The following is a 46,364-nucleotide window of genomic DNA, read 5'->3' on the forward strand; positions in this document are numbered from 1 at the left end:
GGTGGCGGTCGCATGACGGCAGCCTCCGGCGAAGGCTGGGCCGTCCGCCAGCCCGGCTGACGAAGCTGTGGACAACCGGGGGTCCTGTGGACGACCACCGAACCGCCCGATGATCTGTTATGGGAACGCTGTCCCGACCCGACGCACAGCGGACCAGGTCACCACCGCCGGGCCGGAACAAAGGGCCTAGGCTGGGCCGCGTACGGCGGGTGGCGCCGTCTGCACCGGGGAGGCCTCGCATGACCACTGTCGATGACCGGACGCCGACGGTGGCGGACGTGAGCGGCCCGTCCCGGCTCGCCGAGCCCGACGAGGCGATCAGTGCCGAGGAGTTGCAGCTCGCCGCCCGCAACCACGGCCTTCCGCTGGAGGCGCTGCGGTACGACGTGACCCCCGCCGGGCTGCACTACCTGCTGATCCACTACGACATCCCGGAGGTCGACGCGGCGGCGCACGCGTTGACCGTCGGGGGCGCGGTGGACCGTGCGCTGACCGTCACCCTCGCCGACCTGCGCGCGCGACCCCGTGTCACCCACCGGGTCACGATGGAGTGCGCCGGCAACGGCCGGGCCCTGCTGCACCCCCGGCCGGTGAGCCAGCCCTGGCTGGTCGAGGCGGTCGGCAACGCCGAGTGGACCGGCACGCCCCTCGCTCCGCTGCTACGCGAGGCGGGCCTGGGCGCGGACGCGGTCGACGTGGTCTTCACCGGTGCCGACCATGGCGTCGAGCGCGGTGTCGAGCAGGACTACCAGCGGGCGCTGTCGGTGGCCGACGCGCTGCGCGAGGAGGTGCTGCTGGCGTACGAGATGAACGGGGCTCCCCTGCTGCCGCAGCACGGCGCCCCGCTGCGGCTGATCGTGCCGGGCTGGTACGGCATGGCGCACGTGAAGTGGCTGCGCTCGATCGAGGTCCGGACGGAGCCGTTCGAGGGCTACCAGAACGCGGAGGCGTACCGGCTGCGGCGCGACGCCGACGACCCGGGCGTGCCGGTCACCCGGATCGAGCCGCGCGCGCTGGTCCGCCCGCCGGGCTTTCCCGACTTCATGACGCGCCGTCGGCTGCTCCCGGCGGGACCCTGCACTGTGGACGGGCGGGCCTGGTCGGGCCACGCGCCGGTGGTCGCGGTGGAGGTCAGCGTCGACGGCGGTGCGAACTGGGCGCCGGCCGAGCTGGACCCGGCGGCGGGCGGGGAGTTCGCGTGGCGGCGGTGGCGGTACGAGTGGACGGCGACGCCCGGCCGGTACGTGCTCAGCGCGCGGGCGACCGACGCGTCCGGGCGGACCCAGCCGGTCGAGCAGCCGTGGAATCGTGGCGGCTTCGCCAACAACCTGGTGCAGCGCGTCGAGGTTGTGGTGCCGGCCGAGTGACCGGCGCGTCGGGCCGCGCCACGGATGGGGGGACCGTGGCGTGGCCGAGGGTCGTCAGCCGCCGAAGCCGGAGTCGGCGGGCAGCGAGATGTCGGGCTTCTCCAGCTCTTCGACGTTGACGTCCTTGAAGGTCATCACTCGGACGTTCTTCACGAAGCGGGCAGGACGATACATGTCCCACACCCAGGCGTCGTGCATCTCGACCTCGAAGTAGACCTCGCCGTCGGAGTTACGCACGTGCAGGTCGACCTGGTTGGCCAGGTAGAACCGGCGTTCCGTCTCCACCACGTAGGAGAACTGGCGGACAATGTCGCGGTACTCCCGGTAGAGCTGCAGCTCCATCTCGGTCTCGTACTTTTCGAGATCTTCCGCGCTCATCGCACTCCGCCTTCCATGACCACATCTTCCCCCACCGGCGCCGGAGGCCGAGGCTGCTCGCCCAACGCCACGCCGACGGTACCCCCTGACGCCCAGGAGCGCTCCATCGGCTCGTCCGACGCCGGGCCGACGGGCCGTCGGGCGCGCGGCGGCCGGCCGTCGCGGCCGGAGACCGCGGCGACATTGATGTACGAGAAGCGGTGCTCCCGGCACGGTCCGTGCTCCCGCAGCGCCGCGCTGTGCTCCGGGGTGATGTAGCCCTTGTGTTCGGCGAAGCCGTACGCCGGGAACACCCCGTCCAGCTCCACCATGATCCGGTCTCGGGTGACCTTGGCGAGCACGCTGGCCGCCGCCACACACGCGGCCACCCGGTCGCCCTTCCAGACCGCCAGCCCCGGCACGCCCAGGCCGTCCACGCCGAAGCCGTCGGTCAGCACGTACTCCGGCCGGGTCGTGAGCGAGGCGAGCGCCCGGCGCATCGCTGCCAGGTTGCACACGTGCAGCCCCCGGGAGTCGACCTCGTCGGCCGGAATGACCACCACGGCGTACGCCAGGGCGCGGTCCACGACCTCGGCGTACACCCGCTCCCGGCTGGCCGGGGTGAGCAGCTTGGAGTCGGCCAGCCCGTCGATCTCGCCGCGTCGCCCCTCCGGCAGCACCGCCGCGGCGGCGACCAGTGGGCCGGCGCAGGCCCCCCGACCGGCTTCGTCGGCGCCGGCCACGTGCCGGAACCCGCGCCGTTGCAGCGCCCGTTCGAGCGCGTACAGGCCTGCCTCCCGGCGTACGACGGTGCGCGGCGGGGTCAGCACGACGCCTCGACGGCCGGCGGCAGGAGACGGGCCAGCAGGTCGGGCAGCTCGGGCGGGTAGTACCGGTCGCCGCTGGCGGCCAGCTCGGCCGGCAGCCACCAGCGGTGGCCGGCGATGCTGCGCTGCTCGACGTCGTTGAAGCCGACGGTGTCGACCTGCCACGACGGCACCCGGAACAGGAAGAAATCCTGCTCCTGGCGGTACCAGTCGCCGTCGAACGGAAATTCGGTCGTGTCGGACCACACGGGCTCGCCCAGCTCGGCGGGATCGACCCGCAGCCCGGTCTCCTCGGCCAGCTCCCGTGCCGCGCCCGCCGACGGGGACTCCGCCTCGTCGAGCCCGCCGCCGGGAGTGAACCAGTAGCGGTGCTCCGGGCGGGCCGGGTCGAAGCCGTGGAACAGCAGGACCCGGCCGGCCGCGTCGACGAGCAGCACCCGTGCCGCGCGTCGAGGGGTGTAGACACGATTGGCACTGTTCACGCCTGCGGGGCTCGCAAGCTCACTCCTCGCGCTCACGGTCACCGCACCAGCCTGCCAGACGTGCGGCCGATCGCCCATGCCCCCGCCGGTTCTACGGCTTGGGAATGCCGTCGAACTGATCGGGCACCGTCAGCCAGGTGGCCCGGTTGACGGGCCAGAAGACGGTGAACGCCCGCCCGACGACCTCGCCCTCGGGGATCGTGGCCTCGGTGATGTTCTGCCCGGACTGCTGCCAGTGCTCCAGCGAGTCACCCGAGGCCGACCGGTGGTCGCCCATCACCCACAGCCGACCCTTCGGCACCGTGATGTCGAACTCCTGGTCGGCCGGCTTGTCGCGGACCCCGTCGATCGAGAAGATGTACGGCTCGTCGAGCGACCTGCCGTTGATCATCAGGCGTTCCTGCGCGTCGCAGCAGACCACGTGGTCGCCGCCGACGCCGATCACCCGCTTGATGAAGTCCTCACCGTCGGGGTTGCCGCTCCACTCGGTGGGCGCCTTGAAGACGATCACCTCGCCGCGGTGCGGTGATCGGAAGTCGTAGACCAGCTTGTTGACCAACACGCGGTCATCGATCTTGAGAGTGTTCTCCATGGACGGAGAGGGGATGAAGAAGGTCTGCAGCACGAAGGCGCGGACCAGCACCGCGACCAGGATCGCCACACCCAGCAGGATCGGCAGCTCCTTCCAGAAGGAGCTGCGCGGCTTGTCGGTCTGCTCGTCAATCACGCCAAGGAGCCTACGTTGCCGGGCCGGACGGCACCGTCCGGAACGCGCGGGAACCCCTCAGCGCGGCCGCCAACGGGAGAATCAGCAGCACACCGCCCTGCGGGGACGGACGGACCGGGGGCGCCCCGGAGGAGGCGGCGGCCGGCGCGGCCACGTCGTCGAAGGTCGACGGCACCGACAGCGCGGCCCAGCGTGACGACGGCCAGACCACCATGAACGCCCGGCCGACCACGTTGTCGATCGGCACCGGGCCCTGGCAGCGCGCGTCCTGGGAGACCTCGCGGTGATCGCCCATCACGAAGATCTGCCCCGGGGGTACGACCACCTCGTCGAAGCGCCGGGAGCGGCACTCCTGCGGATTGGGTGGCAGATCCAGCGGGGAGTTGCGCAGCACGTACGGCTCGTCGAGCGGAGTCCCGTTCACGGTGACCCGGCCCTGGGAGTCGCAGCACTTCACCCGGTCACCGGGCAGGCCGATCACCCGCTTGATGAAGTCCTTCTCGCCGGGACGGCTCACCCCGACCAGGTCCCCGACGGTGCGGCCGACCTTGCCGACGAAGCCGGGCTCCGGCTGCTCGTCGACCTGCGGCGCCCAGCGGTCGGTGCCCCGGAACACCACCACCTCGCCGCGCACCGGGTCACGGACGTCGTAGACGACCTTGTTGACCAGCACCCGGTCGCCGATCAGGAGGGTGTCCTCCATCGAGCCGGACGGGATGAAGAACGCCTGGAGCAGGAATGTGCGGATCAGCACCGCGAGGCAGAACGCGACCACCAGCAGCAGTGGAAGTTCCTGCCAGAGCGGCATCTGGCGGCGGCCGCGGCGCACCCGCCGGCGCCACGGATCGACGGTGCCGTCCTCGTCAAGCGTCTGCACCACGCCACTCCCCGGTCCGCAGAAACACCACCGCCCGGGAGCCTCGTCGAGGCTCCACGGGCGGTAGTGGACAGCTGCCCGCCACAAAGGCGGGGTCGCCGCCTGGCTGCGCCCGTACGACCAGGGTAGTGCGGTCTGGGCGGTACGGCATACGCGCAGCTCAGGCGGCGTGGCGAGCGGGAAGTCAGCTGGGCTGCTTCTCCCGCTTCTCCTTGATCTTGGCCTTCTTGCCGCGCAGCTCGCGCAGGTAGTAGAGCTTGGCGCGACGCACGTCACCGCGGGTCACGACCTCGATCCGGTCGATGCCCGGGCCGTTGAGCGGGTAGGTCCGCTCGACACCGACACCGAAGCTGACCTTGCGGACCGAGAAGGTCTCGCGCAGACCGTCACCCTGGCGGCGGATCACGACGCCCTGGAAGATCTGGACACGGGACCGGTTGCCCTCGACGACCCGCGCGTGCACCTTGACGGTGTCACCGGCACGGAAGTCGGGAAGGTCGGTCCGCTTCGACTGGGCGTCAAGGGCGTCCAGGATGTTCATCGCTGCGTCCTCGTAAGGCTCACGGCGCACCGTCACTCGGTGCGCGGGTGGGTGATTCTGATTCCCGGGTGGTGATCGGCGGGCCGACCCCGGTCGGGGATCCTCGCAGCCGCCCGCGGGCGCGGACGGATGCGGCAACCCCCCTACTTTGCCACATCCCCCGGCGGCGGCTGAAATCCGGCCCGCTCCAGCGCCGCGATGTCCCGTTTGTCAAGCCGCTCGGGCGGCAGCGCGGCCAGCAGGTCCGGACGTTGGGCCGCGGTCCGCAGCAGCCCCTCCTCGCGCCGCCAGCGCGCGATCTTGCCGTGGTCGCCGGAGCGGAGCACCTCCGGGACGTCGTGCCCGCGCCAGCTCGGCGGCTTCGTGTAGATCGGTGCCTCCAGCAGCCCGTGCGCGTGCGACTCCTCGTCCAGCGAGCCGGCGTTGCCCAGCACCCCGGGCAGCAGGCGGGTGACCGCCTCCAGGATGACCAGCACCGCGACCTCGCCGCCGAAGAGCACGTAGTCGCCGAGCGACACCTCGGTGACCGGCATCCGGGTGGCGGCGTGCGCCAGGACCCGCTGGTCGATCCCCTCGTACCGGCCGCAGGCGAAGAGCAGGTGCGGCTCGGCGGCCAGCTCGTGCGCCATGGCCTGGGTGAACGGGACACCCGCCGGTGACGGCACGAGCAGCCGGGGCGGCGGGGCCTCGGCCGGGGCGAGCGCGTCCAGCGCCGCACCCCACGGCTCCGGCTTCATCACCATGCCGGGGCCGCCGCCGTAGGGGGTGTCGTCGACAGTGCGGTGCACGTCGTGGGTCCAGGTCCGCAGGTCGTGCACGGCGAGCTGGAGTACGTCGTTGGCCCGGGCGCGGCCGATCAGCGACAGGTCGAGCGGGGCGAAGTACTCCGGAAAGATCGACACGACGTCGACGCGCATGCGGGCTGGTCCTAAAGATCGAGCAGGCCGGCCGGCGGGTCGACGATCACGCGTCGACCGGCCAGGTCGACCTCCGGGACGATCGCCCGGACGAACGGGATCAGCGCGGTACGCCCCTCGGGGCGCCGCAGCACCAGCAGGTCGGACGACGGCGCGTGGTCGATCCGGGCGACCTCGCCGAGGCGCTCACCGGCCGGGGTGACCACGGCCAGACCCACCAACTGGTGGTCGTGGAACTCCTCCGGGTCCTCCGGAGGCTCCACGTCGGCGCTGTCCACCACGAGCAGGGTTCCGCGCAGCGCCTCCGCGGTGTCGCGGTCCAGGATGCCGTCGAAGGCGACGAGCATCCGACCCTGGTGGAACCGGGACTCCTCGATGGTCAGCTCGGCGGGCACCCGGAACGGCACGCCCGGCCCGTTCGCCGGCGCGGGCGGCGGGACCGCCCCGGGTTCGGTGCGCAGCACCGAACCCGGGGCGAACCGTGCTTCGGGTTCGTCGGTCCGCACTTCCACGGTGACCTCCCCGCGGACACCGTGCGGCTTGCCGATCCTTCCGACGACGAGCTGCATCAGTACGAGTCGACGATGTCGACGCGTACCCCGCGCCCGCCGATGGAGCCGATCACCTGACGCAGCGCCTTGGCGGTCCGGCCGGACCGCCCGATCACCGTGCCGAGGTCCTCGGGGTGCACGCGGACTTCCAGCCGCTTGCCCCGACGGGAATCGACCATCCGGACCCGGACGTCATCCGGGTGGTCGACGATGCCCTTGACCAGGTGCTCCAACGCCGGACGCAGAGGCATGTCAGGCCTGCTCACCGGCGTCGGCAGCGGCAGCGGGGGCCTCGGCCGGAGCCTCGGTCGCCGGGGCCTCGGCCTTCGGGGCCTCGGCCGGAGCCTCAGCGGCCTTGGTGGCCTTCTTGGCCGGCTTGGCCGGGGTCTCCGGGGCGAGCCCGGCGGCGGCCTTCGCCTCAGCCTCGTACGCCGCCTTGCGGTCGGCCTTCTCGGCGGCGACCTTGAGCGGCGGCGGGGCCGGCAGGCCCTTGTACTTCTGCCAGTCACCGGTCAGCTCCAGCAGCCGCTGCACCGCCTCGCTCGGCTGAGCGCCGACGGACAGCCAGTACTGGACCCGCTCCGACTTGACCTCGATGATCGAGGGGTCTTCCTTGGGCTGGTAAACCCCGACGAACTCGATCGCCCGGCCGTCGCGCTTGGTGCGCGAGTCGGCGATGACGATGCGGTACTGCGGGTTGCGGATCTTGCCCATCCGCAGGAGCCGGATCTTTACGGCCACAGTTGTTTCGCTCCTGTTGCGATCTCACCAGCCCGCTGTGGGCGGTGTGCGTGGGTGAGCGCCGACCGGACCCGTGGGGTTGGGCCGGAGACTACTCGGTGGACTAGCGACGTGCCCGGGTTAGAGGGCGCCGGACGCGCGCCGGATACCAGCGACCCATTCTGCCAGATCCGACGCCGATCTCCCGCATCGGACCCGGACACCGCGTCACCGGTGACCCGGAACACCTCTCAGCGCACCGGCGGACGGTCCCACCCGGGCGGAAGTTCGTCCGGTACGTCCCACTCTGCCGGCGGGGTGAAATCGCACCAGGTGCCGTCGAACGGGAACCGGCCCGCCTCGGCGAGCGCGATCACCCGCTCCCCCTCGGCGCGGACCGCCTTCTCGTCGGTCACCCAGTAGTCGTCCGGGAAGGCGAGACGCTCGACGAACTCGTCCTCGTCCTTCCACTGCCAGGTGCGGTCCGGGGCGACCAGCACGTCCAGATCCTGGTCGACCACGTCGACGCCGGCCACCGCCCCGTCGTCCCAGCGGACACCGGGCTCCTCCAGGTTGACGTACCAGTGGCTGAACCGGCCCGCCGCGTCGCGGAACCACCAGACGGAGTGCGCCGCGCCGGTGGGCAGGAACTTCAGCAGCGGTGGCCCGTTCCAGGACACCTGTGCGAGCTGGTAGGTCGGCGTGATCCAGTCGGCAAACGGCAGCCCTCGCATGGTCAGGCCGATCTCGTTCACCTCGTGGGCAACCGGCGAGCCCTTCGCAATCCAGAGCAGCAGCCCTCGCTCGTCGTCGAGGACGACCCGCGCCGGCCGGACCCACCCGATCCGTCCCCGCCGCACGTTCCGGTGCAGGATCAGCCGACCCGATCCGAACTCCACGGCCGCGCTCCTCCGGACCTCAGTAGGCGCGGGCGAGGATGGCGACCAGGTCGGGCTCGTCCTCGGAGTCCGGCACCGAGCCGTCGGCGCGCAGCAGGCAGCGCACCGTCACGCCCTGGCCGTTCGCCTCGGCCTCGCCGGCCACGCCGACCGCCGACCACGGCACCTTGGCCCAGCCGGTGGCCGCCGCCTCGATCGCCTCGGCCAGCGTCGACACCTCGACGGTGCGCGACTGGCGGTGCGCGAGGGCCTGGTCGTGCAGCACCTGCTGGTCGGCCTCCAGTGCGGCGAGGACCGCGCCGACCACGTCGGCCACCGCCGTCGGGGACTTCGACCCGTCGGTACGACGGACCACCGTCGCGTTGCCGACGGCCAGGTCGCGGGGGCCGACCTCGACGCGTACCGGATAGCCGCGCAGCTCGGCGTCGACGGCCCGGCGGCCGAACGCGGTGTCGGTCCGGTCGTCGAGCGCGACCCGGACACCGGCGTCGCGCAGGCCGTCGCGCAGCTTGGCCGCCGCCTCGCCGACGCCCTCGCCATCCTTGACGATCATGATGTACGCCTGGATGGGCGCCAGCCGCGGCGGCACCCGCAGGCCGTTGTCGTCGCCGTGGGCCATGATCAGGCCACCGAGCATCCGGGTCGACGTGCCCCAGGAGGTCGTCCACGCGTGCTCGCGACCGCCCTCCTTGGCGGAGTAGCTGATGTCGAACGCCTTGGCGAAGTTCTGGCCCAGCTCGTGGCTGGTGCCCAGCTGGAGCGCCTTGCCGTCGCCCATCATGCCTTCGCAGGTGTACGTGGCGGTGGCACCGGCGAAGCGCTCGCGGGCCGTCTTCAGGCCCACCACCACCGGAATGCCGAGCACGTTCACCATCAGATCCTCGTACGCCTCGTGCAGGATCCGCCGCGCGTAGGCGCGGGCGTCCTCACGGGTGGCGTGCGCGGTGTGCCCCTCCTGCCAGAGGAACTCGCTGGTCCGCAGGAAGATCCGCGGGCGCAGCTCCCACCGGACCACGTTGGCCCACTGGTTGAGCAGCAGCGGCAGGTCCCGGTACGAGTCGATCCACTTGGCCATGAACTCGCCGATCACCGTCTCGCTGGTGGGGCGCACCACCACCGGCTCGGCGAGCTGCTTGCCGCCACCGTGGGTGACGACCGCCAGCTCCGGCGAGAAGCCCTCGACGTGCTGGGCCTCGCGCTTGAGGTAGCTCTCCGGGATGAACAGCGGGAAGTACGCGTTCTCCGCGCCGGCCGCCTTGATCCGGGCATCCATCTCGGCCTGCATCCGCTCCCAGATGGCGTAGCCGGCGGGGCGGATGACCATGGTGCCGCGGACCGGGCCGTTGTCGGCCAGCTTCGCCTTGGCGATCAGGTCCTGGTACCAGCGGGGGAAGTCCTCCGCACGGGGAGTGAGCACGCGTGCCATGACCGCACATCCTATGCGCCACGCGGGTCCCCGCCGCGCCCGGGAGGCGCCGCGCCGCGCGACCGGTGCTGGACGGCGCGCGCGGCCCGCCCTTGCCGGGGCGCGGCGGGCGCTGGGCGGGGGCGGGCAGCGGGCGCTGGGCAGGGTGGCGGGCCGCCCTTCGCGGGGCGCGCAGCGGGCGCTGGGCGGGGCGGCGAGCCACCCGTAGAATTCGACCACCATGACTGCGACCGACTCACCACGCCAGCGACTGCGGGACACGATCGTGGACGCCGCCCGCGCACGGACCATCGCCGCCGGCTGGGACGCGGTCCGCATGGGCGGCGTGGCCACCACGGCGGGGGTCAGTCGGCAGACCGTCTACAACGAGTTCGGCAGCAAGGCGGGCCTCGCCGAGGCGCTCGCCCGACGCGAGGTGGACCGGTTCGTCGGCGACGTCCGGGAGGCGCTGCTCGCGCACGGTGCCGACGTACGGGCCGGCGCGTACGCCGCGATCGCCCACACCCTCGCCACGGCGGCCGACAACCCGCTGGTCAAGGCCATCCTCACCAGCGCCCGGGGCGGCTCGGACGAACTGCTCCCGTACCTCACCACCCGGGCCGAGGTGGTCCTCACCGAGGCGTCCGGCGCGCTGATCGAGTGGGCCGGTGACCACCTGCCGGGAGCGGACCAGGCAGCGTTGGCATTCGCCGCAGACACGATCGTCCGTCTGGTGGTGAGCCACATCGTGCTCCCGCGATCCCCGATCGACCAGACCGCCGCGGCCCTGGCCGACCTGGCCGTGCACCTCTTCGCCGCCGCCGCGACCACCCGCCCGCCCCGCTGACGCTCCCACGTCGTCGTACGCGAACCGTCGCGCCCGCACGCACCTCCGCCCCCGGCCTGCCACGCCCACGCCCCATGCCCCACGCCAAGATCCGCACAACATCAGTGATGTTGCTGCCTCCGGCGAGCGTGAGGCAGCAACATCAGGGAAGTTGCGCGGATCTTCCCTCGCCGGCCTCTCCGCCCGACAAGATCGTGCTCAATCCTGGTTCCAGTGGCATCCCCACGACGCCGAGGCCACTACTTCCTGGATCCAGCACGATCTTGCGCGGCGGGGCGGGGCGGGGCGACGCGGCGCGGCCCAGCGCAGTGCGGCCCAGCGCAGTGCGGCGCGGCCCAGCGCGGCCGGCGCGAGGCCAGCGCGGCCGGCGCGAGGCCAGCGCGGCCGGCGCGGGGTCAGCGGAGGACTCGGCCGCGCAGGATCGTGCGGGACGGGGCACGGACGACGCGGAGGTCGTGGCGGGGGTCTTCGGGGTAGACGGTCAGGTCGGCGAGGCCGCCCTCGACCAGGCCGGGGAAGCCGAGCCATTCGCGGGCGCCCCAGGATGCGGCGGCGAGCACGTCGATCGGTGCCATGCCGGCGCGCTCGTGCAGCAGCAGCATCTCCTCTGCGGCCAGGCCGTGGTCGATGCCACCACCGGCGTCGGTGCCCACGTAGATCGGCACGCCTGCCTCGTGTGCGGCGCGCACCACCTCCGGGAAGCGGTCGCGCAGCGCGAGCATGTGCTCGGCGTAGCCGGGGAACTTGCCCCGCGCCTGCTCGGCGATGCCCCCGAAGGTGGCGATGTTGATCATTGTGGGGACCAGCGCGGTGCCCTGACGGGCCATCTCGTCGATCAGGTCGAGGCTCAGCCCGGTGCCGTGCTCCACCGAGTCCACCCCGGCCCGCACCATGATCTCGACGGCCGATTCGGAGAAGGTGTGCACCGCGGCGCGTACCCCGGCGTCGTGCGCGGCCCGTACGGCGGCGGTGAGGGTGTCGGCGTCCCAGGCTGGCGCGAGGTCGCCCACGCCCCGGTCGATCCAGTCGCCGACCAGCTTCACCCAGCCGTTGCCGGCCCGGGCCTGCGCGGCCACCGTCGCGGCCACCTCGGCCGCGCCGACCTCGACGCCGATGTCGCGCAGGTAACGCTTCGGGGGCGCGACGTGCCGGCCGGCGCGGGCCAGCCGTGGCAGGTCCGGTTCGTCGTCGAGTTCGGGGTACGGGTACGGCGACCCGGCGTCGCGGATCGCCAGCACCCCGGCGTCCCGGTCGATGTGGGCCAACTCGCGGGCCTGGTCGAGCGACGTGATCGGGGCGCCACCGCGGGCGATGCCGATGTGGCAGTGCGCGTCGACCAGCCCCGGGAGGACGAACCCGCCGTCGACCACCGTCTCCGCACCGGGCACCGGGGTGAAGGTGACCCGGTCGCCGACCAGCCAGAGATCCCGGACCTCGTCGTCGGGGAGCAGCACACCGCGCACATGAAGAGCCATGCGCACAGTCCTACCCGATCAGCCCTCCTCGGCGACGAGCAGGTCGTTCCTCCGAGCGGTCAGGGCCGGCCCCGTCCACCGAGACCTCCCACGTCGCACGCCGTCACCGACGCGCGTCAGCGCGGGCCCTTGTCGCCGCCCTTGCCGAGCTTGTTGAAGTCGATCTTCGGGAGCTTGAAGCCGGGCGGGAGGCCCTGGCCGCCCGCGAGGTCGTTCGGGTCCATCCCCGGCGGGAGCTGCGGCATGCCACCCGGGAAACCGCCCGGGAGCCCGGCGCCGGCGCCCGTACGCGGACGACCGCCGCCCTTGGTGCCCTTGCGCTTGTTCTTGGGGGACTTCGTCGCCTTGCGGCGGCCACCACCGGGCAGGCCCATCATGCCGCCCATCTGCTTCATCATCTTCTGCGCGTCGGCGAAGCGGTTGAGCAGCTGGTTGACGTCCATCACGGTGACCCCGGAGCCGTTGGCGATGCGCGCCCGGCGGGAACCGTTGATGATCTTCGGGTTGGTGCGCTCGCCCGGGGTCATCGACCGGATGATCGCGGTGACCCGGTCGAAGTGGCTGTCGTCCAGCTCGGCGAGCTGGTCCTTCATCTGCCCCATGCCCGGCATCATGGCCAGCACGTTGGCGATCGGGCCCATCCGCCGCACCGCGATGAGCTGGTCGAGGAAGTCGTCGAGCGTGAACTGCTCGCCGCCCATCAGCTTGGCGGTCATCTTCTCCTTCTGATCCGAGTCGAAGGCCTGCTCGGCCTGCTCGATCAGAGTGAGGACGTCGCCCATGCCGAGGATCCGGCTGGCCATCCGGTCGGGGTGGAAGACGTCGAAGTCCTCCAGCTTCTCGCCGGTGGACGCGAACAGGATCGGCTGCCCGGTCACCTCGCGCACGGAGAGCGCGGCGCCACCACGGGCGTCGCCGTCGAGCTTGGAGAGCACCACGCCGGTGATGCCGACGCCGTCGCGGAACGCCTCGGCGGTGCGGACGGCGTCCTGACCGACCATCGCGTCGATGACGAAGATGACTTCGTCGGGTGAGACGGCGTCGCGGATGTCGGCGGCCTGCTGCATCATCTCGGCGTCGATGCCGAGTCGGCCGGCGGTGTCGACGATGACGATGTCGCGGGCGGCGCGCTTCGCGTGCTCGATCGAGGCGCGGGCCACCTGCACCGGGTCGCCGGTGCCGTTGCCGGGCTCCGGGGCGTACACCTCGACGCCGGCCCGGCCACCGAGCACCTGGAGCTGCCCGACGGCGTTGGGGCGCTGGAGGTCGGCGGCGACCAGCAGCGGCTGGTGTCCCTGGCCCTTGAGCCAGCGGGCCAGCTTGCCGGCGAGGGTGGTCTTACCGGAACCCTGGAGGCCGGCCAGCATGATCACCGTGGGCGGCTGCTTGGCGAACTGGAGCCGCCGGCCCTCGCCGCCGAGCACGTTGATCAGCTCTTCGTTGACGATCTTGATGATCTGCTGGGCCGGGTTGAGCGCCTGGGAGACCTCGGCGCTGCGGGCGCGCTCCTTGACGGCCGCGATGAAGCCCTTGACCACCGGCAGCGCGACGTCCGCCTCCAGCAGCGCGAGGCGGATCTCGCGCGCGGTGGCGTCGATGTCGGCGTCGGTGAGCCGTCCCTTGCCGCGGAGCTTGGTGAAGATCCCGGACAGGCGGTCACTCAAGGTGTCAAACACGCGAACATCCCGTTTGTCAGTGTTCCGGCGGGCACAACGCGGCCGGCACTGCGGAGTCCGGCCACCGCTAGGGTAGCCGCCCCGCCGCACGGCCGCTGGCGGCCCGGCCTCACCCCGAGACCAAGCCCGATTGGTACGCGAAGACGACGAGCTGGGCCCGGTCCCGGGCTCCCAGCTTGCCCATGGCCCGGCTGACGTGGGTCCGCGCGGTCGCCGGGCTCACCACCAGCCGGGCGGCGATCTCCTCGTTGTTCAGGCCCTCCCCGACCAGGCCGACGACCTGGCGTTCCCGGTCGGTGAGGGTGTCCAGCCGCGGGTGCGGACGGGGTGCTCTCGACGGCCGGGTGGCGAACTCCCGCACCACCCGCCGGGTCACCGACGGCGACAGCAGCGCCTCCCCCTCGGCGACCAGGCGGATGGCGCGCAGCAGCTCCGGCGGCCGGGTGTCCTTGGTGAGGAACCCGCTCGCGCCGTGCCGCAGCGCGTCGAAGACGTACTCGTCCAGCTCGAAGGTGGTGAGCACCACCACCCGCGTGCCGGTCAGCTCGGGGTCGGCGACGATCCGGCGGGTCGCCTCGATCCCGTCGATGCCCGGCATCCGGATGTCCATCAGCACCACGTCCGGCCGCACCTGACGGGCCAGCTCCACCGCCCGCAGCCCGTCGGCCGCCTCACCGGCGAGCGCAAGGTCGTCCTCGCTCTCCACCAGCGCGCGCAGCCCGAGGCGGACAAGGTCCTGGTCGTCGGCGATCAGCACCCGGATCACGCGGGCGGCTCCACGGGCAGCCGGGCCCAGACCCGGAAACCGCCGTCCGGGCGCGGTCCGGTGGTCAGCCGTCCGCCCAGCGCGGCCACCCGCTCGCGCATACCGGCCAGACCGTGCCCTCCGGTCCGGTCGTCGGCCGCGTCGAACGGGCCGGCGGCGACACCGACGCCCCGGTCGGTGACCTCGACCGTCACCTCGTCGGCCCGGTAGCCGACGGTCACCTCGGCGCTGCTCACCCCGGCGTGCCGCAGCACGTTGGTGAGCGCCTCCTGCACCACCCGGTACGCGGCCAGGTCCACCGCCGCCGGCAACTCCCGAGGGTCGCCCTCGCGGCGCACGTCGACGGCGAGACCGGCGCCGGCCAGCCGGTCGCACAGCGCCGGGAGCCGGGCCAGCCCCGGCACCGGTTCGCGCTCCGCGCCCCGGCGCACCGCGCCCAGCGTGACCCGGAGCTCGTCCAGCGCCTCCCGACTGGTACGACCGATCGCGGTCAGCGCGACCTCCGCCTGCTCCGGTCGTTTCGGCAGCAGGTGAAGGGCGATCTCCGCCTGCATGCTGATCGCGGCCAACCCGTGCCCCACCACGTCGTGCACCTCCTGAGCGATGCGCAGCCGCTCCTCGTCGGCCTGCCGGCGGGCCTGCTCGACACGTTCGCGGGCCTGTTCGGCGCGGCTGCGGGCGGCGGCCTCGCGGTTGACCCGTACGACCACGCCCGCAGCGAAGGGTACGACCGCCCAGGCCGACGCGGGGAGCACTCCGGCCCAGCCCAGCGACGGGCCCCGGGACCAGAAGACGTGCGCCAGCAGCACCACGAACGCGCCGGCGGTGGCGAGCGCCGCCGGGCGCACCGGCAGCCGCAGGGCCACGGTGTAGGCCGCGACCAGGAAGGTGAGCAGGATCGGTCCGTACGGATAGCCGAGCACCAGGTACGTCGTGGTGGCCACGGTGACCACGGCGAGGATGCCCACCGGGGCGTAGCGGCGGCCGACCAGCGCCAGCGCGGCGACCGCCATGATCACCCGGCAGAACGCGTCCACGGGTCTCGACCCCGGCTGGTTGGCCCCCGCGAACCCGGTGGTGAGCTGCGCGAACCCGAGCAGGGCCAGGGCGAGCACGGCGTCACCCAGCCACACCCGCCGCCCGTTCCATCGCATGGCCGTCATTCTGCCCGCGCCGACGCCCCCTGACGTGCGTCCACGAGCGGCACCGTCGCTACGCCCCGGGGCGTACCCGTCCCCTCAGACGGCGGCGAGGACGGCGGCCTCCAGGCGGGCCCGGGTGGCGTCGTCGGGCCAGCCACCCACCAGGTAGAAGGCGTCGACCACGTCCGCGCCGAGGGTGGAGATGCGCGCGGCGCGGACCAGGGCTCCCGCCTCGTCGAGCGCGCAGGCGACCCGGTAGAGCAGCCCGGCGGCGTCGGCCGCGCGCAGTTCGAGCAGCACGGCGTCGGTGGCGGCCTCGCGGTGCCAGACGACCCGGGGAGCGGCGCCGCTGCCCCGGGCGGCGAGCGCACGGCCGCGCAGCCGTTGGGTGACGGACACGTCGCCGGCGACCGCCCGACGCAGGTCGGCGCGCAGCGGGACCGGATCGGCCGGCAGGCCGTAGCGGGGTTGCACGCGGCACTCGACCAGGGCCCGGCCGTCGACCACCGAGGCGTCGGCGGAGAGCACCTCCAGTCGGTGCAGGGCGAGGCAGCCGGCCACCGTGGCGAGCAGTCCGCGCCGGTCGGCGGCGGCCACCGCCACCCGGTCCCCGGTGAGGTGCACGACCGGCAACGGCCCGGCCAGCAGCGCCGGATCCGGCGCGGGTGGCTCGGGCAGCACGCCGGTGTCCAGGGCGGTGCGGACGCGGGCGACCAGTTCGGCGACCAGTCGTCCCTTCCAGTCCGACCAGGCGGCCGGGCCGGTGGCCGCGGCGTCCGCGCGGACCAGCGCGTGCAGCAGGTCGAGCGTGCCGGTGTCGCCCACCGCCTCGGCTACCGACGCGATCGTGACCGGGTCGGCGAGGTCCCGGCGGGTGGCCACGTCGGGCAGGAGCAGGTGCAGCCGGACCAGCGTGCCGATCAGCTCGACCTCCGCGGCCGGCAGCCCGACCCGGGTCGCCACCGTCTCGGCGAGCGGCACCCCGACGGTGCTGTGGTCACCGGGCAGGCCCTTGCCGATGTCGTGCAGCAGGGCGCCGAGCAGCAGCAGGTCGGGGCGGTCCACCTCGCGGGCGTGCCGGCTGGCCTCGTGGGCGGCCTGCACGAGATGCCGGTCCAGGGTGTAGCGGTGCACCGGGTTGTGCTGGGGCAGGCTGCGCAGCCTGGTCCACTCGGGCAGCCAGCCGTCCACCAGCCCGTACCTGTCGCAGGTCTCCCAGGCCGGCACCAGGCCGGGACCGGCGCCCAGCAGCGTGGTCAGCGCGGCCCGGGCCTCGGGCGGCCAGGGCGCGGGCAGCGGGGGGCAGTACGCCGCCAGCCACTCGCAGGTGGCCCGCGCGATCGGCAACCGGGTGGTGGCCGCCGCGGCGGCGACCCGCAGCGACAGGCTCGGGTCGGGGCGCGCGCCGATCGCCGTCCGGGCCAGCACCAGCTCGCCGTCGTGCTCGACCACGTCCCGGGCCACCGGCCGGCGCACGGGAGCGCCGTTCCCGCCCCGGGAGCGGCCGGAGCGCAGCCGGTCGGCGGCGCGGAAGGCGTCGTCGAGAGCGTGGCTGACCGTGCGGGCGTCCCCGGCCACCCGACGCAGGAGGGCGTCGCCGTCCTCCAGGGCGAGCAGCGCGGCGACGCCGTCGCGTTCCTGGGCGACCAACCGGTCGACCCGACGACCGACCTGCTGGTGCAGCGCGTCGCGGGTGTCCAGCAGGCGCAGGTGGGCGGCGCGGACGGCGGGGCGCAGCGCGTCGGTGATCCCGGCGGCGGAGATGGCGCGCAGCAGCCCCACGTCGCGCAGCCCGCCGGCGGCCTCCTTCAGGTCGCCTTCGAGGAGGAAGGCCAGCTCGCCGTGCGCCTGCCAGCGGGCGGCGGTGACCTCCCGCAGGCCCGGCAGCTGGCGGACGGCGGTACGCCGCCAGTGGTCGGCGGCGGTGCGGATCAGGGCGTCGGCGAGCGCCTGGTCGCCGACCACCAGGCGGGCGTCGAGCAGCCCGAGGGCGACCTTGACGTCGTCCTGGGCCACCGACAGCGCCTCGGAGACGGTCCGCACGGAGTGGTCCAGGCGCAGGCCGGCGTCCCAGATCGGGTACCAGACCGAGGCCGCCAGCTCGTCCGTGCCGGGCACCCCGGCGTGCAGCAGCACCAGGTCGAGGTCGCCGTAGGGGGCGCACTGCCGCCGCCCCAGACCCCCGACGGCCATCAGCGCGACCCCGTCGCGCGCGGGCAGCAACCCGCGCAGAAACTCGTCGTACGCGCCCGCGCGCGCCCGGCGGGCGGGCTCCCCGATCCCCCCGGGTACGCCGACGACCTCGTTGATCAAGAGGTTCGCGTCGCCGTTCCCGGCGTGCCCTGACGCGTTCTTCCTGATCAACGAGGTCATGTCGTCGTGGCCCGGATCAGAGGGCGTCGAGGCCGCGCTCGCCGGTACGCACCCGGACGACCTCCTCGACACCGGTGACCCACACCTTGCCGTCGCCGATCTTGCCCGTACGGGCGGCGCCGACGATGGCGTCCACGATCTTTTCCACGTCGATCTCGTCGGTGAGCACCTCGACCCGGATCTTGGGCAGGAACTCGACCGTGTACTCGGCACCCCGGTAGACCTCGGTGTGCCCCTTCTGCCGTCCGTACCCCTGAACCTCGCTGACGGTCAGCCCGGCCACGCCCAGGGCGTGCAGAGCCTCCTTCACCGCGTCCAGCTGGTACGGCTTGATGACCGCGGTCACCAGCTTCATGTCCAACCCCTCCATCTAAGGAACGTTAACCGGCGACCTTGGCGCTGACCGGCTCGGTGGACTCCGCCTCCGGCGCGGCGCCGCTCGGCGCTGCGCCACCAGGGGTGCCGATGCCGGCCATCGCGAACGCGCTGCCCGTGCCGCCGCCGGCCGGGGACAGGTCGTAGCTGCTCTCGGCGTGCTCGGCGATGTCGATGCCCTCGACCTCGGCCTCACCCTTGACGCGGAAGCCGATCGTCTTCTCGATGACGAAGGCGAGCACCCAGGCGATGCCGAACGACCAGGCGGTGACGATCAGGCCGGCGAGGGCCTGCCGACCGAGCTGGGTCGCGCCGCCGCCGTAGAACAGGCCGTCGGAGGCGCCCACCACGTCGCTGATCGCGGCGTTTACCGAGTTGGTGGCGAACAGGCCGAGCCAGAGCGAGCCGATCCAGCCACCGACGAAGTGCACGCCGACCACGTCGAGGGAGTCGTCGTAGCCGAGCCGGTACTTGAGGCTGACCGCGAGCGCGCACACGACCCCGGCGACGATGCCGAGCAGGACGGACGCCCACGGGGCGATGAAACCACAGGCCGGGGTGATCGCGACCAGGCCGGCGACCGCGCCGGACGACGCGCCGACCATTGTCGGCTTGCGGTCCTTGACCCACTCGACAGCGATCCAGCCGAGCACCGCGGCGGCGGTGGCGAGCTGGGTGTTGATGAAGGCGAGACCGGCGACCGAGTCGACGGTCAGCTCCGAGCCGGCGTTGAACCCGAACCACCCGAACCACAGCAGACCGGCGCCGAGCGCGACCAGCGGGATGTTGTGCGGCTTCATGCCCTCGCGGGGCCAGCCGAGCCGCTTGCCGAGCACCAGCGCCACGGCCAGGGCCGCCGCACCGGCGTTGATGTGCACCGCGGTGCCACCGGCGAAGTCCAGCGCGTGGATGTCACCGCCGATGATGCCGCCACCCCACACCCAGTGGGCGACCGGGAAGTAGACGAGCGTGGCCCAGCCGAACGCGAACAGCAGCCAGCCGGCGAACTTGGCCCGGTCGGCGATGGCGCCGCTGATCAGCGCGACGGTGATCACCGCGAAGACCATCTGGAAGGCCATGAACACGTAGAGCGGAATCCCGATGCCGCTGGGGTTTTCCGTCGTGGCGCCCCACAGGTCGGTCTCGGCGAGGAACGTCTTGGTGCCGAGGTACGCGCCCGGGTCACCCCAGAAGCCGTTCACGTCGGTCCCGAAGGCGACGCTGAAGCCGTAGAACCACCACAGAACAGAGATGAGCCCGATAGCGGAGAAGCTCATCATCATCATGTTGAGTACGCCCTTGGCCCGGTTGAGGCCGCCGTAGAACAGCGCCAGTCCGGGGGTCATGAGCAGCACGAGCGCGGTCGAAACCAGCAGCCACGTGGTATTGGCGCCGTCGATCGTCGGTGCTTCAGGCACGCTGGCCTCCTAAAGGTGAAGTCCTCCTTCGCGGCTTTCCGGGGCAGCGTCGCCCGTAGGCCGGTTGCGCGGAAGCCTCGCGGCCGGCTGTTTCACCCAGGGTCCCGTGCGGGTTTCCGTTTCGTGACGGGTTGTTTCGTACGTGTCACGGAGTCCGCACAGTCAGCAGCATGGACGAAGGTGGATCGACCGGACGTCGAGCGTCGATGGCTGACCGGTCAGCGGCATCGACCGGTGCGCTTGAGAAGCCCGGCCGAGCATCGGCCGGCAGCGCGCTCAGCGGAGGGCGTTCTCCAGGGCGTGCCGCTCGTAGTCGAGCAGCCGCAGGTCGCGCATCGGCCGCCGCAGGTGGCCCTTGTGCACGATCCGCACGAACGCCGGCTCACCGGCGGCGGCCATCCGGCGGATGCCCTCGACGTGGTCGACGATCCGCTTGCGGATGGTGCGGATCAGCCGGTGCCTGTCGCGCGGGATCAACCCGTACGCGTCGGCGAAGAGGCGCAGCCGGCGCGGCCGGTCGGGATGCTTCCAGCCCAGCGTGATCGAGTCCCGGTCGGCGAAGATCGGCACCCACGTCCAGGCGGCGTACGCCACGTCGTAGATGCGGGCGCCGGGCGAGGCGAGGTCGAAGTCGATCAGCCCGAGCGTGCCGTCGGGCCGCCAGATGACGTTGTGCGGCGCGGCGTCGTGGTGGCAGATCACCTCGGTGTCCGGCGGCGGCGGCCCGAACGAGCGCCAGACCGCCCCCGGCGGCGGGGCGAAGCCGTACTGCGCGTCGTGGAACATCCGCAGCATGGTGGCGACGGTGACCAGCGCCTCGTCGGTCACCCAGTGCGGGGCGAGGGGGTACTCCCCGCACTCCCCCTCCAGGTACGACAGCACCTCCCGGTTGCGCTCGTCCATCCCGAGCGCCCGGGGTGCGCCGGTGAACCCGACGTACTCCAGGTGGCGCAGCAGGGCGTGCACGGACGGGGTCCACGGCCCGGCGTTACGACGGACCGTGTCACCGACCCGGACGACGGTGCTCACGTTGCCGCCGTGCAGCGGGATCTCCTGCGAAGTCACGTACGGTCTCCCGAGGCGCTGCGAAGGGTGGCCGGGGTCGCGCCAGCCCGCGTACGCGCGATCGTCAGTGGTCACCCGAGACTACGCGTCCCGTGCGGCCGGCTCGGTGCCCAGCAGCGCGTCGACGAACTGCGCCGGGTCGAACGGAGCGAGATCGTCCTTGCCCTCACCGAGGCCGACGAGCTTGACCGGGATGCCGAGCTTGCGCTGCACGGCGATCACGATGCCGCCCTTCGCGGTGCCGTCGAGCTTGGTCAGCACCACACCTGTCACGTTGACGACCTCGGTGAAGACCCGGGCCTGCTCCAGACCGTTCTGGCCGGTCGTGGCGTCGAGGATGAGCAGCGTCTCGTCGATGGGCCCCTGCTTCTCCACCACGCGCTTGACCTTGCCCAGCTCGTCCATCAGGCCGATCTTGTTCTGCAGGCGGCCGGCGGTGTCGATGAGCACGGTGTCCACGCCGGTGTCGATACCCCGGCGGACCGCGTCGAACGCCACGCTGGCCGGGTCGGCCGCCTCCGGGCCGCGGACGGTCTCGGCACCGACCCGTTCGCCCCAGGTCTGCAGCTGGTCGGCGGCGGCGGCCCGGAAGGTGTCGGCGGCGCCCAGCAGCACGGTCCGGCCGTCGGCGACCAGCACCCGGGCGATCTTGCCGCAGGTGGTGGTCTTGCCGGCGCCGTTGACGCCGACGACCAGCACGACCGCCGGCACGCCGTCCTTCGGGGCGGTGCGCAGCGAACGGTCCATGCTGGGGTCGAGGGCGTTGACCAGCTCGGCGGCGAGCAGCGCGCGCAGCTCACCGGCCGAGCGGGTGCCCAGCACGCGGGTCTGCTCGCGCAGCCGGTCGACGATGTCGCGGGTCGCGTCGACGCCGACGTCGGCGGTGATCAGACTGTCCTCGATCTCCTCCCAGACGTCCTCGTCGAGGTGGTCGCGGGCGAGCAGGCCGAGCAGGCCCTTGCCGAAGACGTTCTGCGAACGCGACAGCCGCGAGCGGAGCCGGACCAGGCGGCCGGCGGTCGGCTCGGGCACCTCCACGGTCGGGGCGGGCGCCTCGATGACCGGTGGGGGCTCGACCAGGACACCGGTGGACAGATCGGACTCCGGTGCCTCGACCGGCGGGCCGGCGAGATCCTCCTCGGCACGGGTGTCGACCTCGGTGCGCGCAAGCGGGGGCTCGGGCCGCCGCCGCAAGCGCGGCACGACCAGCCCGACTGTGCCGGCGATCAGCACACCGAGCAGGACCAGAGCGAGGACGAGATATTCGGCCATGCCGGAATCCTGTCAGATGCCGGCGGCGGCGTCCCAGCCACCGCACCCGGCCGGTCTCACGAACCGGCGGTAGGCTCGCCGCATGCCCGCCGCACACCTCCTGATCGGCCCACTTCTGCGGCGAGTGGTCGACACCCGGGCGACGATCTGGGTGGAGACCGCCGCGCCCGCCGTGGTCACCGTCCGCACGGCCGACGGCGCCACCGGCACCGCACCCACCTTCTCGGCGTACGACCACCACTACGCCCTCGTCGTGGTGGAGGGGCTCACCCCGGACAGCGCGACGACCTACGAGGTGCTCGTCGACGACGAGCTGGTCTGGCCGGTGGAGAGCAGCGGCTTTCCGCCCAGCGTGATCCGCACCCGGGCGGTCGACGACCGGGACCAGCCGGTCAGTCTGATCTTCGGTTCGTGCCGGGAGACCACCCAGCACGCCACCACCCGCAAGCTGCCGCCGGACGCCCTGGACGCGTACGCCCGTCGGTTGATGGCCGACCCCGAGTCGAACGCGCTGCCCGACCTGCTGGTCCTCCTCGGTGACCAGGTGTACGCCGACGAGACCTCGCCGACCGTGCGCCGGCTGCTGCGCCGGCGCCGGCGGCGGCCCAAGGGCGCCCCGGCCGACCAGGTGGTGAGCTTCGACGAGTACACCAAGCTGTATCTGGAGTCGTGGCGCGATCCGGAGATCCGCTGGCTGCTCTCCACAGTGCCGAGCGTGATGATCTTCGACGACCACGAGATCATCGACGACTGGAACACCTCGGCGGCGTGGCGTGCCGAGATGCGCGAGCAGCCGTGGTGGGCCGAGCGGATCGGCAGCGGGCTGGCCTCGTACTGGGTCTACCAGCACCTGGGCAACCTCTCCCCCGACGAGATCGCCGCCGACCCGGTCTTCGCCAAGGTCGCCGCCGCGGAGGACGCCACCGGCGTGCTGCGCGAGTTCGGGCACCGGGTCGACAAGGAGTCCGACCTGGCGCACGACACCGAGCGCTGGCGCGCGGTGCAGTACCAGTGGAGTTACGCGATCGACCTGGGGCGCACCCGGCTGGTCATGCTCGACAACAGGTGCAGCCGGGTGCTCGAGCCGGGCAGCCGGGCGATGCTGCCGCCGGGTGAGTGGTCGTGGTTCCTCGACCAGGCGCACGGCGTCTACGACCACCTGGTGGTGGGCGCCTCGCTGCCCTGGCTGCTGCCCCAGGGCATCCATCACATCGAGGCGTGGAACGAGAAGCTGGCCGACTCGCGCCGGCCGTGGGTGGCCCGCGGGGCCGAGAAGCTGCGCCGGGCCCTCGACCTGGAGCACTGGGCGGCGTTCCGGCGTTCGTTCGAGGCCCTCGGGGAGACGTTCGCCCGGATCGGCACCGGCACCCCGAGACAGTCCGGCGCCCGGGTCGGCGCCGGGCCGGCGTACGCCCCACCGGCGTCGATCAGCGTGCTCTCCGGTGACGTGCACCACTCGTACGTGGCCCGGGCCCGGTTCGCCGATCCCGCGGTGGTCACCCCGGTGCACCAGCTCACCTGCTCACCGATCCACAACCAGGTGCCGGCCGGCATCCGTCCGCTGATGCGGCTGGGTTGGTCGTCCGGGCCGGCGGGCGCCACGCGGGCGCTGGCCCGCGCGGCGGGTGTCCGACGCCCGGGGGTGCGCTGGCGCAAGCTGGCCGGTCCGTACTTCGGCAATGCCGTCGCCACCCTTACCCACCGGGGTCGGCGGGCCGAGGTGATGATCGAGGGCACCACGAGCGACGGGCACCTGCGTCAGGTGATGAGCCGCCGCCTCTCCGGCGACGACTGACCGGGCCTCGCCGTACTCTCTTCCCCGTGGACGAGCACCTGCCGGAGCCGATCCGGGCTGTCGAGCACGAGCTGACCGCGTTGCTGCGCCGGGGACGGGCGGTTTCGTGGGAAATCGCCCGGGAGGTGCACCCGACCCTCGAACCGAACACGTACGGGCTGCTGCTCTGGTTACGGCGCAGTGGATCGATCCGGTTGACCGAGCTGGCGGCGCGACTCGGCGTGGGCAAGGGGACGCTGAGCCGGCAGATCAACGGGCTGGAGGCGCTCGGTCTGGTGCACCGCGACCCCGACCCGAGTGACCGGCGGGCGGCGCAGATCAGCCTCACCGAGGAGGGCCAGCGCCGGTTCGACGTCGCCCGGTCCGCCCGCCTGGGCGAGTTCCTGCGTGCTCTGGACGACTGGCCGGCGCGGGACGTCGAGGAGTTCGCCCGCCTGCTCGGCCGGTTCAACGAATCCTGGAGATGATCTCCGAAAACGGGGAATGCGGTCGCCGTCCGCCCAGTTGTTGCTTGAGGCAACCAAACTTACGGTTGCCTCAGGCAACTCCCAGGCGGGGACCGCCCTGCGGCCCGCCCACCATCTCTACTCCGCTCGGAGGCAGTAAACGATGAGCCAGGCGACAGCGTCACGGGCGCCCGCCGTCGACATGACCCACCGGCAGATCCTGGAGGCTCTCTCCGGCCTGCTGCTGGGCATGTTCGTAGCGATTCTCTCCTCCACGGTCGTCTCGAACGCGCTGCCGCGCATCATCACCGAGTTGCACGGCGGCCAGTCCGCGTACACCTGGGTGGTCACGTCGGCTCTGCTCGCGACGACCGCGACCACCCCCATCTGGGGCAAACTCGCCGACCTGACCAGTAAGAAGACACTTGTCCAGCTCTCCCTGGCGATCTACGTCCTCGGCTCGGTGCTGGCCGGCGCCGCGCAGGGCACCGGCGAACTGATCGCGTGCCGGGTGCTCCAGGGCGTCGGCGCCGGCGGCCTCACCGCCCTGGCCCAGGTGATCATGGCGACGATGATCGCGCCGCGCGAGCGGGGCCGCTACAGCGGCTACCTCGGCGCCGTGATGGCCGTCGGCACCATCGGCGGACCGCTGATCGGCGGCGTCATCGTCGACACCTCCTGGCTCGGCTGGCGCTGGTGCTTCTACGTCGGCGTGCCGTTCGCCATCGCCGCGCTGGTCGTGCTCCAGAAGACCCTGAAACTGCCGGTGGTCAAGCGCAAGGCGCAGATCGACTGGTGGGGCGCCACCCTGATCACCGCGGCCGTGTCGGTGCTGCTGATCTGGGTCTCCCTCGCCGGCGACCAGTTCGCCTGGGCCTCCTGGCAGACAGTCGTCATGGTCCTCGGCGCTCTGCTCCTCGGCGCGCTCGCCGTCCGGGTCGAGACCCGGGCAGCCGAGCCGATGATCCCGCCGCGGCTGTTCCGCAACCGCACGATCAGCCTCGCCGTCGTCGCCAGCATCGCGGTGGGCGTGGGCATGTTCGGCGCGTCGATCTTCCTCGGCCAGTACTTCCAGATCAGCCGGGGCGAGAGCCCGACCATGTCCGGCCTGATGACCCTGCCGATGATCCTCGGCCTGCTGGTCGCCTCGACGGTGGGTGGACGCATCATCACGAGGACCGGCCGCTGGAAGCGGTTCCTGGTGCTCGGCTCGGCGCTGCTCACCGTCGGCTTCGCGCTCATGGGCACGCTGCGCGCGGACACCAGCTTCACCCTGCTCAGCGTCTACATGGTGCTCATCGGCGTCGGCCTGGGCCTGACCATGCAGAACCTCGTCCTCGCCGTGCAGAACACCGTCGGCCCGCACGAGCTGGGTGCCGCCAGCTCGGTGGTGGCGTTCTTCCGCAGTCTGGGCGGCGCGATCGGCGTCTCGGCCCTCGGCGCGGTGCTCGCCCACAAGGTCAAGGACTACACCGCAGACGGGCTGTCCCAGCTCGGCATCCGGGCGTCCAGCTCCGGCAGCGGCGGTACCCTGCCCGACGTGCACACCCTGCCCGGTCCGCTGCGCGCGGTGGTGGAGGGCGCGTACGGCCACGGCGCCGGCGACATCTTCCTGGCCGCCGCCCCCTTCGCGCTGATCGCGCTGATCGCCGTGAGTTTCATCAAGGAAGTGCCGCTGCGGCAGCACAACGGCAGCCCGGTTTCCGCTGCGGCCGACGGGGAATCGAACCTCGTCTCCGGCGCGGTCCGGACCGGCGAGCAGAGGTGAGGTAGAACCATGAGCGTGGGAGCGCCGGACCGCGAGGAGTACGGCCCTCGGATCAGCCCGCTGCCCTTCGAACGGGGCACGGACGGCCCGCGGGTGGTCATGGTGGGGGTGGACGGCACCCGTACCTCCGCGCGGGCCGGCGCCTACGCCGCCGGGCTGGCCCGCCGGCAGGGCGCCGCCCTGGTGGTGGTCTTCGTCAGCTCGGCGAGCGGGCTCACCGCGCTGGTGCCCGGCATGGACGCCGGCGCGGTCCAGCGCACCTACGACGAGTTGGCCGACGAGCTGCGCCGCGAGTGCCGGCGTGGGGCCGAGCAGTTGGGCATCCCGGTGACCTTCCTGTGCCGGCGCGGCGACGCGTTCGCCGAGCTGTGCGCGGCGGCCGACGAGTTCCAGGCCGACATGGTGGTCGTGGGGGCGTCCGAGCAGGCCGGTCACCGGCTGGTCGGCTCGGTCGCCACCCGGCTGGTCCGCAAGGGTCACTGGCCCGTCGTCGTGGTGCCCTGATTAACCCGTCGCGGATCGTCAGGGGTGCCGGGCAGGATGCCCGCCATGACGTGGACCGCACCGGAGATCACCCGGACCCCCGAACCGTACGTCGGCGACGAGCGCACCATGCTCGACGGCTGGCTCGACTACCACCGGCAGACGCTGCTGCTCAAGTGCGCCGGCCTGACCGGGGAGCAGTTGCGCACGCCGAGCGTGCAACCCTCCGGCCTGACCCTGCTCGGCCTGGTCCGACACCTCGCCGAGGTGGAGGCCTGGTGGTTCCGGGAGAACTTCGCCGGCCAGCCTGTCGACTACCCGTACTTCACGCCGGAGACGCCGGACGCCGACCACGACGTCAGCGCCGCGGACGCCGAGGCGGACTTCGCCACCTTCCACCGGGAGGTGGCGCTGGCCCGCGAGGCCGCGGCCGGCCGTTCCCTGGACGAGACCTTCGTCGAGGTCAGCGGGAAGAAGCGCACCTTCAACCTGCGCTGGGTGTACGTGCACATGATCGAGGAGTACGCCCGGCACAACGGCCACGCCGACCTGATCCGGGAACGCATCGACGGCACCACCGGCGAGTGAACCCGTTCGGCGGACAACGCCCACCGAACGGCTGCCCGCCGGCGCCGATCCTCCATCATTGACGATCTTCTGCAACGCGCCGCAGACCTGAATCGTCATCCTGCCGAACGGGTTGTGGCCGGATCCGTTCCCGCCACCGACGCCCCCTCTACGGCCGCGGCGCGGATCACCGGGCCGCATACACGGGGAGCGGGACCATGGTTGGCAGAGGCGAGATCAGGCACACCCGGAGAGCGACGCTGGGCATTCTCGGGGCGGTCGGGGCGGTGATACTGGACTCGGGCTGTCAGGTCCGCCCGCCGGCCGCCACCGCCCCGCGTGTCGACCCCAACTACGTGGGCGATCCGACCGGCCCGGGCCCGGCCACCCCGCTGCTGCGCGCCGCCGGGTCGCCGCCAGTCGTCGTGGAGAACGCCCGGCCGGGCGCCAGCGGATTCCGCCTGACCGGGCACCGGTTCGCCACGGACAGGGGCGGCGAGATCGCCGGCTACGTCCACGCGACCAGCGTCGCGCCCGGCGAGGAACTGCGGTTCCAGGTCTCGGTCGCCCGACCTCAGCGGTACCGGATCACCATCTTCCGGGTCGGCCACTACGACGGTCGCGGAGCCCGGCAGGTGGCGGTCAGCCCGTGGCTGGACGGGTCTCCCCAGGCCGCACCGACGGTCGACCCAGCGACCGGCGCGGTGCGATGCGGGTGGCGCACGCAGTGGCGACCGACCGTGGCACCGGACTGGACGAGCGGGCTCTACCTGGCACTGCTCGCCAGCGCCACCGGCCATCACCAGTGGATCCCGTTCGTGGTACGCGACCCTGGGCACGCCCGCGGTGCTCTCGTTGTCCTGCCCACCAGCACCTGGCAGGCGTACAACTGCTGGCCGGAGGACGGGCGGACGGGGGCCAGCCTCTACTACGGCTTCGACAGCGCGGGGCAGATCACCACGAAGCACCGGGCCCGGGCGGTCAGCCACGACCGGCCGTACGCCGGCAACGGCGTCCCGGCGCTCGCCGACCACGACATCGGGTTCGTTCAGTGGGTGGAAGGTCAGGGAATCGACGTGGCATACGCCACCAGCGAGGACCTGCACACCGGGCGGGTGGACCCGGCCCGTCACCGGGCGGTCGTCTTCCCGGGACACGACGAGTACTGGTCGACACCTATGCGCGAGGCGGTCGTCACGGCCCGCGACGGCGGCACCAGCCTGGTCTTCCTCGGCGCCAACAACTGCTACTGGCGGATCGGTTACGGCGCGGACGATCACGACGACCGCTTGGTCCGGTGCGCCAAGGAGAAGACGCCGGCGTCCGGCCCGCTACCGCTCGGCATCATGTGGCGGTCGGCGGGCCACGCGGAGCAGCAGTTCATCGGGGCGCAGTACGTCAGCGTGGTGGACGGCTACGCCCCGCTGGTGGTCCGCGGCAGCCGACACTGGTTCTGGGCGGGCACGGGCGTCCGGGACGGCGACCTGATTCCCGAGGTCGTGTGGGGCGAGGCCGACCAGTGCATGCCCGGCTTCGCCGAGCCCCCGGCGGCGGAACGCACTCTGCTGGCCGAATCACCCTTCCGGCGCGACGGCGCACCCCAGCGGCAGCAGAGCCAGCTCTACCGGACCACGTCCGGGGCCTGGGTGTTCGCCGCTGGCTCGCTGGGCTGGACTCGTGCGCTCGCCGACCCGCGACTGGCCCGGGCCACCGTCAACCTGCTGAGGCGGGTGGTCACCGGTGAAGCGCGCACTTCGACGTAGTGACGCCGACACTCAAGGGCGACTCGGAGCCCGGCTCGAGCAGATGCTCGGGTGACCCACCCGGCTCAGTACGCGAGCGCGGCCCGCAGGTAGCGCAGGTCGGCGTGACCGCCCCAGCGGTGCGCCGACAGCCCGGCGGACCGGGCGCCCCGCACGGCCCAGTCCTCGTCGTCGACGAAGAGCACCCGGGCCGGCGGGGTGGCCAGCGCCTGGCAGGCGGCCTGGAAGTACTCCGGCGTCGGCTTGTGCACCCCGAGCGTGGAGGAGTTGACCACCACGTCCAGCTCGCCGACCAGGCCGAGCGCGGCCAGGTCGGTGTCGAGCAGGTCGGTGGCGTTGGTGCCCAGCCCCACCCGGACGCCCGCCGCGCGGACCTCCCGGACGAACGCCAGTACCTCCTGGTCGACCTCTCCCCGGTAGCTCTGCCACTGCTGGACCGCGGCACGGGCCCGTTCCGGACTGCCCACCGACTCGGTCAGGGCGTCCGCCACGCTGCTCACCCACGCGGCGTGACTGACCTGGCCGGTGAGCACCGGCTGGAGCCGCCCCCACTGCATGGCGATGTCGCCGAGCACCCCCTCGGAGAGGCCGTACTCCCGCTCGACACCGGCGGCCACCGCCGGGTCCCACCGGCGCAGTACGCCGTCGAAGTCCAGCAGGAGCGCCGTCGCGCGTTCCCGAGCCACTACCCGTTCTCCTCGCCGCGGCCGGGCCGCTGCTCGTTCTCGTCGGCCCGGTTGAGCCGTTGACTGATCACCTGGGTGACCCCGCTGCGCATGGTCACGCCGTAGAGCGCGTCGGCGATCTCCATCGTCCGCTTCTGGTGCGTGATGACGATCAGCTGGCTCTTCTCCCGCAACTGTGCCAGCAACGTGATCAGCCGGCCCAGGTTCACGTCGTCCAGGGCCGCCTCCACCTCGTCCATGATGTAGAACGGGCTGGGCCGGGCGCGGAAGATCGCCACCAGCATGGCCACCGCGGTCAGCGACCGCTCGCCACCGGAGAGCAGCGACAGGCGCTTGATCTTCTTACCCGGCGGTCGGGCCTCGACCTCGACGCCGGTGGTGAGCAGGTCCTCGGGGTCGGTGAGGATCAGCCGACCCTCGCCGCCGGGGAAGAGCACCGTGAACACCTGCTCGAACTCCCGGGCCGTGTCCTCGAACGCGCTGGCGAAGACCTCCAGGATCCGCTCGTCCACGTCCTTCACGACGGTCAGCAGGTCCCGCCGGGTGGCCTTGAGGTCCTCCAACTGCTCGGAGAGGAACTTGAAGCGCTCCTCCAGCGCGGCGAACTCCTCCAGCGCCAGCGGGTTGACCTTGCCGAGCAGGGCCAGTTCGCGTTCCGCCTTGGCGGCCCGCTTCTCCTGCACCGGCCGCTCGTAGCGCACCGGCTCGGGCACCGGCAGACCGTCCCGCTCGGCGAGGGCCACATCGGCCTGGGTGGGCGGCACCGGCTGGGCGGGGCCGTACTCGGCGACCAGCGTCTCCACGTCCAGTCCGAAGTCCTCGGCGGCCTTCGCCTCCAACTGCTCGATGCGCAGGCGCTGCTCCGCGCGGGCCACCTCGTCGCGGTGCACCTGGCTGGTCAGCCGCTCCAGCTCCGCGCCGAGCCGCTTGGCTGCCCCGCGTACCTCCTGGAGCTCGGCCTCGCGGGCGGCGCGCTCCCGCGCGACGGCGTCGCGGTGCTCCTCGGCCACTGCGATCGACGTGGTGAGCCGGGTGAGCGCCTCCCGGGCGCCGCCGGCGACGGCCCGGGCGATGCCCGCGCCCCGGGTGCGCGCGGCCCGCCGGGCCGCGGCGCGTTCGCGGGCGGCCCGCTCCGCGGTGGCCTGCCGGGCGAGGGAGTCGGCCCGGCCGGCGATCGAGGAGACCCGCTCCTCGGCGGTACGCACGGCGAGCCGGACCTCCATCTCGTTCTGCCGGGCCTGCGGCACCATTGCGGCGAGCTGGTCCCGCTCCTCGGTGGAGGGCTCGGCGTCGACCGGGGTCTCCTCGGCCAGCCGTAGCCGTTCCTCCAGCTCGTCGAGCGTGGCGAGGTCCCGCTGCCGGGCCGCCTCGGCACGGGCCCGGGATTCGCCCAGCCGGTCGGTCTCCGCCTTGGCCGAGCGGGCGGCCGCGCCCAGCTCGGCGAGCCGGCGGGCGGCGGCGTTGCGGTGGCTCTCCGCCTCGCGCTTCTCGGCGGCGGCGTGCTGCACGGCCTCCTTGGCGGCGGCCACCTCGGCACGCGCCTCGACGAGCTGGTCGCGCAGTTCGGCACCGGCCTGTTCGGCGGCGAGCCGATTGGTGCGGGCCTCCTCGACGGCTGCCTGCACCTCGATGTAGCTGGGGGCCTTGGCCGACCCGCCGGCCGCCGCGTACGCCCCGACCACGTCCCCGTCGGGGGTGACGGCCCGCAGCTCGGGGTTGCCGGCGACCAGCTCGGCCGCGGCGGCGAGATCGTCGACCAGCGCCACGTCGCGCAGCGCCCGGTGCACGGCGGGGCGCAGCTCGTCGGCGCACTCGACGAGGTCGGGTGCCCAGCGGGCGCCGTCGGGCAGCTTCGGACGCAGCGCGTCGGCCGAGCCGGTCATGCCGGGCCCCGCCGGGCTGCCGACCAGCAGGCCGGCCCGGCCGGCGTCGGAGATCTTCAGCAGGCGCATCGCCTCGACGGCCTCGTCCACCCCGCTGACGGCGACCGCGTCGGCGAGCCCACCGAGTGCGGCGGCCAGCGCGGCCTCGTGCCCCGGCGCGACGGTGAGCAACCCGGCGAGACTACCCAGCAGGCCCGGTACGTCCCCCGCGCGGGCGAGCAGCGCTCCCGCGCCGTCCTTGCGCCGCAGACCGAGGGCGAGCGCCTCCTCTCGGGCCTTCCAGGTGGCGGCGTCCTTCTCGGCGGCCCGCTCGGCGTCGGTCAGCGACCGGACGGTCGCCTGTGCCCGGTCCTGGACGGCGACCGCCTCGGCGTGCCGGGCGTCCAGGTCGGCGTTGTCCCGGTCCGCCTCGGTGGACTGCGCGGCAACCGCGTCCAGGTCGGCCTGCGCCTGCTCTGCGCGGCCCAGCGCGTCGGCGTGCGCGACGGCGAGGCGTTCGATCTCCTCGCCGGCGCTCGTGGTCCGGGCCCGTGCCGAGTTGACCTGGCCGGTGAGCCGGGCCATGCCCTCGCGCCGGTCGGCGATGGCCTTGGCGGCGGCCACCAGCTCCCGCTCGGCGGCGGCGAGCTGCCGTTCCAGCTCCTGACGGTGCTCGACGGCCTCGGCCAGCCGGATCTGGTCGTCGGTGAGCGCCGCGCGCAGCTCCTCCTCCTGCTCGCGGACCCGTTCGGCCTCGGCCTCCAGCTGGTCCGGGTCGCGGCCGGGCCGCTCGTCGTCGCCGGTGGCGCTGAGGTGCCGCAGCCGCTCCCGGGCCAGTTGCTCGATCGAGCGGAAGCGTTCCTGCAGGGCGGAGAGCTTGTACCAGGTGTCCTGCGCGGCGGCGAGCAGCGGCGCGTCCTCGGCGAGGGCGGCCTCCAACTCGCCGAGGCGGCCCTGCACCTCGGTGTGCTCGCCCTCGATCTGCTCGCGTCGCTCCCGCAACGCCGTCTCGTCGGCGATCTCCCGGTCCAGGGTGGTCCGCAGCGTGGCCAGGTCGTCGGCGAGCAGTCGCAACCGGGCGTCGCGCAGGTTGGCCTGGATGGCGGCGGCACGCCGGGCCACCTCCGCCTGCCGGCCCAGCGGCTTGAGCTGGCGGCGCAGCTCGGCCGTGAGGTCGGTCAGGCGGTTGAGGTTCACCTGCATCGCGTCGAGCTTGCGCAGCGCCTTTTCCTTGCGCTTGCGGTGCTTGAGGACGCCTGCCGCCTCCTCGATGAACGACCGGCGGTCCTCCGGCTTGGCGTGCAGCATGCCGTCGAGCCGGCCCTGACCGACGATGATGTGCATCTCCCGGCCGATGCCGGAGTCGGACAGCAGCTCCTGGATGTCGAGCAGGCGGCACGAGTTGCCGTTGATCTCGTACTCGCTCTCGCCGGAGCGGAACATCCGGCGGGTGATGGAGACCTCGGTGTACTCGATGGGCAGCGCGCCGTCGGTGTTGTCGATGGTGAGGGTGACCTCGGCCCGGCCCAGCGGCGCACGGCCGGCGGTGCCGGCGAAGATGACGTCCTCCATCTTGCCGCCGCGCAGCGCCTTGGCGCCCTGCTCGCCGAGCACCCAGGCGATGGCGTCGACGACGTTGGACTTGCCGGAGCCGTTCGGGCCCACCACGCAGGTGATCCCGGGCTCCAGCTTCAACGTCGTCGCGGAGGCGAAGGATTTGAAGCCCTTCACCGTCAGGCTCTTGAGATACACCTACTCGATCCTCGTCCGGTGGCCGCCGTACCGTCGCCGGCTGCGCGGACCTGGGTGAACCCGCAGACTAACCCGATGGCGGGACCGACCCGGCACGCGACCCGCCCCGGGCCGCCCCGGCGGACGGCGCGGAGGGTGACAGTGGGCCGAGCGCGCTGTTGTCACGGCGGGACCGGGAAAGACAAACAACGCTCATGATCGGCCCGCCGCCCGGCTGTTTCGGCGAAACTGCGCGGCGGTTATCGCGGCGCCGGTTACAAGATCACAAATGGTCGGCCACGAAAGGCGCCGGACAGCGTTGCGCGCCGGCACGGAGGTGTCGGCGCGCATTTTTGCGGTGGTGCTGCGATTCAGTTTTCCGCGCTGAAGATCAGGTCAGCGCCGGCTCGGCGAGACGGAGCAGGTCGTCCGCTTCCGCCGCAGCCGCCGCGAGCCGATCATTGTCGGCACGCAGACGCGTGATCTCGAACTCCAGTGCCTGAACCCTGGCACGCAGTCGGGTGACCTCGTCGAGCAGACGCCGGTCGGGCGCTGCACCTACGTGGCCGTAGAGGGCCTTCGCCATGCTGACTCCTTGATATGCGCTGCCGGAAAGGCCGGCCAACGCGCGCCCAATTTTGTACGCGGCTGTCATTCCAGCTGTATCTGGGCATGACCGGGCGCGACTGGCGACACCTATATATTGAGCCGCAAACCCCTCCTTCGTCAAGTTCTCGCAGGCCGTAGATCATCTCTACGTCGACCTGTCCACTTGTCGGGGGGGCTGCCGCAAGGCACGGACACGCTCTGTCCGGACGCCTTTACTGTACGCCCGGATTCGGGGAAGTCAGCGCCTTGGCGTCCGACTTCCTCTTAACTCTTCCTTAGCCACGTTGCCGCAGCTCGCGGGCGAGTCGTAGCGTCACCCCGGCCCGCAACCGACCCCGTGGAGGCACAGGCGTGTACGGCTGGACCGACCCGATGGACCCGAACGGCGCCTCCCGGCGTGCCGAGCGGCCGACCGACGAGCCGGACTGGCTGCGCGACCGCCCGGAGCCCCGCTCGGCCTACCTGTTCGGCGACGACCCCGACCAGCCCGGCGACGAGTGGCACCGCGCGGAGCCCACCGCGCGCTGGCAGCCCGCGCCCGTGGAGGCGCCGACCGACGGCTGGCGGGACCAGGAACGGGGCGACGAACCGACCGACGGCTGGCGCGGCGACGCGCGGCCCACGGAGATCGTCGACGGGTGGCACGCCGAGACCGACGCGTACTCCCCCGGCGGCGGGATCACGGAGGCCGCCGGCGACGGGCGGACCGGCAGCGGTCGGCACCGCTCGCCCCGGCGCTGGCGTCGCCCGTTGATGATCGGCGGCGCGGCCGCGGCAGCCACCCTCGTGGTGAGTGTCGGCGTCGGCGCGCTCGCGATGCCCGGCGGGAACGGCCCGGCCGACGAGCCGACCGCCGTCGACGACACCGTCGCCGCCGCGCCCGCCGTCCCGACGGACGAGCCGGCACTCGACACCCTGGTCGCCCCCTCCCCGACCAGCTCGCCCAGCTCGGCACGGCCGAGCCCGTCGCCGAGCAAGGTGGTCAAGCCCACCCCGGCCGCGTCGCGGACCACCGCCACCTCCCGGCGCAGCGCCGAGCGCAGCAAGGCCCCGAGCACCACCAGTGGCTCCGGGGGCGCCAGCGGCAGCCTCAGCGCCCAGGCCCAGGAGGTGGTGGACCTGGTCAACGCCGAGCGCGCCAAGGCCGGCTGCAAGGCGCTGAGCGTCGACGACAAGCTGATGACCGCCGCGCAGCGGCACAGCCAGGACCAGGCCGACCACCAGAACATGTCGCACACCGGCAGCGACGGCAGCAACACCGGAGTCCGGCTGGACCGCGTCGGCTACGCCTGGCGCACCTACGGCGAGAACGTGGCATGGAACCAGAAGACGCCGACCGCCGTGATGGACGCCTGGATGAACAGCTCCGGGCACCGGGCCAACATCCTCAACTGCGCGTTCACCGAGATCGGCGTCGGCATCGCCAGCAGCAACGGGCCGTACTGGACGCAGGTCTTCGCGGCGCCGCGCTGAGAGCGCGTCGTCCGCGCCCCCGCGCTCGTTGGACCCGGTGAGGCACGCCGGACCGGACGTGGGGGCGGCGTGCCGGTGTGGGCGGCGACCCGCCGCCCGGGACCCGGGGGCTGCCGATGCGGATCCGGCTGCGGCGACGTGCCGCCGCACGCCCGCTGCGCCGGATCGTGTCGGCCGGCGTCGTGCTCATCCTGGTGCTGCCGGCGTACGGATGTCGGCGCGAGCTGATCCCGCCGGGGGCGCCCACCCAGTGGCCGGCCACCCAGGCCCGCCACTGGCAGTGGCAGTGGCAGCTCGACGGCCCGCTCGATGAGACGGTGGACGCCGACGTCTTCCTGCTCGACCCGGTGGCAACCACCGCCGCGCAGACGGCCGAACTACGCACCCGTGACCGCCGGCTGATCTGCCAGGTGTCCGTCGGCTCGCTGCGCCCGACCGACCCGGACGCCAGCCGGGTGCCCGCCGCCGTGCGGGGCGCGGCCGGCCCGGAGCCCGGCAGCCGGTGGCTTGACGTCCGCGGGTGGGACGCGTTGGAGCCGGTGCTGGCCGACAGGTTCCGGCTGTGCCGGGGCAAGGGCTTCGGCGCGGTCGCTCTCTCCGACGCCGACGGGTACGCCCACCGCAGCGGCTTCCCGCTCGGCTTCGACGACCAGCTGCTGTTCAACCGCCGGCTGGCCCGGCTGGCCCGCACACTGGACCTCTCCCCCGGGCTGGTCAACGACGTTCCGCAGCTCGCGGCGCTGGCACCGGACTTCGACTTCGTGGTCAACGAGGAGTGCGTCCGGCTGGACCAGTGCGCCAAGCTGCTGCCGTTCGTGGACGCGGGCAAGCCGGTCTTCCACGTCGAGTACACCGGCTCGACCGACGACTTCTGCGTCACCACGGTCGGCTACGGCTTCGCGTCCATGCGCAAGAACCGGGCGTTGGACGCCTGGCGGGAACCCTGCGCGCTGCCGTGACGCCCGGTCGCGGTCGGCCGACACGGTGGTGCCCCCGTCCGCGGTGGCGAACGGGGGCTGCTCGGTCAATCCTGCGGCGCGAGGCCCCGGGTGGCATCCGGACGGCACGTACCGGGCCGCGGATCGCGGCCCGGCACGAGAGACGACCGGCCACTCAGGAGACGGGCACCAGCTCCGGCGCGGGCGCCGGCGGGTCGGTGGGCGCGGGCACCGGCGCCGGGCTTCGGCGCAGGAACCGCGGAGCCCACCAGTTCGCGTCACCGAGCATGGTCATCAGGGCGGGCAGCACCACTCCCCGGATGATCGTGGCGTCCAGCAGGATCGCCGCCGCCAGGCCGATGCCGAGCTGCTTCATGTCGATCGTGCTCAGCGTGGCGAAGATCGAGAACACCCCGACCATGACGATCGCCGCGCTGGTCACCACCCCGGCCGACGACGTGATGCCGTACGACACCGCGTCGCGGTTGGACATGCCGGCCCGCACGCCCTCGCGGATCCGGCTCACCACGAAGACGTGGTAGTCCATCGAGAGGCCGAAGAGCACCACGAACAGGAACAGCGGCAGCCAGGAGACGATCGCGCCCATCGAGGTGAAGCCGAGCAGCCCCTCGGCCCACTCCCCCTGGAAGACCAGCACCAGCAACCCGTACGCGGCGCCGGCGGAGAGCAGGTTCAGCACGATCGAGCTGGCCGCCACCACCACCGAGCGGAAGGTGAACGTCATGACCAGGAAGGTGAGCACCAGCACGAAGCCCATCACCAGCGGCAGCTTGTCGCGCACGTGCGACGCGTAGTCCTCGCTGTCGGCCACGCTCCCGCCGACCGCGTACTCGATCCCGGGGATCCCCCGCAGCTCGGCCGGGACCAGGTCGGCCCGCAACTTCTCCAGTGACTGCACCGACCGCTCGTCGCGGCTGGCGTACGGGGTGGCGACGTCCAGCACCGACACCCGGTGGTCGGCCGACACCTTGATCTTCGGGCCGTCCGCCTCGGTGGGGGCGAACAGCGGGTCACCGCTGGCGCGGGCGGCCAGGTCGGTGAGCGCCGCGTTGACCCGGTCGGCCTGCTCGGCCGGCGCCCGGACGGCCACCACGTGGTTGGTGCCGGTGCTCGGGAAGGCCGCGGTGAGCCGGTCGTACGCCTGCATGGCCGGCGTGGTGCGCGGCAGGTCCTCCATGCCGGGGAACTTCAGCTTCATGCCGAGCGCCGGCACGGCAAGCGCGAGCAGCAGACCGACCGAGATGACGAGCGTCGCCACCGGGGCGCGCAGCGCGGGACGGAGCACCGCCGGCCAGAGCCGGGGCGTACGCGGCTCGCCGTGCCGGCCGGTGCGCGGCGCGGTCAACCGCCAGAGCAGCGGCACCCGGGGCCGGTCGACCCAGCGGCCCAGCCTGGCCAGCAGGGCCGGCAGCACGGTCAGCGAGCCGGTCACCGCGACAGCGACCACCAGGATCGAGCCGACGGCCAGGGACGAGAAGACCACATCGCCGGCGAGGAACAGCCCGGCCATCGCGATGATCACGGCGAAGCCGGAGACCACCACGGCGTGCCCGGAGGTCTCCGCGGCGATCTCCACCGCGTCCAGGCCGGAGCGGCCCTTGGCCCGTTCCTCCCGCTCCCGACGGATGTAGAACAGCGAGTAGTCGACCCCCACCGCCATGCCGATCAGCAGGATCACCGGTGACGTGGTGTCGGTGGCCGGCACGAGGTGCGAGGCGAGGGTGGACAGGCCCATCGCGGCGGCGACCGAGGAGAGCGCCAGCAGCACCGGCACGCTGGCCGCGATCAGCGCGCCGAACGCGATGATCAGGATGGCCAGGGTGACCGGCAGGCTCAGCAGCTCGGCACGCTCGAAGTCCTTGCCCAGAGTGTCGTCCAGCGCCTGGCCGATCGACGGCCCGCCGACCTGCTCGACGCGCAGCTGCGGGTGCGCGCCCTGCACGGTGGCGGTGGCGTCGCGCAGCGGCTGCACCCGGTCCGAGGCGGTCTCCGGGTCACCGGCCATGGTGATCGGCAGCAGCAGGGCGGACCCGTCCCGCGCCGTGACCGGCGGGCCGACCTCGGCGACCCCGGTGACCGTGCGCAGCCGGGCCGCCGCGTCGTCGGCGGCCGCCTTCGCCGCCGCCGGGTCCAGGGCGCCGCCCCGGGAGGTGATCAGGACGTTCTCCACGGCCGGGTCGTCGAAGGCGCCGTCGTCCACGATGAGGCTGGCCCGCCCGGCCTCGCCGATCGCCTGGTCCCCGCTGGTGGCCTCGGAGAGACCGGCGGCGTTACCGCCGACGAAACACACCGCCACGAACACGACCCACAACGCGATCGCCCGCCACGGATGCTCGGCGCTCCACCGCGCCATCCGCACCGTCACCGGTCTGTTGCCCATCTCGTGTCCCCCTGTCACGTCGACCCCCTGTCAACCGTGCTGACGTTAGGGGCGTGACGAGGCGGTCACATCGGGGAACGGCCCCCGTCCGCCCCGGAGTCGGTCCGCCGAGGGCGGCGGGCCCGCCGGACGGGCATCAACCGCGATTCGGGCGTACGCCGGGGTGGGGCCCGGAGCGTCCGGCCGCGACCCGCCGGTGCCGACCCGGAGCCGGCTCCGGGTCATCCCCGAAGGGCACCCCGAGGCCGGGGCTGGCAGCGCGGGCAGCTGAACGACGAGCGGTTCATGAAGGACTCGCGCCGGATCGGCGCTCCGCACCGCCGGCACGGCTCGCCCTCGCGGCCGTAGGCGTTCAGCGCCCGGTCGAAGTAGCCGCTCTCGCCGTTGACGTTCACGTAGAGGGCGTCGAAGCTGGTGCCGCCCACCTTGACCGCCTCCGCGAGCACGTCGCGGACGTGGCCGAGCAGACGCTGCGCGGCGGGCCCGGTCAGCGCGTCGGTGGGGCGGGCGCCGTGCAGCCCGGCACGCCAGAGCGCCTCGTCGGCGTAGATGTTGCCCACGCCGGAGATCAGCGTCTGGTCGAGCAGGGCCCGCTTCACCTCGGTCCGTCGGCGGCGCAGCGCGGCGACGAACGCCGCGTCGGAGAACTCCGGGTCCATCGGGTCGCGGGCGATGTGCGCAATCTCCGCGGGGAGGTCGGCGCCGCCCTCGCTGACCGCGAGCCCGCCGAACGTGCGCTGATCGACGAAGCGCAGCTCGGGCCCGTCGTCGGCGAACCGGAACCGCACCCGCAGGTGGGTCTCGTCAGGTGTGCCGGGCGGCTGGAGCAGCAACTGACCCGACATGCCCAGGTGCCCGACCACTGCGTCGCCGCTGTCCAGCGGAAGCCACAGGTACTTGCCGCGTCGGCGCACGTCCACGATGGTCCGGCCGGCGAGCACGTCGGCGAAGTGCGCCCCGCCGGGGACGTGCCGCCGGACGGCGCGCGGGTGTCGAACCTCGACCGAGGCGATCCGCCGGCCGGTGACCCACTGGGCCAGCCCCTGCCGGACGGTCTCCACCTCGGGCAGCTCAGGCACGGCGTACGCCCGTCTCGCGGCCGGTCGGGGCCTCGACGTCGCGGGCCTCGACCGGGCCGCCGCCGTTGGCGGACATCGGCCGCTCGGGCGGCGTCTGCTGGTCCGCCACGTCGGCCGGCATGGCCTGCGCCAGGTGGTCGGCCTCCTCGGCCCGGGCCGCCTGCTCGGCGCTGTCCAGCGGCTCCGACGGCTCGCCCTGGTCGGACCCGTCCTGCTGGGTGTTCCGCTCGTGCTGCTCGGTGAGCATCCGCCAGGCCGCCTCGGCGGCCCGCTGCTCGGCTTCCTTCTTGCTGCGCCCCTCGGCGCCGCCGTACCGGTTGCCGGCCACCACGACCCAGGCGGTGAACGTCTTGAGATGGTCCGGTCCGGTGCCCTCGATCCGGTACTCGGGCACGCCGAGACCGAGCGCGGCGGTCAACTCCTGGAGGCTGGTCTTCCAGTCCAGGGCGGCGCCGCGACCGGCCGACTCGGCCATCAACGGGTCGAAGAGCCGGTGGATCACGATCCCGGCGGTGTCCAACCCGTACTGGAGGTAGATGGCGCCCAGCAGCGCCTCCAGGGTGTCGGCGAGGATGCTCGCCTTGTCCCGGCCACCGGTGGTCTCCTCGCCCTTGCCGAGCAGCAGGTACGCGCCGAGGCCGTCCGGGCCCAGGCCACGGGCCACGTCGGCGAGCGCCCGCATGTTGACCACGCTCGCCCGCAGCTTCGCCAACTGCCCCTCGGGCAGGTCCGGGTGGTTGTGGAACAGCGCCGTGGTGATCACCACGCCGAGGACCGAGTCGCCGAGGAACTCCAGCCGCTCGTTCGTCGGCAGGCCGCCGTTCTCGTACGCGTACGAGCGGTGGGTCAGCGCGCGTTCCAGCAGGTCCGGCTCCAGGCTGACGCCGAACGCGGCTTCCAGGTGACCGACGGACGCCCGCCGCCGCTTGTCGATGCTCATGATGTGCGTACCTCGGTGTCGGTGGAGCGGTCGGTGCGGTCCGTCGCGGCGTCGCCGTCGAGCAACGCGGAGACCAGTTCGGTGGCACGGCGTCGCCACAGGTGGGCGGCGAGAGCGATGCCGGAGGCGATGTCGTCGGCGCGAGCGGAGCCGTGACAGACGACGACCGTCCCGGCGACGCCGAGCAGGGCGGCCGCCCGGGGGGCGCCACCGCTGACGGGCGGGCCGCCGGCCATCGCGTACGCGCCCTCGATCGCCTTGAGCAGCACGTTACCGGTGAAGCCGTCGGTGACCACCACATCGGCACGCGCGCCGAGAGACACGTCGTACCCCTCGACCAGGCCGACGTAGCGTGCCTCGCAGGGCAGCGGTTCGACGGCGAGCAGGGGGTCGGTGGCCCGGCGTACCCGGTCGCCCTTGCCGGCCTCGGTGCCGACCGAGAGCAGGCCGACCCGTGGCGCGACGACCGAGTGGGCCACCGCGGCGTACGCGGCGCCGAGCACGGCGTGTCGGGCCAGGGTGGCGGGGCGGGGTTCCAGCGAGCCGCCGACGTCGAGCAGCACCACCGGCCCGGCGACCGCGGGCAGGGTGGCGACCAGGGCGGGTTGGCGGATCTCCGGCCAGCGCCCGAGCCCGAGCACGGCGGCGGTGACCGTGGCGCCTGTCGCGCCGGCCGAGACGAGGGCGTCGGCGGTGCCGTCGCGCACGGCGGTGACGGCGGCCCGGACGGTGCTCTCCGAGCGGGCGGCGCTGGGATGGTCGGCCATGCCGACTGCGGAGCGGACCGGTCGGACCGTGATCCGGGCCCGCTCGGTCGGGGCGAGGGCAGCGATCAGCGCGTCGGCGACCTCGGTCGGACCGACGAGCAGCAGGTGCAGATCGGGATCGGCGCGCACGGCCCGCAGAGCGCCGTCAACCACGACGGCGGGAGCGTCGTCCCCGCCGAGGAGGTCAACGGCGATCCGCGCGGTGCCCGGCTCCACCGGAACACCGGCCGGGTTGGGCCGGCCAGCGTCGGAGGGAGCCGGGGCACCGGGCGAATGCCAGGGTGCGCGCGCCGCCCGACCCGGGGTCGGGGGCGTCACTCGGCGTCCAGGTCAGACCTCGAGAACCTGGCGGCCGTTGTAGGTGCCGCAGACGGAGCAGGCGGCGTGCGGCAGCTTCGGGGACTTGCACTGCGGGCACGCGACGGTCGCGACCACGGTCGCCTTCCAGTTCGCCCGGCGGGACCGGGTGTTGCTGCGCGACATCTTGCGCTTGGGGACGGCCACGGTTCTTACTCCTCTGTACGGGTCAGTTGCGTCAGGCCCGCCCAACGCGGGTCGATCTGCTGGTGACTGTGGTCGGCCGGCAGATCGTCCCAGTGCGCCCCGCATTCGGGGCACAGTCCAGGGCAGTCCTCCCGGCAGAGCGGGTTGGTCGGCAGCGTGAGCACCAACGCGTCCCGCAGCGCCGGCTCCAGGTCGATCAGATCGCCCTGCATCCGGCCCACCTCGTCCTCGTCGGTCGTGGCGTCCGTGGTGCTGTTCTCGTACGCGTACAGCTCCTGGATCGTCACGGCCATCGATTCGTTGATCTCGCGCAGGCAACGCCCGCACTCGCCCCGGATGGGACCGGTGATGGTCCCGGAGACGAGCACACCCTCGGACACCGACTGCAACCTCAGATCGAGGTTGAGGTCCGCGCCCTCCGGCACGCCGATCAACTCCACACCGAGGTCCGCCGGTGCCGGCACGACCCGCTGGACCTCACGCAACGCGCCAGGGCGACGCGGCAGGTCCCTCGTGTCGAGGACCAGCGGCGACCTGGGGTCGAGTGTCGATGGCGAGTGCTTGGGCATAGTCAGACTCCGGCCGGTGAGAGGCCGACAAAAAAGGTTACCTGGGCGACCGCCGGACCGTCGAACCGGGGGGACGCCTGAGGTGAGAATGTCGGCTGGTGAGGTGCCGCTCAGAAGGGTAGCGGGCGTTCCGCCTCATCCCCACCGAAGGTGCCGATCTCCCGCAGCGCGTGCATCTTGTCGCGGCCCCGCTCTATCGAGGCGAGGGCCCGGGTGAGGAACTGCTCGAAGTTGGCCAGCGCGGTGTCGACGTAGTCGTCGACCTCCTCGCGCAGGCGCTGGGCCTCGGCGCGGGCCTCGGCGATGATCCGGGCGCCCTCGTGCTCGGCGGACACGGTGATCTCGTTCACCGATACGAGGCGGGCGTGTTCTGCCTCACCCTCGCTGATGATCCGGTCCGCCTCGCGCTTGCCGGCGTCCATGATCTTGTCGCGCTCCTCGAGGAGCGCGGCGGCCCGACGCAGGTCGGCGGGGAGGTCGGCGCGCATCTCGTCCAGGGCGGCGATCATCTCGCCCCGGTCGACCATGCAGTTGTTGCGCGACATCGGGACGGAGCGCGCCTGCTCCACCATGGCGATCAGTTCGTCGATGCGATCGAGCGGGTCCACCGGTACCTCACTCCTGTCGTTCGTCGGCCGACCTCCATGATGCGGGCCACGGCCGGGTTCCTGCTCGACCAATCATGTCGTGCCCGCCCCACCACCGCCCCACTCACCCCAACCCGGCGAGTCGCGACATGGTCACTCCCCGCCCCCGCGCTCCCCGCCTCGCACTCCCCTGCCGCGTCGATCTTGCAGTTTCGGTCGCGGCAAAGCACCCCGAAAGGGGGCGATCCGGGGTCGGTAAGTGCAAGATCGGCGCGGGATGGAGGAGCGCCGGGCCGGGGTCAGGCCAGGGGTGGGGGGCCCAGGCGGGACTGCAGGGCCTCGCGGACCGGGTCCGGGACGTGGGCGGAGATGTCGCCGCCCCACTTGGCCACGTCCTTGACGAGGCTGGAGGAGAGGAACGAGTAGAGCGGATTGGTCGGCATGAAGAGCGTCTCGACCCCGGCCAGCCCGATGTTCATCTGGGCCATCTGCAACTCGTAGTCGAAGTCGCTGACCGCCCGCAGCCCCTTGATCAGCACGCTCGCCTGCTGGGCGCGGCAGAAGTCGACGAGCAGCCCCCGGAAGGACTCGACCCGCACGTTGCCGTACGAGGAGGTCACCTCGCGGAGCATCTCGATCCGCTCCTCGACGGTGAACAGGCCGCTCTTCGACTGGTTCACCAGCACGCCGACGATCACCTCATCGAACAGCCGACTCGCGCGGCCGATGATGTCGAGGTGTCCGTTGGTGACCGGGTCGAACGAGCCGGGACACACCGCACGTCTCATGATCGGCGACCGTACCAAAGGGTGGTCTCGCCGTACCGGCGACTGCGCTCGGGGGTGATCCCCTCCACCCACTCGAACTGCCTGGTGCGGCGGGACCGCTCCACCACCACGAGCGCGTCGGGCGCCAGCCAGCCGCCGTCGACGAGCGTCGTCAGCAGCGCGGTGATCTCCGCGTCCGGCACGGCGTAGGGCGGGTCGGCGAAGACCACGTCGTACGGGCCACCGTCCGGGCCGGCGGCGAGCACGGTCGCCACCCTGCCGGCGACCAGTCGTACGGCCGGACCGGCCCGCAGGGTCGCCACGTTCTCCCGGATCACCCGGGCCGCCCGCGGGTCGGACTCGACCAGCAGGACGTGCCGGGCGCCCCGGGACAGCGCCTCCAGCCCGACCGCGCCGGAACCGGCGTACAGGTCGGCGAAGCGCGCGCCGTCGAGGTCGACCTCGGACTCGACGGCACTGAACAGCGCCTCCCGGACCCGGTCGGACGTGGGTCGGGTGCCGGCGCCGGGCGGCGCGGCGATCCGCCGGCCACCGAGCGTCCCGGCCACGATCCGGGTCACCGTCTCCTCCTGCTCATGACCCCGACGCTACGCGACCCCTCGGGACCGCTTCCGACACGGTCGGTACCGCCACGAGGATGACGTGATCACTTCTCGTATATCAATGATCTCAAGTTCATAACATCAGTCTTAGCAAATCCTGAGCGCTGTATCACGCGGGGCGATATCGCTAGGGTCTGCCGGGTGCCGGCGAGAACACGCCGGCCCACGGCTCGGGAGGGCGCCTCTCCGATCGGACGTGCGGTGACCGTCCACTGTCTCTCCCGTGCCACACCCCTGACGCTTCAGCACTCCAGGAGTACCCGTGATCCGTCCCAAGCTGTCGCTCCGGCGACCGCTGGCCATCCTGGGAGCCGCCATCGTCGGCCTCACCGGGGTCGTCGCGGTAGCCGCCCCAGCCAGCGCACACCACACCACGATCAGCGCCACCGTCGACTGCGACCGGCAGAGCGGCGAGCGCGTGATCACGTGGAAGGTGGAGAACAGCGAGCGCGACAAGGCTGTGACGCTCCAGAGGGTGACCGCGGACCCGGCGACGCCGGTGACCGTGCCCGTCGAGGGCGCCGAGGCGGTGCCGCTGCAGGGTTACGTCATCAAGAAGGGCGGCTTCGTGCAGGCCGTCCAGCGGGTGCCGGGCAACACCGCCAGCGCCAAGCTCGTGGTGTTCGGCAAGTGGAAGAAGAACGGCAAGGAAGCCACCAACGACGGCAGCATCACCATCCCTGCCGACCAGTCCTGCGCACCGGCGCCGAAGTGCGTCGACGTCAGCAAGGCCACGTACAGCCACACGTTCGACGGCCCGAAGGGCACCGCCACCGTCAAGCTCGACGGTGACCTGCCGCTCTGCGGCGACGGCAAGCAGTACTTCACGCTGGTGTCGTACTTCGCGCCCCGGCCGCAGTTCGCGACCCCGCAGTACGTCTACGGCACGCCGGACAGCGACTTCGTCAGCGCCACCCAGACCGAGATCACGCTGAACGTCGAGATCCCCGACTGCCACACCCAGGTCGACCTCATCTGGGGCGACAAGGACCAGGTCATCGACGAGATCGTCGACGGCGGCAAGCGCTACGACAACAAGAAGCTCGGCTCGCCGGGCGCCCCGGGCAACCGCTCCAAGGGCCCGCAGGGCTGGTACAACGGCGGCAGCAAGAGCTGCGTCACCCCGGCCTCGACCTTCGCGTCCAACTGCGACGGTTCGGTCGCGGTGTCGCTGAGCAACGACGGCAAGATCAGCAAGTACGCCGTCGAGTTCGAGGTCAAGGGTGAGAACGGCTTCACCAAGAAGGTCTCCGTTGCCCCCGGCAAGGCCGACACCAGCATCGTGGTGCCCGCCGCCGACGCCAGCAAGATCGAGGTCCTGGTCGACGGCAAGGTCATCGAGAACGGCACGTACTCGTGGACGCGTCCCGAGGACTGCCCGCTGCCGGCCGTCACCACCAAGGCCGACTGCAAGGAGTTCGCCCTCACCGTCACCAACCCCGAGGGTGGCATGCCGGTGAAGACCACCTTCACCTACGGCGACAAGACCGAGACCCGTACGGTCGCGGCCGGCGCGTCGGAGACGGTGACCTTCAAGGCTGGCAAGGCCGAGTCGGCGCTCGTCACCCTGCCGGACCTGGACCTGGAGCTCGAAGCCGTCTACACGCCGGAGGGCAACTGCGGCGGTAGCGGTGGCGGCGGCGGCGACGACCAGCCGGGCCTCCCGGTCACCGGTGCGGCCGCGGGCGGCATCGCTGCCGGCGCGATCGCCCTGCTGATCGCGGGCGCGGTGCTCTTCGTCATCGCCCGTCGGCGTCGGGTGACCTTCACCGCCTGACCTGACCTGCGCTGAAGACCGAGGGCGGGGGGGGCCCCCCCGGGCCACCCCCCGCCGGGGGGGGGGGGCGGGCACGGCCCGGTCACTGTCTCGCACTATTCCGGATCCGCGACCGCGACCAGCGCGGGGCGCAGCAGCCGCTCACCGAGC

The 46,364-nt window shown here is 72.6% G+C and carries 43 protein-coding genes and 1 pseudogene; 11 read left to right on the forward strand and 33 right to left on the reverse strand.

All coding sequences use genetic code 11. The features are described from left to right. The first annotated feature begins 239 nt into the window (after window positions 1–239). On the forward strand, window positions 240–1,367 hold the full coding sequence (locus tag ACLQ27_RS31645; protein ID WP_425870189.1) for a sulfite oxidase: 1,128 nt from the start codon (window positions 240–242) through the stop codon (window positions 1,365–1,367). A gap of 54 nt (window positions 1,368–1,421) precedes the next feature. On the opposite strand, the gene ACLQ27_RS31650 is transcribed toward ACLQ27_RS31645, so the two are convergent. The 12 genes from ACLQ27_RS31650 to proS form a co-directional block, all read right to left on the reverse strand. After that, window positions 1,422–1,745: a DUF2469 domain-containing protein gene (locus ACLQ27_RS31650; RefSeq protein ID WP_007075222.1), complete on the reverse strand. Its 324-nt coding sequence runs from the start codon at window positions 1,743–1,745 to the stop codon at window positions 1,422–1,424. Further along, on the reverse strand, window positions 1,742–2,554 hold the full coding sequence (locus ACLQ27_RS31655) for a ribonuclease HII (RefSeq protein ID WP_357498032.1): 813 nt from the start codon (window positions 2,552–2,554) through the stop codon (window positions 1,742–1,744). The genes ACLQ27_RS31650 and ACLQ27_RS31655 overlap by 4 nt, the downstream gene beginning before the upstream one ends. Then, the gene (locus ACLQ27_RS31660; RefSeq protein ID WP_425870191.1) at window positions 2,548–3,033 is read right to left on the reverse strand and encodes an NUDIX hydrolase; all 486 of its coding nucleotides are present in this window, start codon (window positions 3,031–3,033) and stop codon (window positions 2,548–2,550) included. The genes ACLQ27_RS31655 and ACLQ27_RS31660 overlap by 7 nt, the downstream gene beginning before the upstream one ends. A 91-nt stretch (window positions 3,034–3,124) precedes the next feature. Further along, on the reverse strand, window positions 3,125–3,760 hold the full coding sequence (gene lepB / locus ACLQ27_RS31665) for a signal peptidase I (RefSeq protein ID WP_234584225.1): 636 nt from the start codon (window positions 3,758–3,760) through the stop codon (window positions 3,125–3,127). A gap of 10 nt (window positions 3,761–3,770) precedes the next feature. Then, window positions 3,771–4,640, reverse strand: a complete 870-nt coding sequence (gene lepB / locus ACLQ27_RS31670; RefSeq protein WP_357498037.1) for a signal peptidase I — start codon at window positions 4,638–4,640, stop codon at window positions 3,771–3,773. Window positions 4,641–4,821: 181 nt separating this feature from the next. After that, window positions 4,822–5,178 carry a 50S ribosomal protein L19 gene (rplS, locus tag ACLQ27_RS31675; protein ID WP_030335223.1) on the reverse strand — a complete coding sequence of 119 codons (357 nt, stop codon included), beginning with the start codon at window positions 5,176–5,178 and terminating at the stop codon, window positions 4,822–4,824. Between the two features lie 143 nt (window positions 5,179–5,321). Next, the gene (gene trmD / locus ACLQ27_RS31680) at window positions 5,322–6,095 is read right to left on the reverse strand and encodes a tRNA (guanosine(37)-N1)-methyltransferase TrmD (RefSeq protein ID WP_234584223.1); all 774 of its coding nucleotides are present in this window, start codon (window positions 6,093–6,095) and stop codon (window positions 5,322–5,324) included. A gap of 11 nt (window positions 6,096–6,106) precedes the next feature. After that, window positions 6,107–6,664: a ribosome maturation factor RimM gene (gene rimM, locus ACLQ27_RS31685; RefSeq protein WP_357498039.1), complete on the reverse strand. Its 558-nt coding sequence runs from the start codon at window positions 6,662–6,664 to the stop codon at window positions 6,107–6,109. After that, on the reverse strand, window positions 6,664–6,924 hold the full coding sequence (locus tag ACLQ27_RS31690; protein WP_172862164.1) for an RNA-binding protein: 261 nt from the start codon (window positions 6,922–6,924) through the stop codon (window positions 6,664–6,666). Before ACLQ27_RS31690 ends, rimM begins: the two co-directional genes overlap by 1 nt. Continuing rightward, the gene (rpsP, locus tag ACLQ27_RS31695) at window positions 6,899–7,387 is read right to left on the reverse strand and encodes a 30S ribosomal protein S16 (RefSeq protein WP_357498041.1); all 489 of its coding nucleotides are present in this window, start codon (window positions 7,385–7,387) and stop codon (window positions 6,899–6,901) included. The genes ACLQ27_RS31690 and rpsP overlap by 26 nt, the downstream gene beginning before the upstream one ends. A gap of 230 nt (window positions 7,388–7,617) precedes the next feature. Continuing rightward, window positions 7,618–8,265, reverse strand: coding sequence for a DUF402 domain-containing protein (locus ACLQ27_RS31700; protein ID WP_425870195.1), 648 nt, complete (start codon window positions 8,263–8,265; stop codon window positions 7,618–7,620). Window positions 8,266–8,284: 19 nt separating this feature from the next. Further along, the gene (gene proS, locus ACLQ27_RS31705) at window positions 8,285–9,691 is read right to left on the reverse strand and encodes a proline--tRNA ligase (RefSeq protein ID WP_234584219.1); all 1,407 of its coding nucleotides are present in this window, start codon (window positions 9,689–9,691) and stop codon (window positions 8,285–8,287) included. Between the two features lie 220 nt (window positions 9,692–9,911). Between proS and ACLQ27_RS31710 the strand changes: the two genes are divergently transcribed. After that, entirely contained in the window at window positions 9,912–10,517 is a 606-nt protein-coding gene (locus ACLQ27_RS31710; RefSeq protein WP_357498046.1) for a TetR/AcrR family transcriptional regulator, read from the forward strand. 395 nt (window positions 10,518–10,912) lie between these two features. On the opposite strand, the gene ACLQ27_RS31715 is transcribed toward ACLQ27_RS31710, so the two are convergent. From ACLQ27_RS31715 to ftsY, 9 genes are all read right to left on the reverse strand, one after another. Further along, window positions 10,913–11,992 (reverse strand): amidohydrolase family protein, encoded by a 1,080-nt coding sequence (locus ACLQ27_RS31715; protein ID WP_425870197.1) that lies wholly within the window; start codon window positions 11,990–11,992, stop codon window positions 10,913–10,915. 116 nt (window positions 11,993–12,108) lie between these two features. Continuing rightward, window positions 12,109–13,668 carry a signal recognition particle protein gene (gene ffh, locus ACLQ27_RS31720; protein WP_234590138.1) on the reverse strand — a complete coding sequence of 520 codons (1,560 nt, stop codon included), beginning with the start codon at window positions 13,666–13,668 and terminating at the stop codon, window positions 12,109–12,111. 109 nt (window positions 13,669–13,777) lie between these two features. Next, window positions 13,778–14,434: a response regulator transcription factor gene (locus tag ACLQ27_RS31725; RefSeq protein ID WP_234590136.1), complete on the reverse strand. Its 657-nt coding sequence runs from the start codon at window positions 14,432–14,434 to the stop codon at window positions 13,778–13,780. Continuing rightward, entirely contained in the window at window positions 14,431–15,588 is a 1,158-nt protein-coding gene (locus ACLQ27_RS31730) for a sensor histidine kinase (protein WP_425870200.1), read from the reverse strand. The genes ACLQ27_RS31725 and ACLQ27_RS31730 overlap by 4 nt, the downstream gene beginning before the upstream one ends. A gap of 84 nt (window positions 15,589–15,672) precedes the next feature. Beyond that, window positions 15,673–17,949, reverse strand: a complete 2,277-nt coding sequence (locus tag ACLQ27_RS31735) for a [protein-PII] uridylyltransferase (RefSeq protein WP_357498053.1) — start codon at window positions 17,947–17,949, stop codon at window positions 15,673–15,675. Between the two features lie 16 nt (window positions 17,950–17,965). Then, entirely contained in the window at window positions 17,966–18,304 is a 339-nt protein-coding gene (locus ACLQ27_RS31740) for a P-II family nitrogen regulator (protein ID WP_007456507.1), read from the reverse strand. A gap of 25 nt (window positions 18,305–18,329) precedes the next feature. After that, window positions 18,330–19,742, reverse strand: a complete 1,413-nt coding sequence (locus ACLQ27_RS31745) for an ammonium transporter (protein ID WP_234590132.1) — start codon at window positions 19,740–19,742, stop codon at window positions 18,330–18,332. 276 nt (window positions 19,743–20,018) lie between these two features. Continuing rightward, window positions 20,019–20,882: an aminoglycoside phosphotransferase family protein gene (locus tag ACLQ27_RS31750; RefSeq protein WP_234590129.1), complete on the reverse strand. Its 864-nt coding sequence runs from the start codon at window positions 20,880–20,882 to the stop codon at window positions 20,019–20,021. Window positions 20,883–20,888: 6 nt separating this feature from the next. Next, on the reverse strand, window positions 20,889–22,079 hold the full coding sequence (gene ftsY / locus ACLQ27_RS31755; RefSeq protein WP_357573108.1) for a signal recognition particle-docking protein FtsY: 1,191 nt from the start codon (window positions 22,077–22,079) through the stop codon (window positions 20,889–20,891). Window positions 22,080–22,161: 82 nt separating this feature from the next. Here ftsY and ACLQ27_RS31760 point away from each other — a divergent pair, with 82 nt between their 5' ends. From ACLQ27_RS31760 to ACLQ27_RS31785, 6 genes are all read left to right on the forward strand, one after another. Next, complete coding sequence (locus ACLQ27_RS31760) at window positions 22,162–23,874, forward strand: alkaline phosphatase D family protein (RefSeq protein WP_425870203.1); 1,713 nt, start codon at window positions 22,162–22,164, stop codon at window positions 23,872–23,874. A 26-nt stretch (window positions 23,875–23,900) separates the two neighbouring features. Then, complete coding sequence (locus tag ACLQ27_RS31765; RefSeq protein ID WP_234590111.1) at window positions 23,901–24,341, forward strand: MarR family winged helix-turn-helix transcriptional regulator; 441 nt, start codon at window positions 23,901–23,903, stop codon at window positions 24,339–24,341. A 142-nt stretch (window positions 24,342–24,483) separates the two neighbouring features. Next, window positions 24,484–26,088 carry an MDR family MFS transporter gene (locus tag ACLQ27_RS31770; protein WP_234590099.1) on the forward strand — a complete coding sequence of 535 codons (1,605 nt, stop codon included), beginning with the start codon at window positions 24,484–24,486 and terminating at the stop codon, window positions 26,086–26,088. Window positions 26,089–26,097: 9 nt separating this feature from the next. Continuing rightward, window positions 26,098–26,592, forward strand: a complete 495-nt coding sequence (locus tag ACLQ27_RS31775; protein ID WP_234590097.1) for a universal stress protein — start codon at window positions 26,098–26,100, stop codon at window positions 26,590–26,592. Window positions 26,593–26,637: 45 nt separating this feature from the next. Continuing rightward, window positions 26,638–27,159: a DinB family protein gene (locus ACLQ27_RS31780; protein ID WP_234590094.1), complete on the forward strand. Its 522-nt coding sequence runs from the start codon at window positions 26,638–26,640 to the stop codon at window positions 27,157–27,159. Between the two features lie 197 nt (window positions 27,160–27,356). Continuing rightward, window positions 27,357–28,901 carry a N,N-dimethylformamidase beta subunit family domain-containing protein gene (locus tag ACLQ27_RS31785; protein ID WP_357573110.1) on the forward strand — a complete coding sequence of 515 codons (1,545 nt, stop codon included), beginning with the start codon at window positions 27,357–27,359 and terminating at the stop codon, window positions 28,899–28,901. 65 nt (window positions 28,902–28,966) lie between these two features. Here ACLQ27_RS31785 and ACLQ27_RS31790 read toward each other — a convergent pair whose 3' ends face one another. From ACLQ27_RS31790 to ACLQ27_RS31800, 3 genes are all read right to left on the reverse strand, one after another. Then, complete coding sequence (locus tag ACLQ27_RS31790; protein ID WP_234590090.1) at window positions 28,967–29,587, reverse strand: HAD family hydrolase; 621 nt, start codon at window positions 29,585–29,587, stop codon at window positions 28,967–28,969. Further along, on the reverse strand, window positions 29,587–33,201 hold the full coding sequence (gene smc / locus ACLQ27_RS31795; RefSeq protein ID WP_425870206.1) for a chromosome segregation protein SMC: 3,615 nt from the start codon (window positions 33,199–33,201) through the stop codon (window positions 29,587–29,589). Before smc ends, ACLQ27_RS31790 begins: the two co-directional genes overlap by 1 nt. A gap of 370 nt (window positions 33,202–33,571) precedes the next feature. Next, complete coding sequence (locus ACLQ27_RS31800; protein ID WP_007456482.1) at window positions 33,572–33,766, reverse strand: hypothetical protein; 195 nt, start codon at window positions 33,764–33,766, stop codon at window positions 33,572–33,574. A 374-nt stretch (window positions 33,767–34,140) separates the two neighbouring features. Between ACLQ27_RS31800 and ACLQ27_RS31805 the strand changes: the two genes are divergently transcribed. Beyond that, on the forward strand, window positions 34,141–35,262 hold the full coding sequence (locus ACLQ27_RS31805; RefSeq protein WP_357498071.1) for a CAP domain-containing protein: 1,122 nt from the start codon (window positions 34,141–34,143) through the stop codon (window positions 35,260–35,262). Between the two features lie 116 nt (window positions 35,263–35,378). Then, window positions 35,379–36,221, forward strand: coding sequence for an endo alpha-1,4 polygalactosaminidase (locus ACLQ27_RS31810; RefSeq protein ID WP_357498073.1), 843 nt, complete (start codon window positions 35,379–35,381; stop codon window positions 36,219–36,221). 154 nt (window positions 36,222–36,375) lie between these two features. Here the strand turns inward: ACLQ27_RS31810 and ACLQ27_RS31815 are convergent, their stop codons facing one another. The 9 genes and pseudogenes from ACLQ27_RS31815 to rsmD all read right to left on the reverse strand — a co-directional run bounded on the left by ACLQ27_RS31815 (window position 36,376) and on the right by rsmD (window position 44,395). Beyond that, complete coding sequence (locus ACLQ27_RS31815; RefSeq protein WP_357498075.1) at window positions 36,376–38,601, reverse strand: MMPL family transporter; 2,226 nt, start codon at window positions 38,599–38,601, stop codon at window positions 36,376–36,378. A 221-nt stretch (window positions 38,602–38,822) separates the two neighbouring features. Then, the gene (gene mutM / locus ACLQ27_RS31820; protein WP_425870209.1) at window positions 38,823–39,680 is read right to left on the reverse strand and encodes a bifunctional DNA-formamidopyrimidine glycosylase/DNA-(apurinic or apyrimidinic site) lyase; all 858 of its coding nucleotides are present in this window, start codon (window positions 39,678–39,680) and stop codon (window positions 38,823–38,825) included. 202 nt (window positions 39,681–39,882) lie between these two features. Then, window positions 39,883–40,620 (reverse strand): annotated as a pseudogene (gene rnc / locus ACLQ27_RS31825) (ribonuclease III); the annotation flags it as partial. Next, window positions 40,617–41,603, reverse strand: a complete 987-nt coding sequence (locus tag ACLQ27_RS31830) for a phosphate acyltransferase PlsX (RefSeq protein ID WP_425870210.1) — start codon at window positions 41,601–41,603, stop codon at window positions 40,617–40,619. The pseudogene rnc and the gene ACLQ27_RS31830, both read right to left, overlap by 4 nt. Window positions 41,604–41,717: 114 nt before the next feature. Next, the gene (rpmF, locus tag ACLQ27_RS31835; protein ID WP_030335284.1) at window positions 41,718–41,891 is read right to left on the reverse strand and encodes a 50S ribosomal protein L32; all 174 of its coding nucleotides are present in this window, start codon (window positions 41,889–41,891) and stop codon (window positions 41,718–41,720) included. A 5-nt stretch (window positions 41,892–41,896) separates the two neighbouring features. After that, the gene (locus ACLQ27_RS31840) at window positions 41,897–42,460 is read right to left on the reverse strand and encodes a YceD family protein (RefSeq protein ID WP_234590500.1); all 564 of its coding nucleotides are present in this window, start codon (window positions 42,458–42,460) and stop codon (window positions 41,897–41,899) included. Between the two features lie 110 nt (window positions 42,461–42,570). After that, entirely contained in the window at window positions 42,571–43,068 is a 498-nt protein-coding gene (locus ACLQ27_RS31845; protein WP_234590503.1) for a hypothetical protein, read from the reverse strand. A 278-nt stretch (window positions 43,069–43,346) separates the two neighbouring features. Continuing rightward, window positions 43,347–43,835, reverse strand: a complete 489-nt coding sequence (gene coaD / locus ACLQ27_RS31850; RefSeq protein ID WP_234590515.1) for a pantetheine-phosphate adenylyltransferase — start codon at window positions 43,833–43,835, stop codon at window positions 43,347–43,349. Further along, window positions 43,832–44,395, reverse strand: coding sequence for a 16S rRNA (guanine(966)-N(2))-methyltransferase RsmD (gene rsmD / locus ACLQ27_RS31855; protein WP_425870213.1), 564 nt, complete (start codon window positions 44,393–44,395; stop codon window positions 43,832–43,834). The genes coaD and rsmD overlap by 4 nt, the downstream gene beginning before the upstream one ends. A gap of 304 nt (window positions 44,396–44,699) precedes the next feature. On the opposite strand from rsmD, the gene ACLQ27_RS31860 reads away from it, so the two are divergent. Further along, window positions 44,700–46,214, forward strand: coding sequence for a cell wall anchor protein (locus ACLQ27_RS31860; RefSeq protein ID WP_357573113.1), 1,515 nt, complete (start codon window positions 44,700–44,702; stop codon window positions 46,212–46,214). Window positions 46,215–46,364: the final 150 nt, after the last annotated feature.

Source organism: Micromonospora sp. DT63 (assembly GCF_049841615.1).
GTDB lineage: Bacteria > Actinomycetota > Actinomycetes > Mycobacteriales > Micromonosporaceae > Micromonospora.

Coding starts and splice junctions, on each gene's coding strand:
- ACLQ27_RS31735 (WP_357498053.1), bottom strand. CDS start 17,949: ATGACCTCGTTGATCAGGAAGAACGCGTCAGGGCACGCCGGGAACGGC.
- ACLQ27_RS31815 (WP_357498075.1), bottom strand. CDS start 38,601: ATGGGCAACAGACCGGTGACGGTGCGGATGGCGCGGTGGAGCGCCGAG.
- ACLQ27_RS31840 (WP_234590500.1), bottom strand. CDS start 42,460: ATGCCCAAGCACTCGCCATCGACACTCGACCCCAGGTCGCCGCTGGTC.
- ACLQ27_RS31650 (WP_007075222.1), bottom strand. CDS start 1,745: ATGAGCGCGGAAGATCTCGAAAAGTACGAGACCGAGATGGAGCTGCAG.
- ACLQ27_RS31740 (WP_007456507.1), bottom strand. CDS start 18,304: ATGAAGCTGGTGACCGCGGTCATCAAGCCGTACCAGCTGGACGCGGTG.
- coaD (WP_234590515.1), bottom strand. CDS start 43,835: ATGAGACGTGCGGTGTGTCCCGGCTCGTTCGACCCGGTCACCAACGGA.
- trmD (WP_234584223.1), bottom strand. CDS start 6,095: ATGCGCGTCGACGTCGTGTCGATCTTTCCGGAGTACTTCGCCCCGCTC.
- ACLQ27_RS31770 (WP_234590099.1), top strand. CDS start 24,484: ATGAGCCAGGCGACAGCGTCACGGGCGCCCGCCGTCGACATGACCCAC.
- proS (WP_234584219.1), bottom strand. CDS start 9,691: ATGGCACGCGTGCTCACTCCCCGTGCGGAGGACTTCCCCCGCTGGTAC.
- ACLQ27_RS31810 (WP_357498073.1), top strand. CDS start 35,379: ATGCGGATCCGGCTGCGGCGACGTGCCGCCGCACGCCCGCTGCGCCGG.
- ACLQ27_RS31730 (WP_425870200.1), bottom strand. CDS start 15,588: ATGCGATGGAACGGGCGGCGGGTGTGGCTGGGTGACGCCGTGCTCGCC.
- ACLQ27_RS31710 (WP_357498046.1), top strand. CDS start 9,912: ATGACTGCGACCGACTCACCACGCCAGCGACTGCGGGACACGATCGTG.
- ftsY (WP_357573108.1), bottom strand. CDS start 22,079: ATGGCCGAATATCTCGTCCTCGCTCTGGTCCTGCTCGGTGTGCTGATC.
- ACLQ27_RS31715 (WP_425870197.1), bottom strand. CDS start 11,992: ATGGCTCTTCATGTGCGCGGTGTGCTGCTCCCCGACGACGAGGTCCGG.
- ACLQ27_RS31645 (WP_425870189.1), top strand. CDS start 240: ATGACCACTGTCGATGACCGGACGCCGACGGTGGCGGACGTGAGCGGC.
- ACLQ27_RS31800 (WP_007456482.1), bottom strand. CDS start 33,766: ATGGCGAAGGCCCTCTACGGCCACGTAGGTGCAGCGCCCGACCGGCGT.
- ACLQ27_RS31760 (WP_425870203.1), top strand. CDS start 22,162: ATGCCCGCCGCACACCTCCTGATCGGCCCACTTCTGCGGCGAGTGGTC.
- rplS (WP_030335223.1), bottom strand. CDS start 5,178: ATGAACATCCTGGACGCCCTTGACGCCCAGTCGAAGCGGACCGACCTT.
- rimM (WP_357498039.1), bottom strand. CDS start 6,664: ATGCAGCTCGTCGTCGGAAGGATCGGCAAGCCGCACGGTGTCCGCGGG.
- ACLQ27_RS31780 (WP_234590094.1), top strand. CDS start 26,638: ATGACGTGGACCGCACCGGAGATCACCCGGACCCCCGAACCGTACGTC.
- ACLQ27_RS31775 (WP_234590097.1), top strand. CDS start 26,098: ATGAGCGTGGGAGCGCCGGACCGCGAGGAGTACGGCCCTCGGATCAGC.
- ACLQ27_RS31785 (WP_357573110.1), top strand. CDS start 27,357: ATGGTTGGCAGAGGCGAGATCAGGCACACCCGGAGAGCGACGCTGGGC.